The following is a 47,105-nucleotide window of genomic DNA, read 5'->3' on the forward strand; positions in this document are numbered from 1 at the left end:
AATATCTTCTTCATGCTCTAATCTTGTTGTTCATTTTCTCTGCACTTGTAAAAAGGGTAGTTGTACCGTTTAAAAGATAAAAGCTTAACTATCAGCAACATCCACATGTTGCATCGGAAAGTAACCAAATTATAGCTAAGCACTAAATCTTACTTTCTATAGTTAAAGCGCTCATACAGAGCGCTTTTCTTTTTTAAACATTAAAATCAACACCAATACTTTTAACCGACGAAGCAGCAAGAACCATCAAGTTCGCTTGAATGGCCGAGTTACGAAGGAGAAAGGTGAAAACAAGATTAGAGCATGAAGAAGATATTATTCCTACACGGATTCTTCGCCACGGGCAGCTGTCCGATGGCGAAAGCCTTGAAAGAGGCGTTTGAGGGGACGGCGGTGGTGCTGACTCCCGACCTGCCTTTGCACCCAAAGGAGGCACTGAAGGAGATACGCTCCATCATCGACCGGGAGCAGCCCGATTTACTTTTGGGCAACAGCTGCGGCTCTTTCCTCGCCCAGATGCTGGCTCCGGTGGTGGGCATTCCTGCCCTGCTGGGCAATCCGTATTTCATGATGACGGAATTTCTGAAGGAGCGCATCGGCGAGCATGAATACAAGGCGCCGAGAAGGGACGGCAATCAGCGGCTGGTGATTGACGAGGCGCTGATTGAGGAGTTTGCGGAACTGGAAGCCGTGCAGTTTGACCATTGCAACCCCTATTATAAGAATCGTGTGTGGGGACTTTTTGGTGAGCAGGACACCCTGGCTCACTTCTCCCCTCTCTTCCTGCAGCATTACAACCAAGCCTTCCATTTCCCAGGCGGTCATACGCCTACTGAACAGGAGGTAAAGACCTGGTACGCTCCCCTTGCCCAGAAAATGCTGATGGAGTTTTCAGCAAAGGAAGAAAGATATTTCCAGCACTTCAAGGGCGGCAAATACAAGTTCATCCATTCTGCCTTCGACTCCGAGACTCAGGAGCGCATGGTGGTTTATCAGGCTCTCTATGGAGACCAAGCCTATTGGGTAAGACCGGAAGATATGTTCTTCGGGAAAGTTACGAGGGACGGCAGAACTTTTAATCGTTTCACGGAAATAGATAAATAATTATGGAGACATTTAATAACGTAATAAACAGTGGCCAGCTTGTTCTGGCCGATTTCTTTGCTACCTGGTGCCAACCTTGCAAGGCGATGCACCCCATTTTAGAGCAGGTGAAGAGTGTATTGGGCGACCGCATCCGAATCATCAAGGTGGATGTGGACAAGTACGGCGTAACAGCAAGCCAATACCGCATTCAATCTGTGCCTACGCTGATGCTTTTCCGAAACGGAGAAGTATTGTGGCGCACAAGCGGTGTGATAGATAAAGCCGAACTGCTGGCTACGCTTGATCCATTCTTGATATAAAAGATTAAAAGAATAATCTTATGCGCATAATAGGAAACTTACTTTGGTGGCTCTTCGGAGGTCTCGAAGCTGCCATCGGTTATTTCACCGGAAGTCTGGCTCTTGCATGTACTATCATCGGCATTCCGTTTGCAATACAGACATTCAAGATTGGTCTGCTCTGCCTATGGCCTTTTGGTTCAACGGTAAGAGAATCGAATAGTCCAACAGGTTGCATTCGCATCCTGTTGAATTTACTCTGGCTGATTTTCGGAGGTTTGTGGGCTTGCCTCATGCATCTGTTCTTCGGCTTTCTCTTATGTATCACCATCATCGGCATTCCTTGGGGTAAACAGCATTTCAAGATGGCCGGGCTTTCGCTCGCACCATTCGGAAAGGATGTGGAGTTGGGATTTTAAAGAGATAAGAAAACGCAGTTGAAGAGTATGAACACATTACATAGTTACCTCGCCTACTATCTCTGGCCCTCAATGTTGTTACATTCATCGTGTACGGCATTGACAAATACAAGGCCAAGAAAGCCAAGTGGCGTATTCCTGAAGCCACGCTTTTGTTACTGGCTGTACTTGGAGGAAGCATCGGGGCATGGATGGGAATGAAAGTCTGGCACCATAAGACGATGCACAAGAAATTCAAATACGGCATTCCAGCCATTCTGCTGATACAGATTGCGCTGATGACGTATTTACACGTGAATCTTTGGAAACAAATAGTTTGAAGAAAATTATGGCAATGACTATTGATACAACAAACCTCTGTTCGCATCTTCAAAAGAAGTTGTTTGAACCTGAGGGAATATATTATCCTATCTGGCAAGCCATGCAGAATGATGAGGAGCTGACAGCCGTAGTTCGCTCACGACAGCTTCATATTTATCGTAATGGAAAAAAGATTCTCATTCTCGCTGGCAAGGCTCAGCCGAAGATTATCAGAGAGGATAAACTGAATGAATTGATAATAAAATAAAGAACGAAGCTTATGAACTTTCCAGAAATATATTCAGCAACAGGCATGATGGAGCTGATTCAGAAAATCGGCTTCCTCCCTCTTCTTGATAGTGGCATTGAAGGATTCTCTGCCGAAGACATCGTGGCAGAAGACTGCGGTTACGTAAGACTTCCTGAAGGCGGTTGGGACTGGCCGCTATGGAAATGGAAGGGCGAGATTGTGCAGGAAATGCCGTGTATGTACGGAAAGTTCTTCAACAAGAAAGCAGGATTCATCAGCCAGGAATGGTGGCCGGACTTTTGCAACTACAGAAGAAGCAAGTACCCTCGCCCAGATGATGACTCGATAGAAGGAGCCATTCTCAGCACGCTTCAATCTACTGGCAGTCTCATTACAAGGGAGCTTCGGGCAGCCTGCGGTTTTACGGGCAACCGACGCACGAAGCAAGAGCAGAGTGAAGCTTGCTTCAACTCTGCCTTGCAAGAAGGAGGAAGACCGAAGGTCAAGGGAATGAGAAGCAAGTTTGACAGTTATCTCACCCGACTGGAAATGGCGACTTACATCGTGACCGAGGATTTCATCTATCCTCGCGACAAGCACAATCACGAATATGGCTGGGGATGGTCGCTGCTCAACACTCCCGAAGATCTCTATGGCAGGGAGGCTTGCCAATGCAACCGCACTCCCCAGGAATCTTATCAAAGAATTTTCGAGCATCTGAAAGAAATCCTGCCTGATGCTTCGGATAAACAGATTATTAAATTAATTGGATAAAATGGCTTCACTTCAAGAAAGACTGTTCGCCATGCAGGATAAGCAGTATGCTGCTTTCCAAGCCAAACTGACACCGGGAGTGCCCATGGAGAGTTTCATAGGCATTCGTGTGCCTGTGCTCCGCAAGTTCGCAAAAGAGTTTACAAAGGAGGCAGAATGCAAGGAATTTTTTCAGCAGATTCCTCATGAATACTACGATGAGAATATGCTTCATGGTCTCCTCATTTCCGAGGTAAAGGACTACGAGGAATGCATTCGTCTTACAGAGAAATTCCTGCCATTCGTGGACAACTGGGCTGTTTGCGACATCATGTCTCCGAAGGTGTTTGCCAAACACAAGGAGGAGCTATTGGCGAAGATCAAGACTTGGAGTAAATCGTCACACGTTTATACTTGTCGCTTTGGCATAGAGACACTTATGTCTCATTACCTGGATAAAGACTTCAAGGAAGAATATCTTGAAATTCCAGCATCAGTAAGGAGCGAAAAGTATTACGTAAAAATGATGGTAGCCTGGTTCTTCGCCACGGCTCTTGCCAAGTAATGGGACGCAACGATTCCCTACATCGAGCAACGCCGCCTTGCTCCCTGGACGCACAATAAGACCATCCAGAAGGCCATCGAGAGCTACAGAATCACGCCCGAGCAGAAGGAATATCTGCGGACATTGAATATAAAATAATTATGACACAAGATACTTCTACATATTACGTTTGGATAGGTGGCTCATGTGATTATGGCCATAAAGAGCGAGTTGGTGGTGCTGCCGTTGTGATTGAGCATAACGACAACACCATCAGCCATGATGTAATCAGCGACATACACACCACAGAGTTCCGAATGATGCTAACCCTCATGATCAAGGTAATGCAGGAAATACCGGAAGGTTCCGACATTCTCTTCCTGACTAACGCTGCCTATATTCAGAACTTTGACAAGACTCCAACGGCTAAATCAGCCAATCCAGACTTGATTGTCCAATGCATCAAGGAAAAGAAAAGGCACAACTCTGTCGGGGTCAAGATTGTGCAATACCACAAAAGCCCATTGCTGATAGAAACCCACGATAGGGCTACGGAAGCAATGGCTAAGACAAGGAAGGAGTTTCATCAGAAAAACAAATGAATGTTTAGAGGCTTTTCCGGTCATTGAGGTCACGGTCATTAAGGTCATTAAGGATTTCCGGTTATTCAAGAAGTTCCTCAACCTGAGAAATAAGGTTAAAGGGGCATCGCCATAATCAAAAAAAACGTTGCTGATGCAAGATTTCTTGAATTTTGCGTTTATAAGATAGATTATCAAACATAAAATAAAAATGAAAAAGAATTTATTGTTACTCTTTTTTATTGCTGTCCGGTAAAACTCAAAAGAGCATAAAAATCCTCCCCGAAGCCCCGTAAAATAGGACTTCGGGGTTTATTTTTTCAAAAGTAAGCCCCTTAATCGAAAAGACTTGGTTCTGGTGGTGCTTTTTGCATCTCCTTTGCAAGGAAATCATTCCAGGTTTTCTTGGGATTTTCCATGAATGCGATAAAATCGACGTAGTACATGAGCATAAGTCATACCATGGTAACAACCTGCGAGAATGCACAGTGCCTCTTGATGCTTCTTGACAGAACTGTTATCAGCAGATTTGCAATCAAGACTACCCATGTCTGTATTTGTATGGCGTTGACGCTGTCCCCATAGAAGAAATGAAGCGAAAAATTTTGTTTTAGCTGTTTGTATAGCGACTCGATGGCCCATCTGAGGCGATAAATTTCAGAAATGTCCTCAAACGTGAACTCAAAGTTGTTGGTCAACAGCACAACCGGCTTCTTTGTCTCGTAAAATATCTCCACCATACGTGCCTCATGGGTGAGTTCCCCTCTTGTAAAAAGCACTTTCTTGTCTATGTGCGTCACCAGTCCCTGCGGGTTGACGTAAGTAATGGATTCAAGTTCCTCGTACTTAAGGTTTTTCTTCATTTTGGTCACGTAGCACACGCCTTCTTCGGTAAGACGTTGGAATTGTGCGATGTCGACGTAACCACGATCCATCGCCAAAGTGGAGTCTTTTGGCAAATGCACCTCCTTCAGCAGGTAATGATCGTGTTTTGCGGCGGATGTGAGCTGCACCACCATCGGCACGCCGACATGATACTTCATTACTGTATGTACTTTCATGCCGCCTTTTTTCTTGCCTGATTTCGGGTGCCGCCCGACACCTTTGAGTATGTTGTCAAAGAGCGTTATTGTGGTGGAATCCATCATGTAAAGCAACTTCTCCCAGTCTTTAGGCTCGTGAGTCTGCCCCTTATAGCACTTGGAGGGGCGGCTGTCCGCTAAAAATTTGGCATACTTCTCCAAAAGATACGCATAAACACTTGCAAAGAACTCCTGAGGACGGCGTATATTGGCCTCCGCAAGCGTGCTGCGACGAACCAGATAGTTCATTCCGAGGTGTCCGAGCTTGTGAGCCTCCGCCTTCATGCCTATCTCAAGTTCGCGAAGAGAATCAAAGTGTTTGAGTATGCCGAACAGCATTACCACAAGATGTTGGTAGCCGTCAAAACGCTTCACGTAAGCCTCGCTTCCTTTCGTTTCGCGACTTATTTGAAGAATCTTCTCTTTGTCGAGTAACTTTAACACTTGACTATAGACCGGCTGTCCGGTAAAATGACTATCTTTGCTCATGGTTATATATTTTTTCGCAAAACAAAGATAACCAAAAGGGCTGATACCTCGTGAGAAGTGTCAGCCCTAATTTATTTTGTTTGAAAAAGTTTTACCGGACAGCAATAATTTGCTGGTGTCTGTCTGGTGCACCTTGCTTGGCAAGATGTCACACTTGGCACCATGCACCACTCTTACTACACAGTTGCCGTTGCTGTTCACACTCTGCACGGTTCGCTCCGTCTTCTTAATCGGGTCGAAGATGTGGAACACATAATCTACAGGATCTTCGTTCGTCTCCACGCAACGGTTCTTGTAGAACGTCTCGTAGCTCTTCACATTTCCTGCAATGTAGTCCATCCATTCACTGTCACAGCCCACATAGTGTTTGAGTCCCATGATTGAGTTCATGGAGTTGCCCACATACGATGTGTCCGCCATGCCGATGTCGTCACGACTGTTGAGTGTGCTGTCATGTGCACCATTGCCCACAACAGACTGCTCATCGGTCGTTCCATGGGTCGCCCACCACAGGTTACTGATTTCCTTGTGCTGCTCATAGTCTTGGAGTTGGTAGCCCTCTCCGCGCATGTGCGCACTATTCTGGAAATCCTTGGCTGTGTAGTGTATTGTCCCGGTCGGCATTTCGGTCGGGTTACCGTCTGTGTCGTATGCCCATTCTGCAGAGGTCTGTGAAGTGCCGTCACCTTTCTTCGAACGTACAGCACCTGATATGCTGCGAGGTCGTTTCAGTCCGTCAATAGTGATGGGGTATGTTCCCACAAGGCTGTCGTACTCACCAATGGTGTGCTCAGTCCATTCTGGTTCTATTGCTTCTATATGCTCGCTGTCAACAGCAAGACACTTTATGTCGCCAATGTCACGATACGAAGTGAAGTATATCCACTTGGCACCGTTTGGCACATCGCAGAACACATAGTTACCGATTGAGAAGTCGAAGTAAGCGTGACTCACCATCATAATGAACTTGCCCACGATCTTGCCGTTTGCATCCGTAAAGACGGCACCAAGACGAGCGTGGTTAAGTCCCGGCCATCTTACCTGCTTCATGCCCTCAACGTCCATACGGTAGACATTCGCATTGGCTGCTGTGGCAATAATATTATCGCCAACTGTCTCGCCAACTGTTGCCTCGTCAGCATACACGCCTGTATTTTCTGCATAGAGCAGCTCAGAAAGCAATGCCTCCTTGCGGTTGTTTACAGTCGATAACGGCTCTTTATCTGTAATTGAGTTAAAGTGATACTTTACTTGGTTCTTGTAGTCGTTCACGCCCTTGTACCAATAATGAGGCAAGTGGTGGAAGATGTCAAAGCCTTCACCTGCGCTGTCGCTCACATCGAAGCTCTCACCATTAGCAAGTTTATTGAAGTCTGCATCGCTCAATTGCACACCCTCCATCTGTTTCAGCTTGGAGTTGTACGTACACTTGTAAGCATGGGTGTCCTGCAATATCTTCAATGTGTGGCCGCTTGCCACAAAGCTCTTATCGTAATCGGCTCCTGTCTGGTTCTCGGGGTTGCTGTACTTCTCGCAGAAGTCACCGCTCACCACATCGTCTATCTTTATGACAGAGAATTGCGAGTTTATAACTTCAAGGTTCGGGAAGTAACGCTTCAGCTCCGCAATCTCACTCTCCTCTGAAAGTAGAGTTAGGATCCATCTGCCTATCAGTCCGCTACACTGGCCGCTCTCGTCATAGTCTGCTCCGTTTGCATCTATGCCTACGGCTCCATTGTTCTTGATGGCTCGCAGCAGCTCAACGCTTTCCGTAGCAGCAAGGCCGGCTATGCGTACACTCTTTAGCGCACTGGCCGTGGTTACCTCTCGCAGCAGCTTCATGGCATCTATCTTCGGGCTTCCGTCCAAAAACAGCTTCGTCACCTTAGCCATTCCGTCAATGGTCAAACCACCGGGGTAGGTCAGATTAGGAAGGTTCTTGAAGTACAGAGTCGTCATAGTACCGGGAAGGTGCAGCGTATCAATAGGTGAACTCTCTGCAAGTGTGATGGACTTCAACAGACTGCCTTCTGCCAACACCTTTCTTAGACGAGGACACAGCGAGGCGTTCACGTCGGTGATCATCGTGTTCCTGATGTCTATCTCTTCCAAGAAAGGCATCTGTCCTAAGTTCAGCGTGCTCAGAATGTCCGTGGTATAAGCTGGAGTATATCCTTCACCTCCAATGACAAGCTTGCGCAGTAAGGTGCACTCGCTAAGCATCCAGTTTGAATTCTTAGGAGAACAGCCGCTGATGTCAAGCTCGCTTATCTTGTCTGCGCCGAAGATGTATATGAGCTTGCCGCCTTCTCCTGCTGCAACCTCTGTAAAGGTGTGACTCTCACCTTCCTTTAGATAGCAACTGTACTTGGCTGACGAGGTGGAGTCCACGCCCATGGCGAAGTAACCATCCTGTGCTGCCGTTATCTTCACCGTGATGGGTCCCATAACACGGTCTTGGAAGAAATGGCGGAACAGATCACCAGTCTGGAAGTAGCCGTCTCTGTATGCGAAACGCTTGCGCTGGAAGGCTGGCAGACTCTCCAGTCGCAGACCATGCAAGGCAGGATAGTGGTTGTCGGCAGCGGTAGCTGTTTCTATATACTTGCGCTCTCCGTCAAACGAACTTACCACCTTTGGCCATTTCAAGATGCGGTCTATCATCCAGTAACGGTAGCAGCCGTCAGTAGAGAAAATTTCAAGGCCGGCCTTGGTCTTCGTAGCACGCATCTTTGCCGCCGTGTCATGAAGAGTCAGCGTCTCCGTGCCTGCATCATCAAGCCATACACCTTCGCCTCTGTCAAACAAGGCATAGCTCTGTTGGAACATTACGCCGTCCCATCCTTGATACAGATGGCTCGCTGCTCCGTCCATATCCCAAGGTATGGTCAGGTAGCAGTCGTTGTCAGCCTCGTCACATGAGTCACCGTCATACCAATGGTTGAAGTAGTAACGCATTCTTCCGTCGGTCTCCAAGTAAACAGCAATCATCATGTTCTTGGCTCGCTGGTCCACGGTGGCTTTGTAGTCGCTCGCCACAACATAGCAGTGAGTTGAATGGGGAGAGAAATACTTGTGCATTTCCTGCTGCCATTTCTTCCTGCGGTTCTCCTTGGTACCGGCTACGGTTTTGCCACCAATGGTAATGGTTGTGCTTGCACCGGCTCCGTTGAATACCTTTTCGCTGCCATCAGGGTCCTTGGCGGCGTTCTCTTCGGCATTGTCGGTCAAGTTCTGGTTACACTGCTGACAGAAGGCCAACTCTCTATACAGCTGGTACGGAACTTTCTTGCCCGACGCATACAGGGCGTTCAAATCGTCGTCGTCAGGGTAGCGCATTTCGTAATAAGTGCTCCACACTGGAACGTCACCATCGTCGGTGTGCAGCGTCTTTAGCATATCGTCCACACTGTTCACGCCCTGCTGCCAACAGAACTCTTGATATTGTCGGTACTCGTAGCACTCCACAGGGTTCAGAACGCGGCCTTGCACACTCCATTTCTTAGTGGCATTGTCATAAGTCATGGTGCCTGTGGTGTCCTTCCATGCTCCTCCTTTATACTGCACATACTTTCCGTCAGATGTCTTGTAGGCTGTTCCCCAGTCGTAGTTCTTAACATCGTCTGCCTGTACCTCGGAGAGTGTTTTGTCAAGCACATGACTGTCTTCCACGGCCACCTCACCTATCTCTGTCATGGTTCCGGTACCATCGTTCTCAATGAAGCGTGTTTCCGGACCACAGAACTCACTCAGCATATACAGCGTGCCCGGTATCAATGAGCTTGTGTCTGAAAGAACACTGGCCTTGTAGGTCTCAATGCTGGTATCTCTCGGAGCTACCATTTCCTTGAAGTCGCCATAGTTCACGCAACCGTAATTATATCCCTTAACGTCCTCAAAACCGAAGAAGTGGGGATTACCCTTGTCGGCATTGAAGTTTGCCTTCGAGTGGAAGTAGGCGTTCTCAGGAAGTGTAGCGGCCTGTGTCCCCTTGTCTTGACCTATGCGGTAGTCGGTACGGAAGAGGGCACACGTCACACCGTCAATGCTCGTATGCAGTTCTTCGCTCTTGTCGGTGTTGTGTCGCTGTGCAGGGGTCATATAGTCACTGCCAAGGGCTATCTGCGTGTCGTTCATAAGCTCCATCATGGCACAGTTGTTGGCACCGGCAGAGTCCGAGTAGTCAACCTTGATGGTAATGTTCTGTATAGGCGTACTGCCTTCCTTCACGCGGATCTTCTTTTTCTTCGCAAGAGCTGCTGCGTCGTCATACTTGGCAAGAATAGTCTCATCACCATTGTACATCTCACTAATCTGCTCTCTTGTGTAGAGCATTCTAATCCTCTTCGCCTTCTTACCCTTGCCCTTCTTATTCTTGACACCGTAGGCAAGTGTCGAAGTTCCTTGGTTTGTCGTCGGGATGGCTTCAATAACGCAGTTTGCCCACGGACGGTCGGGGAAATAAATATACCAGTCCATCAAAACGGACGTTTTTTTGTCCCTCAAACCTTCGATGTAGTCAGGATAATATATCTCGCTGTCCGTTACCGCGCCACCGTCTTTGCTAAGGTTCTTGTCCGAAGTGCGCGTCATTGCCACAACCATGATACCGCGGTCTAACAACTTTTGCATATCGGGGCGTGGTTTCGTCGTGCCCTCAGCTGTAACATCGCTCATAACTTGGTTCTGCTCATACTCGGTCAGCATGGCAGTCGTGTCTGTGAGGTTCACGATATAGTTGTTGAATGCTTGGATGAAGTCATAGTAGGTGTTCCAGCGTACCACCTCGTATAGGTAGAGGTCGGCATCTGTACCGTCGAAGTGTATCATGTCCGCAATGTTAGGGAAGCCGTTGACGGTGCTGATGGGAACACACGCTGCAGCATCACCGTTTTGGAACACCTTGCACAGCATCACACCGCTATAGGGTGCTCTGGCTTGTGGCTCTATCACAATGTCTATGCGATATACGGTGTCGTCAAGGTAGGAGGTGGCAGCGGTGGTCTGCACATCTTTCAATGCTTCGTCGCTGTCTCCGGCGGTGGTCACGATGAACTTCTCTCCGGTAAGCACAAAGCCCAATCGCTCACCCATACACCACATAATCTTTGCATTACGTTTGGCAATGTTCTTAACCTTGAATGTAAAGCTTAGTGCCATACCGTTGGTTGGTATGTCCTTGCTTGCCAATGGTGTGTCGCTGCATGTTGCTTTCACGTTCTCGGCTACACGTAGTGCCATTCTGCCGTCTGCTTTTTCTGTACCGAAGTTGTCTGCGACAAAACCGTTGCTCGACCAGTTGCTGCCATTTACCTTCATCTCTACCACACTGCCGTCAGCGCAAGTGGCCTTGATGCTCTTGTCTATGTCGTCGTTACTTCTGCCGGCAAAGCTCAATTTGTAGTATGCGCCCTCGGTCTCGCTGATGGCAAGCATACTGCCGTCAATGACGAGTTTCAGCTGCTCCGCCAGACGTACCTCACCACACGTTGCGTCGAAGATCAATGTGTCACCGTCGTTATAACCCACAATGCGTTTCTCTATCGTGTAGTAACTGCTGCGGTTCATAACCTTGTTGGCAATCGTTTCTGTCTCGTCAGTGGTCTCGTTCTTCACCTTCACCTCTACATTCGGGTTGGCGTTGTCTCGCTGATAACAGGCTATGTCAAAGCTGACGGTCTTGAAGAGTTTTGTCTTGCCGTCGCTGTCGTCATACCATCGTGCCACAATGATGGGCTTCGTGTAGTCACTCACGCTCTCACGCTGCTCTATCACCATGACTGCGGTATGCAGCGTGTTACCTTGCAGTCCTGATGCTACGTCTTGTCCTTGTATGCGAAGAGGATATGCGCCGTGTCCCATGCCTTGTGGGTCGATGGTCACATTATGGGTATAGGTGTCCTTAACCAATACACTCTCCAGCGTCTCCCAAACACCGTTGCGGTATATCTCTATCTTCGTCTGGATACCCTTGTCTGAGGCATTGTTTGGGAAACGATACATGGGGATGCTTACCTTCTGACCGCCAACCTGCAATGTGGTGCTCTTCGTATAGCTCAGTGTCTGGCTGCTCTCTACGGTCACATCAACGGCTATCATTTCCACGTTTCTCGTGGCTGTCTTGCCGGTGGCATCGGTGGCTACGGCTTGCAGCTCTACGCTGCCAGCACTGGCCGCAATGGTGCTTAGGTCAAACTCGAAGGTGTACGACTTTAACGACGAACTGCTTGCTTGATTGGGCTTGAATGAGGCTACAGTGGTCTTGGTCGTGCGATTGATAAACACCACACTCTGTATCTTGTTGTCCTGCGATGATCCATCGGATAGCTGGGTCACACTGCGGATGGCGGCTTTCAGTATGGCTGTGCCTCCTGCACGGACATAGAAGGGGTCGTTTTCAAAGTTGATGGCAAGTGTAGTTCCACCGCCACCTCCAGTACCGGTGCCCACACTGAACTGGGCTTCAGACAGGGTGTCGCCAGCCTTGTTTTTTAGCTTCAGTGATACGCTGCCTTCTTCCTCTGTAGCCTCTATCTCCGTAGGTACGACCTTATACGCTCCTCCTGTAGAGAAAGCGTCTTTGCCATTGTCTTCCATCGTGTCGTTCGCCACAAGTTTGCTGCCGCCGCCGAAGTCCTGCCAAAGCCCGGCCTCGTAGAAGTCCGCAATGGAGTCGCCCTGATACTGTTTGGTCTCTACCTTATTGGCTTCCGTCGTGTAGCTTATCACCAAACCGCGCTTCTGATAGTTCACACTTGTTGTCTCTTGATAGGTTTTCAGAGCTGCAAGTGCGGTGCCAAGGGTGTAGAAGCCTGTAGGTAGAGGGGCTATGATGTCAATGTCTATCATCGACTCTGAACCCTGCACCATCGAACCGAAGTCTTTCCAGTTCTCTGTGTCGTACCAGTTATTATCATCCGTATTGGCTCCGATATACTGGTAAGTCTTCCAAGTGCCTTTCTTCAATGCGAAGGTTATCATCAGGCCTACTGCAGCCTTGCCATTTTCCTTCGCTGCGTGAACAGCTGAATTGGCCGTATCGTCGGTATCACACAACACATAGTAGTGTCCTCCCTGCTCCACCGTCGGGTTGTAAATGCTGGCAGAGCTACCGCTACCACCAATCTTCTGCATCTGCTTATCGACGATATGGAACAACTGGTCTTCACAACAATAAATATGGTCTGTACGTCCTACGCTGTCTGAATTGTACTCTTCCTCGGAATAGCCATAACTCTCTGTACTAACACCTCCGAACCCGCGGAAACACCACTCTCCATCGTAGTCTAAACTTGGAGCATACCACAAGCCACGGCTCGGTGCCTTGCCAGTACCGTCCCACACACCATCAAATGGCAAAATGTTTACACCTACTAAGCGTTTGTTTGCCGTCTGCAAATCTTTATCCAGCTGTGCACCCTCGTCGCCGGGATATGCAGTGCCGCTGGTATGTCCCAATGCCAAGTCCGAACCTATTGCAACAAGCGTGCTGCCTCTCCAATGATAAGTCTTGTTGGCTGTAACGTCTATGTAAATCTTGCCGCTATGTGGCACACGGCCTTTCAAAGTACTCTTGCCGTAATGGTCACCGTCTATCCAGTTGTTGTAGTAAGTGATGGTCGGGCGCAAGTCACCTTCCGTTTTCGATGGCTGCGTGTATTTCAGCACAAAAGCACCAGCGTTTCTGCTGAAAACAACGCTACAGTTTTCGTCCGTTGAATACTTGTTTAACGACATCATCTGCGAAGTGATGTCATTGAAAATGCCGTTGAACTCAAGCACGTCGTCCACATAGTCTGGCAGATACTGCGAAGGTATCTGGTTCAGTTCATCCAACGGTGCAAGTCCGTTTGGCCGTCCTTTGGTGTTCTTGAACGATGTGAGGTCTTTTTGCACACCGCTGATGCTGTCCGCAAGTTCGGTCTTGTTGTCGCTTACAGTCTTCTTCAGTGTGTTGATGTCGCTCTGAGCTGTGCCCATCTTTGTGTTGAGGGTGTTGATGCTCTCGCCTTGCGTGGTCTGTGTAGAACGTAGGCTGCGCACGTCTTCCTTGTTCTGGTTAACGTCCACCTTCACGGCTTCGAGGTCGGCTGTCATTCCCTCCACGGCTTCCATATACTCGGTGCTATCAACCGTAGGGTTGCCCTTCAGCAGCGGATTGCCATTGCTGTCAACTTGCGCTACCCACGTGCCACCGTCAGCTACATAGAGCTGACCAAGATGATCTGACGCTGCACTGCCTTCTACGGTCACCAACGCCCACCATCCTTCATGGGGATTAGGGTAAGCCTCGCGTAGCTGTGCCGCCGTTTTGAACAGGCCTTTGTTCGGGCCTTTTATGTTCTTGGCTTCAAGCCAGCCGTCAACGATCAGATTGTGGCCGACCTTTGCCGAACCGCGTATGGTGGCCTTGCCGCCGATGTTAACGTCACGTCCAACCGCAACGTCACCATCTATCTGTTTTGTTGGTATTGAACTCATTATTCAAAAATGCTTTTTGCCAAGGTGTTCATTGCGGCTGCTTGCTCGCTCGCACCATAGGCGGTTAATACTAATGCAGCCGTAGTATAGACCACGGCTGTGTAACAACGCTCGCTGACGTCTATGCCGTCCTCCTCGTCTATGCTCGGATAAGGAATGTATGAGGCACGTTTCACGTAGGCTTCCTCACTGTTGCAACTGTAGAACTCCAACACCTTGCCCTCGGCACGGTTCACTACGGCACACACCGGCTTCTGAACATTGCCGCGAATACCCTTGTATCTTGACGATTGCAGGTCATACAATGGGTCGTCTGCTGATATGGCCATATAGCAGGTGCGTTCCCAGTCGCTCATTCGAAAGGCTACAAGACGCATGAAATCATCGGGCAGCAGAGTCCAACCGCTTCCGTTACTCTCCCAGTAGATGGTATCACCAAACACGTGACCTTCTTCCAAGTAGTGAACGGGAGCGGACGACTCTACACGCCGAACGGCTTCCACTATCTTTGAGCGTATGATGTCATTCAACGATAAGGTGTCAATGTCCTCATCGCTGATGAGCTGCTCGCTTGTCTTGTTCTCGTCAATGGCAATGCGCACGTCACGCTCCACGACTTCGATTTTGTACACCATACCGTTGCTGTGATTACTCGGTTACAAAAGTGATTTTAACGCCATAGGTTTCACCTACAGCTATAATTTCTGCACGAGTTCTCATCGTACCACTCTTCACGCCAAACTTCTTTGTAAGATAATCCTTGGCTTCTTGGTTGGTACTGAACTCAACTTCTGTAAGACCACGTTCGTCCTCGATAGGCTCGATGCCTGTCTCTTGTGTAGGCGTTTCTACATCACCTGTCGGCTTCACTGTTTCTGTCTTAGTTTCTTCTGACAAATGCTCATTCACCTGTTCGTCACTGTCTGGAATAGACTTGTGGGTAGCAATTCGCATGTGAGTACCGGGCAGTACTTGACGCATTACGAGACGGATAAAACCACTCTTGTATTCCTTTGAGTTCTCAATTACAAACTGTGTAATTGGGTCTTTGGTCACCATGTATGCAGGTTGCGAACCAGTTGGAGAAGACGTGCCACCAACGAACGATAAGTTCGCCTCAATGGTGCCGGCCTTAACTTTACCATGCCATTCCGTGAGACCATATACTCCGTATGTTTTAATTTCCATGTTATATTTTTTTATTAAAAATGGGGACGGATTGACTTAAAGCGCATCCACCCCCATAATTAGCGTTGACTAAAAAGTTACTCAGCTGAAATAGGGCCGTAGAAACGAACCCACTTCTTCTCGTTCTCGCCTGTCGCATTGTACTTGAATGCGTCTCCTGCACTCACAGTAATAGTTGCTGTGCCAGACTTGATGTTCATGCCATAAGCGAACACGTAAATTACGCCATCTTCGAGATCAGCTTCGGTTGGAGCTGTGTCACTACTCCACAAGCGGAACTCGTCTGCTGCAGGAGCGGTGTCGTCATCATCATCGTCACCATCAACCCAGATGTGACAGTTGCCCTTCAAGCCAAGAGCGTCACTGACGAGAACACCATTGCGTGTTGCCTCTTCACCTTCAACGTCCTCAGTGTAGCTGCTCTCACCACGACGTACATAGTGAACCAAACGGTCTTCACCAACAATTAGACCGCTGTTCTCGTAGCCGCAATCATTGAACGTCGGCTCAATCTTAATCTGAAGCTCACCGAAGATGCAGTACAGACGTGTCACCTTCCAACCAAGTCTCTCATTGGTGTAAGGCTCCATCGTGACCTCTGGATGCTTGCTCCAGTCAATGAGCTGCAAGCTCTGACCAAGATTGTTACCAACGAGGAAGAGACCGGACTTAGGCTTGTCTGCACCACCGTAGTATAGCTTGATGAGAGACATTACATCCTCAAATGTCCACTTGCCACGATGCTTCACCTCACGCTTCACCTGCCAACGAACACCATTGGTTGTATAGTCCCACTGGTCGTCACCCATGCTTGAACGTACAAGCATCTTGTTCTGCTGAGAAATGAGAAGCGTACGGTTGCCGGCAGCCTTGAACTCACGCAACTGAGCCTCTTCCTTGACAGCCTCATCGTAAGGTATCTCCATGTTCTGGTCGGCAAGATACTTTGATACGATGCTTGTCATACCTCGCTTCTGCAAGTACAAGTCGTCTGGAGAAGGAATGACAGTATTGGGGTCAACCCACTTCTGAGTCTCATACATGGCATTAGCCATACGTACTAACTTCGTACCTGCTGTTATGATATTGGTATTGCTTGCTGTTGGAGAGGTTGCTGTTGGAAGACTGCCATACTGGTCTGTCGCAGCCTGCTTAACACCGTTGGTTGCAATACAGGTGATGGTGTCGTCGTTGTTCACGCTCTTTACAAAGAGCTGGAGGGGACGACGGCTCTTGACATTGGTACCACCGATAAAGTCGTAGCCTTTGACTCCCTTGACCATAAGAGTGTCGTATGCTCGAACTTTCTTCTGGTCGGCATTTACCAACGTGATAGTATTGCCATTAACAGATGCAACCGTAACGATTGGTGTGCCTTGGTCAATTGCATAGTGTTTCACTTCCATGCTATGAACGTTCACGGACTTTGCCATCAGCATAAGCTGCATCAAAGAGTTCTGATCACGTTCAAACATGAAAATTCGTTTGTCAACTTCGGGCATTACAAGTTCGCCCATACCTCCTGATGCGTTCTCTACTCCACTGACGGTAGTAGGCGCACCACCTAACTGTGTCTGAAGACCAGCGGAACCAGCACTTGGAGTAAGTTCAGGACTATCTGGCGTGTTTGCACTGCCAGAGTTCTGTTGCTGGGTTGTTGTTATTTCTACGCTCATTTTAATTTGTTTTTATTTGTTATTGTTATGTTTCGTTTTTGCCGGTACCTTGACAATGCTTTTCTTCACAAAGCCTTCGTTATGTATAGCTTTGCTTGCTTCCATTAACGCACTTACAGTGGTACAGGCACCACCGATATGTGTTCGCAATCCTGCACTTCCTTGTGAGGGTTCACGTGGCTTTGTATTTGGAAATTCTACACTAATGCTCATGACGTATTATTTTGCAGCATTTGCAAAGTCAAAGATGTCCATGTTTCTTTTGTTCTTGGGCGCACCGCCATTCTTGCCGTTCAGTGGCGCAGTGCCGTCGCCTTTGTCTCGCTTGCGCAAGCCTTCCACAATTTTGTCATTGCGTCCGGCAACACGTCCCTCTTCACTTGCTGAGGCTACATCGCTGTCATGGTTGATGGCATTCACGAACATTGCAAGAGTCTCTTTCGAGAACTTGCCCATAACACCGTCACGGACCACGGTCAAAACGGCATCAACTACAGCGTCAATCTGTTCGTCGCTCATGCCACGCTCTTCTTGGAACTGACGAAGGGTTTCAAGACTTGCGTCCATGTTCTTCTCATATTCCTCGTCAAGCTGTCTTGACTTGGCTACACGCTCCACATAGTCCTTGTTGGCCTCGGCTATCTTCTCCTGCATTTCAGGATCGTCAAGTACGTCCTGTATTTCTATGCCGAAGTTTTTGACAAGCCCGACGTAGGGGTCGTTACCATTGTGCATATCAGCAAGGAACTGCGCACTTCTCGGGTCAGCGGCAAACATGTCGGACATGGCCTTTTCCCTGTCCTTGTAGCCGCTAAGATCCTGCTCGTATTGGTCGTAATCGTCGTAAATCTGACCGTAAATCTCCTCATCATCCTCGAACTTCTTGTCGGGATATTTCTTTCGCAGCCGTTCCAACTGTTGGTCGCGTCTGCTCTTAACTCCGTTGTTATCAGCCATTATCTTCAAAATCTTTAGAATGTGTCATATTCATTTGCAAAAATACCTATATAAGATGTGGACTGACTTTTAACTTTTGTGACCTCGTTTCTGTAACTTTGAGGAAACAATCGGGCACTTTTATGAAATACTTTGGCAGCATTCTTGAATTTACACGCGAACGTAATAACGACCTCATGAGGGCATATCGGGAGAAACTCGCAGAGGCATCCATCATCGTGATGCCGGTCATCTTCGAACTTGTCGCTCAGTCTCCGGCTTCTCGCTTTTGGGTGAGCGAGGAGAGGGCTGCTATTGTCATTTCAGCAATGGCAGCTGGAAAACCGATGCCAAGGATGAGGAGCAACAAGCGTGAAATGTTTGAGGAGATTTACCGAAGGTTCGTTATACTACGTGAGAAACAGCCCGACAAATCGGTGTACGAACTTGTGACGAAAATAGTAAATCAACCTGCACCGAAATTCTATCTCACGCCTCGTACAGTGGGCGAATTTATTTACCGAATAAAGAATGGATGGTATGACAACCAATATGATAGATACAGAGATTGCACGCTTACTCGCTGAAAACGACCGGCGAAATGAGGTGATGTTCGCTCACTTCGACCCGGTCACGGGTGAAGGGTCCATAGGGGAACGTGTGCGAGTTTGTATCTCTGACTTTGCCATACCCGTCCAATGGCTCCCTGTAGAGATGATGAAAATACAAATGGTGAAGAAACTTGTCAAGGCTGGGTCTATCGACAAGTTTCTTTCGTCTGTTCTCCATGTTGAGCCAAACGATGATGATTACATCAAGGTCTCGCGTAAGCTCATAAGGCTACGCTTCAAACACGACTTCCCTTTCTGGGCGGCTACGCTCGTCTATATCCACAACAAGAAGGCTGGTAAGGACGTGTTGTTCCGGCTTTACTATCCGCAGCGTATTTTGGTGTCTCGTTTTGAGGCAAAGAGAAAAGCTCGTCTCCCTATACGACTAATATTGTTGAAGGCTCGACAGTGGGGTGGTTCTACTACAACACAGCTCTACATGGCATGGCTTCAGTTCAACCATCGAAAGGGACTAAATTCACTTATCATTGCACATCAAGGGGCGGCTTCTGACGAAATCAAGGATATGTTCGACCTCATGATTGACAGATACCCGGTAGAGTTCCTGCACAAACTGGGTGAGGCATATTCCGAGAACGAGCCGAAGTTGGTTGGTGTAGGTAAGTCTGGCTCCACTCATCGCGTACCACAACGCAATTGCAAGATTAAGGTTGGCACTGCTGAGCGTCCTAATGGATGCCGTGGCGGTGCCTATTCTCTTGTGCATTTGTCAGAGGTCGGCTTGTGGCAAAAGACAGAAGGTAAGTCACCGCAGGACATCGTGCGTTCGGCATGTTCCGGTATTCTTTTGGAACCATTCACGATGATCGTAATGGAGAGTACACCGAATGGAACAGGAAACTTCTTCCACACAGAATATACAGCTGCTGCAGATCCTACAATCAAATCACAATATGAAGCTCTTTTTATATCGTGGTTTCAGATTGAGCAGTATTCCAAACAGTTTGCTTCAGCTGACGAAATGCGTGAATTTGCACAATGGCTGTACGAAAATAGAGAGAATGCCTATGTGCCGTCAAATCGTGAGGAGTCCGGACGCTACCTTTGGTCGTTATGGGAGAAAGGGGCTACACTGGAGGCCATCAACTGGTATATAGAAGAGCGTGCAGGTAAGGACGACTTTGCTGTAATGGCTTCCGAGTTCCCTTCTGATGATGTGGAGGCTTTCGTTCATTCTGGTTCTATGGTGTTCGACAAATACCGTGTCAAGAAGTTCGAGCGGTTCTGCAAGCAACCTCAGTATATCGGTGAGGTATATGCTGATGGAGACGAAGGAGAGGATGCACTTTCCAATCTCCGTTTCCGTGCAGACAGGCAAGGATTGCTTTCTATATGGGCTATGCCGGAAACATTCGAAGGCTACGAAGTTGTCAACCGTTATCTTACCGTTGTCGATGTGGGTGGACGTTCCAATAAAGCTGACTGGTCTGTTATCGTGGTATTCGACAGGCTTAGTATGATTGATGGTAGCGAGCCGCCGTCTGTGGTGGCTCAGTGGTACGGACATTGCGACATAGACCAACTCGCTTGGCGTGCAGCACAGATAGCGGCGTTCTACGACAATTCTCTTCTGGTCATTGAGTCTAACACGTTGGAGACTCACGACAAGGAGCGGCAGGTGGAAGGTGGCGACCAGTCGCAATATATACTCAATCAGAGTTCAGACATCTACCCGAACTTGTATGCACGCAAGCAGTCGGAGGATGAAATAAGGGAGGGCGCACCGCGTAAATATGGCTTCCATACCAATGTGTCAACAAAGCCGATGATTATCTCTACCCTCATCAAGGTGGTACGCGACCGACTCTATATCGAGCGCGACAAACGCTGTCTGGATGAATACAACACCTATGAGCGAAAACAGAACGGTGCGTATGGTGCTATTACAGGCAAACATGACGACTTGCTTATGACACGTGCAATAGGTCTGCATATCTGCTTCCGGAAAATGGATATGCCTGAATGGGTTCCTATTGTTAACCGTACACTTAGAAAAGACAGAAGCCCCGTTTCCGAGGCTTCCATCTGATAGTTTTATTAAGACGCTTGTAGCATCTGCTGTGCCTGTTGCATGGCAGATGCGTTTGCGTTTTGCTGAACCTGCTGCGCAAGTTCCGGAGAAATGCCGTCCGGCACCTTGCCTTGTTCCAGCTGTTCCCTTTGTGACTTGATGCTCTGCAGCAACTCGTCGGCAAATGGAAAGTCGCCGTGTTCCAACAGCTGCTCCACGCTGATAGCGTTCTTTTCCCACAACTGCATAAGCATGTCGTTGGTTAGAGCGCGGTATGCTGGGGTTGCTGTGCTCTCCACAATCGAAAGGTCAAACTCTACGTCGCGTATCTTCTTCGGGTCGTACTCCACAATGGTAGAGTTCTTTCCTGCAATGTTGAATACACGTGGCGTGTCGTAAAACTGCTGAATGTTCTTCACGTCCTTATACGCACCTTCTTTTACGAAAGAAGAGAACGTGTCGAGCAAATCAAGCAGAGACGTTGAGGCGTTCTGTGCCTGTTGACTGTACAGACTGGCCGACATACCCGAATAACCGGGCTTGCCTTGCAATGCGCCGTTAACGCCGGATATGTCTTCGAAGAACTTCAACTGCATGCTCAGCAACTCTGAGATACCTATCTGTGTGCAGTTGTTGGCTATCTGCTGAGGCAATGGCGTTCCGGCCTTCGGTGTCCTGATCATGATGATGCCGTTGAAGCGTGCCCATTCGTCGGCAACGTCGTCCATTGACATTCCCTTCGGTAAGCAGTCTTCCGGGAACAACAACACACCTTTTGCCGAAGCTCGCATAATCCAGTCGTACATCGTAATCAAACGGTTTGTGTATCGCTGCTGGTCTATTACATTGCTGACAAAGCTATGTATTTCACCGTCGATGAACGGATATGCTTTGAACACATACGGATGGCTCTTGTGCTCGTATGGGGTTTCGCCTTCTTCCAGAATGTCACCAAACGGAGTGAGCATGTAATAATACCAGTAGCTATCCATAAACCACTCCCAACGGATAAGCGGCACATCGCTCTCGTCCATACCAAGCTCACGGGCCTCTTGTAAACGCTTGTTGTTTTCGTCTGTTACAATGGCTTGGAAATCCTCAATGTCTATCTTGAACACATCGCCATTGTTTACGTCATGGCAGCGGACACGTGGTTTGCTTTCTTTCCTCCACACTTCTATTACACGACACCTCGATGTGTCGTATGGCACAAGGAAGTCATAATAACCTTGTAGAGGATAGCCGAAGTTGTCAAAAGTAGCACTGAGATATGATTTGTCTTTGGCAAACTTGTATATCTCGGCCAGACGGTTGTAATCGTTCCCATCCTTAGCAAAGCGTCCGCACAGTTCCTCAAACGATATGTCATGCACCTCGCCCACACAACTGCAATCCCAACCTCGGAAATCCCTCATGTTGTTATCGATGAAGAAGTTGTTGGGCTGTACATAGTCTGTCCAACAGTCCAGTTTGTTTTCTCGCCAGCCATACCACTTACGCTGCACGACAAAGCCCGATATAAGGAACTCCTCCATACATCGTGCGTTTATTTCCGTCATGCGGTTCAGCTGCATGTTACATTGCAACACGGTACTCATCGTCTCGCCATAACGCTGCTCGTCGCGGTCTCGTGCCGTACAAGTGGGTTCCTTGGCTTGACTGCGGTATATGCCAAGTACAGCTTGTACCATACGGCGAATGAGGTTGTTCTTCAAGGGTACATTACCTTGCTTCTTGATGAGTTCCTCTTCGCGTATTTTCCGACCATTCACACAAACGTAGTCATCCCACTGCCGTCCGTAGGTGTAGTTCTTGTTACGTTCACGGTCTCTGCGGAACGTATCCATAGCAAGCCAATACTGCTGGGCTTGCCACAATACCTCAAATGCACGGTTACCGCCCAACGTGTGCTTGGCTGTAGCTACGCTGTCCATTCCTTCATGAGGCATGACAGCACTCGCCTTATGTAATTTTCTTCTTGCCATATTTTTATAATTTGGGACGGTGCAAAGGTAATTCCTTGCACCGTCCTTTGTCGTTTAACTATTGTTGCTTACCATTTCGAATATTGTTCACAGCGTCAACAAGTTCTTTCTTCTTCTCGTTGAGTTCGGCTTCAAGCCCCTTGCGCTCCTCATCCGAGGCTGCGGCTTTCAACTCCTCGTTAATATCGTCAATGTCTCCCGAATAATCTTCGTACGTTTCCAATATGCGATACTCGGGCGAGTTGTTCAACCACGCTATCTTTTCCGCATAATCAAACACTCCGTCTGCCGTGTCGTTCTCATAATGGTTCAACCTCGTACGCAATTTCTCGCTTTCTTCCTTTATTCTGAAATACTCATTATTAACGGCTCTGTATTCTGTACGTTCGTCACCGTTTTTCACAAGTCTGTTCAGCAAGAGGAAACTGCGAGGATCATACTCTCGATCGCCAATGACGGTTTCACCCATTTTCGTGAGCCTATCAATGGTTGACGATACACCACCAAAGATGCCGTTCAGCAAATATTCCACCTGCGCAGGGTTGATGTCAATCTTGCCACTTGTGTAGGCATCACCACCGGTGGCCTCATTCAGTGCCTTTGACAACCCAACCAAGTATTTGTTGGCGCTCTTGTACGCCTTAGTCCATTCGGGCATATCCTTGTTGAAAGGAGTGTCCTTGTAGATTGGCATACCTGTCCAACTCTCATTGCCTATCACTTCGGCAATAGGTTTTATCGCACTCGGAACGAATGCCTTGAAACCACCGCTACCTTCCATAATGTCGATTGGCAACATCTGGCTAACTTGGCTTGCCATTTGGTGTGCGAGTTCCCCTGCAGTGTAATGTTCCTTACCGTTCATCGCGCTCACCATCAACTCGCCCATGCCGTACATTGCGCGATACTCAACTGGCAACGGCATGCTTATCCACGACTTGTCCATGCCGGGTAAACGGAACACCACATTGCTCCTGCGTACATATTCGGGTAGGTTGAAGTAGTCGTTCTTGTCATCCTTGTCGTCGTCTCCGTCACCACCGCCAATGCTCGCCATCAATGCACCAAGCAGGAACATTGCGGCGGCTCCTGCAATGGCTTTCTTCGGATGCCGTTTGAACTGCCGACCGAAATTAGTAGAACCTTGGAGGGCTGCGTTCCAGAACACATAAAAACTGCGACCAAGCCCTGAAGTAAATGCAGCTACATTACCTATTCCTGTTTGTCCGTTTGTCTTCCAAAACTTTGCGCCACTGCCTTTCTTGTTGAAGTTCACACTTATCTCCTTGGCATCGTACACGCTGCGGTCTATCGTGCGTCCCAACTGACGTGAGGTCATAAAGGCGGCAAAGCGTGCGCAATTCTCCACGGCACGGTTGTACTCGTCAAGACGCTCGCCTAACAAGTCCCAAGCCTTTCTGATTGGCATCTGTCCGTTGCTCTTCTTCAACTCACGCTTGATGTCATTCTTACGCTGTTCGATGTCACGGATGTTGGCATAACCTGTCTCACCACCATTCATCATGAACAGATGGAACATCTTCTCCGTTTCATCGTTCAAGTCGAGTGTACCATTGCGCAACTTGGCAAGAAGTACCTTCATCTTCGCTGGATTGACCTTTGCAACATTTTTGTGGAAACGCCAAGCATAGTTCGGACTTTCCTTTACCCACACCATAGTGTTGGCATACATCATGTCGCGCATAAAGTTCGAAACAACGAAGTCTGGGTTACGCGTGGTGTAAAATGCCGACAACTGACGATTTATGGTCTCACCTAATCGCATGATTGCACCTATTGCACCTGACACGTCATTGTCTGGGTTGGTCTGTCCGTTCAACGCCTGTGCAGCTCTCGGATTGCCGTTGATGGTGAGTATGATGTCGCGGCCGTTTCTCTTCACCAAAACTTGGTGCTGTCGAAGGTCACGGCTCTCCACAACGCGGTACGGAATAGCAGGATTGTCCTTCTGCTTTCTGAAGTGTGCAGGGTCGTTCTTCGCGGCTTGTTGCATCGCATATTCAAAGTCTCGCATCTTGCGCTCCACCTCAGCAGGACTGTCATCTTCCTCAATGCGTTCCGTCCCTTGCAGGTCGCCAGAGTTGATAGGTTGCCACTCGTCTGCAACGTCATTGTGCCATAGCCACAGGTCGCTCACGCTCACAAGGTCACTCGGATGGTTCAGCGCGAAATTCAAGAACTTCTGCTTCACCAAAGTATTACGGTTACCCTGCATTATCGCGCTTTCAGCCATAGCCTCCATATTGGCAAACGGGTCGTCAGCCTTACTCTTGCGTCCCTTGGCGGTCTTGATTGGAGCATTAAATGCGCTGTGCTTGTCCGTCAAGTATGCATACGCCTCATCGCTCGTCTTGTCGTCAAAGCCACGCAGAGGAATATAATTCCCATACATTCCGCTGATGTCGTCGTAGGTCGCCTTGTTAATAAGTCCGCTTTCGTAGGTTTTCTGCAATGTGGCTTTCGTTACGGCATTCACCTTGTCCCACAAGCCATCAACCCAATGGTCTCTTTCGTAGTCGGATACCATTTGTTGCGCCTCTGTTTCCGCATCAAGCACATTGTCCATTCCAGTCAAAGCGGTCAGTCCTGCATAGTCTCGTTCGCGATTTATCAAGTAAAGTTCTTCTTCACGATCTTGCATTCGCTGCTTTACGTCTTCAAAAGCATCAATCGCATCTTGGTCTAACGGATCATTGTCAACAGCCTGCTGAGCAGCAAGAACTTCTGCAAAGAACTCCGAGCGAGCGTCCTTCTCCGCAGCCCTCCGCGCCATTACCTCGTTACGCTCCAATCCGTGCTTGGCCATCATATAGTCTGTCAACTCAGCACGCTCGTCCGCTGTCTTGGCAAGTTTCGCCACCTCCTCAAGCATTGGCTTGAACAATGTCTGCGCAAATGCGGTACACTCTGCTTGGTTCACAGAAGAAAGGCGATTTTCACCAAGATAGGCATTCTCATACCCTGCCACATCCTCGATATATGTCTTGCCATTACCCTCTGCTTTGAGTATCGCGTCCATAGCCTCTTTCAGTCCGAGCATACTGTCTTGCAGTGCCTCTTGCATCTGGTACATTCCACGACTTACACGCTGCTCATATATGTCACGTGCCATCGCCTTGTTGTACTCCACACTGTCACCGTCGCGGAACATAATGCCCTCATCTGCAACATTTTCGTCAGAAACTTTGGGATTTACAAAATCTTTGACTACCTTTGTCGCAGTATCAAGGACTTGCTTGTCTATTTCCTGCTGAACCGGTTGTGACGCTGAGGAGAGATAAGCGAGTCCTTTTTCTTTATCTACCCACTTCAATGTCTTGTTATTTGCAATCGGCTCTACAATATTTTTGAACTCCCTGCCGTGGAACGAACGCACATCATTCACTTCGAGATATTCCGCACCCTGCTGTATCTGTCTCTTCAATTCAATAGCCACACACACATTTTTGCCATTGCGGTCTCTCATGTCTGTAAGCACACCAATTGTGTCCTCGCTACGTTGGAACACGAATATAGGCGAAGACAAGTGTTGCGGCATATTCATTATGGCAGATACATCTACTTCATGCTTCTTCTCTGAACCTTTCTTTATTACACGCTGACGCATAACAATAGGCAAGTTTGGGAGGAATGTACGCATTACTCCTTGTGGTCTGCCAAGATGCAGCATCTCATTCTTATCCATTTCGCCATTCTGATAGCGTGTAAGTTCATTGTTGAAACGCTCGTTAGCAGTCTGTTGTTCACGCTTACCATCACTGAACTTAGTATCACCGAAACCTGTCTTCCTGCGCATAACCTCAGTATCAGCGGCATCGAACACGGTAGGCTTACCACCATTCTTCTTACGCTTGTATGCCTCATGCAGAACAAACGCCCAGTCCTTATCACCCCACTTCCTCTTGCCGGGGATTTTCAATCCGTCCAACAATTTTTGTAGAGCCTTTTGGAGCATGGCTTTCAGTTTGCCCCAGAACGTAAGTTCTTCGGCACTCATCTTCTCGAAGCCTTTCTCACCGATACGTCCGGCAAGGTCGGCACCATATTCCTCTGTTGCATCACGCTTGAACTGCTCACGTTTCTTTCCGGCCTCGGCATGTGCTGCTGCCATATCTGCATAGTATGAAGCGTTGGCATCCTCACCATTGGCTACATGCTCCTTGCGTTTCTTCTCACGTATGCGGTCCACCTCGGCATCGTACATCTTCTGCGCCATGCGGTCAATGGTACCGCGTATCTCGTCCTTAGACACACGATAGAGTTCATCAAGGGCATTGTTCAGCTTAGCTTCATCAGGGAACAGCACGCGCAAACCATCGTGACCCACAACCTCATGCACAAACGTATTCTCAACGTCTGCCATGTTAGCATTGTTGGGAACAACAATAGTCACCTCGCCGGTCATAGGATTGAAGCTACCCTTCATTCTGCGCTGGCGCACGGAAGGTAATGCAGCCACTTCTTCCTCTGTACGGATGATGCGTACTGGAGTATGCAGACGTTCGGACAGTTCGGTCACTCTCTCGCTCATCGCACTTTCCATTGCTTCCTTCGGTTCGCCTACCCACTTGCCGGCCATCTTCGCATTGATGCGTGCTATGTCTTCGTTGCTGACGAATGGCGTGTGTCCTTCGCGTCCGGGAATAACATCGCGGCTCTCCCAGTTCTGTTTGTCGAGTGCAAGACTCTCCTCCGGTGTCAACTCCTTGCCGTCAAGTTCAAAGCGGTAACCCATCTTCTCCAACTCTCTGCGCACTTGTGGCACAAAGCGGTTGTAGTCACGGTGGGTCTTCAGCTCCTCACGCTTTCCCGGATGCTTCTTCCAGTACTCGTCAATGAGCTTAGCTTCCTCCTCACGGGTGAGCACCTTGTCTATCTTGCTCCAGCGTGAAAGATACAGCGTGCGGCCATTGTTCCACTGATGGGCACCGGTAGGCAACAGAGCATAGTCTGCGTGGAACGGCTCGTCTATCTCCGATTTCGGGATGAGGCTGCGTACCACAACAAGGTTAGGTCTCTTGTATGCCTCGCCAAACTGCGTGTTCAAAGGTGTTTCGATGGCATGGTCGTATGGGTCGTATGCTGCCCACAAGCCCTTGTCTTCGGGGTTCTTCTTCAGGAAGTACTGCAACTGTGCCTCCTTGGTCTTAGGCTTCACGAATTTCAAACCGTCATTGATCTGCAACTCTGTACTCTTTTTGCCGTCAACCATGATGTAGCCATTCTTGTTGAGCTCGTCCAGCTTGCGCTGCTGCTCCTCGGTGAGTTCTACCTTTGGAGGTGCAGAATAGTTCCAACGTCTGCCTTCCAATGTTCTGCGCTCGCCTGTCTCTGCATCGGTAAATGCCATAGGTGAACCCAGTGCATCATCCTCAAAGGCTTGCACATTACGGTAAACAGGAACCAACTCACTCTCTGGCAAAGACTCCAGCTCCATTGCCTTAGGGTCGTCAGCATCAAGCAGACGGAACTTGGTCTTGTCTTCTGCGCTCTCATCCTCATCGTCTACAACGACATCAGTAGCTGCGTCAACACTTGCGTCCATTTCGGCATACTTCTTCTCCTTTTCTGCCATTTCTACCTTCATGGCCTCGGAATATTCCTCAAACTGACGCTTGGCTTCTTCGAGTTCCTTTCCAAACTCAAACGGCTTACCTTCACGCTGCTTTAGTTGTTCTAACTCTGATTTGCCGTGCTGTACCATACGTGTAGCAATGTCGAACCGCTCGGCAAAGTCCCTACCTGTGATTACATTCTCGGTGATGTCTTCAACGGCATTGCGCAATAGCGACTGCTTTACAGGAACATTATTCAGACCAAGTTCAGGACATGAGTAGCTCATTCTACGATGTATCTCGGCAAACAGCAGTCCGCCATTGTTCACAGTCTCTCGCAACATCTCTGTCTTGACAACAAAGTCGTAACCTCCCAATGACAAAGTAAGAGCATTTGTCTGGACGTTATTGCCGGGGTTCTCTTTCATCGCCTTTACTGCATCGAGGATTTTCTTGTTGTGTTCCTTGATGAAGTCAGCCATGGCATCAACCGAAGCAAATTTCAGTTTGCCAACAGTTATCTCTGTGAACTTACCATCGGGGAATGCCTTTTGCACTGCAAGCAGCTGGGCGTTAGCTTCCTCTGCTCGTTGCTCTGCAGCCTTTATCTGTCCCTCCAACTTTGGCTTGGCATTGTGAATATAGGTTTGGTCGGCTTCCCACTGCTTTTTGCGGCTTTCGTACTTGCGCACATTCTTCTCCGCATTGTTTTTCAGCAGGGCGTATTCACTACCAGAGAGTTGAGCAACAGTGTCGCCGAACACATCTTCTTCCTCTTCAAGCACACGGTTATTCATGCTGTCCTGCATCAGTCGGTCACCCTCCATAACACTATCAGCAATCGCACCTTTGGTCTTCAATCGCTGATATGCAGTTACGTCAAGACTATCTTCCACACCAAAACGAAGCACACGGACTGGTTTATTCCATTGCTTGTGAAGATTGCCCTGTCGCAGGATGCGGCCGTTGCGTTGCGTGTAGTCCATCGGACGGTTTGGCGCATCAAGGTGTATAAGGGTATGCAGACGTTCCTGTATGTTTACACCAGTACCAAGGGTTGCAGTACTACCGAGAATAACACGCACCGCGCCTCGGTTAACCTTGTCGAAGATTTCCAACTTCTTCTTGATGGTCATGCCGGGCTTCATTACGATAACCTCGCTTTCGGGAACACCCTGCTGGATGAGTTTCTTCTTGATGTCCTCATACAGGTTGAAACCGCTGCGCTTATTCTGGTAGTGGTCGGCAAAGATGGCTACAGTACCCTTGTAGTCGTCAGTCTCTTTCAACGAACGCAAGGTTTGGCGTACGGCCTCGTTAGTCTTACTCCTCGGATCATCCTCTGCGTGCATTTCCACAAGTCGGGCATCAACAGCTGCTCCTTGAGCAATACCATACATAGTGAGAGGTATGCTGCTGTTTTCCTTCTTCTCCTTGCCGCTCATTTTGTCAAAGCGTTCAAGTTCTTCACGCACATATTTCATCACACTGCGAAGAGCGCGTGTCTGTGGTAGATAGATGTCCTGCGCCTTGCCGCCCTCCATTTCTGGTATCTTCTTCACAAGTTCCGTCTGGTCTTTGGTCAGCACGGTGTCTGCTACCCCTGACCATATACGAACCAATTCGGGCAGGTTCACATATCCGGCAAAGCGGTTCACTTCCTTGAACTTGCCGCTTGTGTTGAACTCTGGCATCTGCTGTATATTGCCGAAGTTGCGCACAAAGTCGTCAAAGTAGTAGATACCATATTCCTTCATGGTGTCCTTTGGCATGAGATAACGCATGAAAGTCCAAATCTCTGCTGCTGTATTACTGATAGGCGTACCAGTGGCGAAGATAACATTGCGACCATTATTCTTCTCCAATATGGCTTGAGTCTTCAAGTACACTCCTTGCGACTTCTTACTGTATGATGGGTCAACGCCTTTCACACCGCGCTGCATGGCTGTTGCAAAACCGAGGTGTTTGTATTCGTGCGCCTCGTCAATGAGCAGGGCATCAATTCCCATATCATCAAAGTTCTCCACATCATCCGTGCGGCGATCGAGCATTTCCTGCGCCTTGACAGCTGCGTTCTGCTTGGCAACGGCTTTCTTCTTTTCATTGTTGGCTGTGCGCTTCTTTGAGATACCTTCTGACAATGCTGCCATTTCTGCTTGGAGGTCGGCCAATTCCTTTTCAGCACGCCTTGTTATAGGGTCTCTGCCGCTGGAGTCTGCCTCACGCATCTGTTCAAGCACAAGCATCTTTTCGTCTATCTTGTCCTGCACAAACTGCATCTGACGCTCGTCACTGTCGGGGATAAACTCAAAGGTACTCTGAGGTACAACTATCATATCCCAATCGTTGTACTTGATTTTTGCATAGAAATTCTTTCTACCTTCCGCATTGCGGTCATTATCTTCAAGCGTAAGTATCTTGGCATTTGGATAGAGTTCCTTAGCTGAAGCTGCAAATTGTCCTACGGTGGCATTCTGTACCACGATCATAGGCTTGCGTGCCGTACCGAGTCTGCGCATCTCCATTGCGGTGGAGATAAGGGTGAATGTCTTGCCGGTACCAACCTCATGGGCAAGCAACAACGGCTGCATTGTACCTCGTACAATGGCCTTACCTTGGTGTGAGCGCATCTTGAACTTGTGTGTTGCGCCACCGAAATATTCAGGTACAAAGTCGTCAGGTATGCTCATAGGAACATAATTGTTGAAGCGGTCGTTATACTCTTGCTCCATGCGTGCTGACAAGTCCGCGTCACTCTGCATCTTTCCTCGCGCCCAGTCCTTGAAGTCCTGACGTATCTCGTCTATCTTGGCTGCACATGCTGCCGTAGCCTCACGGTCTGTGATGGCTTCCGTTGTGCCGTCATAATGCTTTTCCGTACGTGACACGATAATGCTTTTGTTCTGGATTGCGGCTGAAATGAGTTCATGGCCCATTATTGTTTTCTTAAGCATTTCACTCACAATACCCATTGCGCGGTTCTTCTCAACGTTCACACCATAGGTCGGGGCTTTCATAAACCATGTTCCACCAGCTGCTGTGAAATGCACGTCTATGTCGGTACGCTCTTTCACATACTCGTCATATAGTTTTGGGTCAAGCCATGACGAACCGAGCGTGAAGTCTATCAAGTGTGCAGGAATATTCATAGGAACCACATCATGCAATGCCTTGATATTCTTGCTGTATTCGCCATTCTCATTGTTGGCCTCAGCTTGTTTCAGCTTCTCTCTCACGTTACCGCTCAGATACTGGTATGACACTTCCATCTGTCGTGTCGTAGGGTCTTCAAAGCCGAGTCCGCTGTCAATGATTTCACGCTTCACTTCCGCCTCACTCTTTCCAAGCTGGCTTGCAATGTAAGGAACATCAATGCGTCCGTTCTTGAACATGCTCACCACAACACCGTCCTTGACATTCTCAGGGTGCGGCTCGCTTTCCTTTTCCACGACACGGCCTTTCATCACATCGGCCTTATCGTAGGTCTTGACAACGCCTCCCTTGCCGTCTCCTTGCTCCTTATATGTCTCCAATGAGAACACATTAGGATAGTCCACATCATTGCGCAACCATGCTAATTGGTTGTTTTTGTTGAAATGGCCGTAGGTATTGACAAATGCATCGTATGCCTTGTTGAGTTTGGCAATCAATGGTTTCAGTCCTGCATCACTCTCGTTCTCTGTCTGGTACTGCATAACATCGGCCAATGCACTTTTGATGGCAGCATAAGCAGTGAAACACTCCTGCTTGGTGTGTCCCTTTATCTTCTTATCGTTCACTTCAAGAGGATAGTAACCGCCAAAGCTGGCCAAAACAATCTGGTCGTCTTTCATATACATTTCACCAAGTTTCTTGCCGTCCGCTGACGCATCAAGCACAAGTGAAACATCGTGGTGATCTGTAGTGGTCGCTTTGCTGCTATCTTCTTCAGTGAACGATTTAACGAAATCAACCAGCATCTTGCCTTGGTCTTTGCCGCTTACCGGGTAGAGTCCCTTGCTCGTAGGTCTGAATGTATCACCTTCCTCAAAGGCAAAGCGCATTTCACCGGCCATGTGGTCTGGGTGCTCGATGAAATACTTGTTGTAGTCCATGGAGAGTTGTTTGGCCTTGCGTGCGCCCGGTTCTTCATATTCGGCCGTGCGCTCACCGCTGATGCTGCTCACGTCAATGGCTTGTGCCGACTTCTGACCATTCACTCGCTTGCGGATAACGATGATGTCCGACGTGACGGTTGTACCGCCAAAGGTCTTGTTATTCATGCGGAATGCTCCGATGAAGTCCGAACCTCCCTCGTTCACAACCCAGTCGCGCAAAGCCTTGCTGTTATCGAGCGTGCCGTTTGAAGAAATGAAGATACCCAATCCACCCTCACTCAACTTACGCACATTCTTGGCTATACAGAAGTCGTGGATATTGTGGAACTTCTTAGAAAGGTCACTGTCGCCTGTGGTGTCATTCACACGCAACCCGGTAACGAAAGGAACATTGGTAATAGCCAGATCCACACTGCCATTAGGTATGCGTGTCTGCTCAAAACCTTGTATCTCCACCTTGGCATCGGGATAGAGCAATGAGAGAATGCCGCCAGATGTGCCGTCTATCTCAATGGCGTGAATGTTACTGCGCTCGCTTACCGTTGTAGGCATCTGTCCCAAAATGTTGCCAATACCTGCAGAACCCTCCAAGATGTTGCCACCCTTGAAACCAAGCTGATTTGCAATGTCCCAAAGTGTATCAACAACGTATGCAGGGGTGTAGTAGGCACTGTTAGCACTCATAACGGCTTGCTCGTAGGCTTCTTCTCCAAGCAACTCACGTATTTTCTTGTTACGCTCACGCTGTTTCCAGTCATAACCTCCGTCGCTGAAAGCGGCTCCAAGACCACCCCAACCACTGAACTGTCTAAGCACACCCATCTGCTCGGGAGTGGCTGTCTCACCGCTCTCAAGTAATTCATGCGCCAACTCAATAGCCTTGATATTGGCCTCTATTCTGCCATTCACCGAAGTAGGGGCATGGTCTGCGCCACGCTCTGAATGGTTGTTGCGTGTGTTCTTCGGCTCGGTCAGTCCATGAAGTCCAGCGGACACAGCCCTATCTTTGCCAGTGCTTTGTCCTCCTCGTCCTCCGTCAGGTCTTCCACCTTCTTGTGCAGCTGTTTTGCGAGGGCTTCCTTGGCTTTCTCGTAGTCCTTGCTGTTGTCCACTATTGTCGGCTGGCACTGTTTCGGTGCGTACCGCTTCATCATTTCCTTGTAATCCATTGTCTGATGTATTATCAAACAGCCCGGCAAACAAATCACCTACAGGCTGCTCTGGTTTAACTTTCTTAGTTGCATTTTTCTTGGATGCAGGCTTTGGCTTGTCTGCTGGTTTCTCTGATGATGTTGGCTGAACGCCGCCATCCTTGGCACGTCTCGCCACCTCTGCCTTGATATGGGTGCCCATATCCTTGTCATCGCCATACTCCTTGTCGAGTTCAGACAATTTCTTGTCTGAAATTTTAGGGAGCAACGTGTTGAGGCTCTCGATCTTCGATTTCATCGAATGGTCAGTCATGCCCGGATTGAGAATGTCAACAACATGGAGCTGTATGGCAGTGTCTTCTGGCAATGCCGCAACGGCATCCTCGTTAATACCATCCTCGTAGAAGTCGCCAACGGCTTCATGCTTCGGCTCGGCTGACTCGCTTGGCTTATGGCGCAACTGGTCCGGATGAGCATTAACCCACATGACAGGAGCAAGGCCGGTGTCAATGCGGATGCCGCCCTCATCGTTCGGCTGCACTACAACTGCATCAGTCCATGTTCGGCCACCATCGGTTGAATACTGCACCTTGTCACCTGCTGCATACTCTCCTTCATTGGTCACGCCACTACCTATAAGATATTTGTAGGCTTCACGCTGCACCTGCTTCAGAAGGTCAGAATACGTAACATTGCTGTCAACGAAGACATTTCTACCGTAGCGGTCATTGCCGGTGCCTTCAGGATGGTCAACACGGAACATGATGTGAGTAACTTCAAGGTCGCTGCCTCCAAAGCCATCTACACCCTTGGCTGCTCTTGGCTCAACGCCTATTGTCAGATACAGCTCGCGTCCTTCTTCTAATGGCAGGTGTATAGACACATCACCTCCAATAGGTGAAATGTTGGAAACTGCAAGTGGCTTTTTCTTACGATTGCCTTTCTTATCCGTCTGCTTTGAGTGAGAAGCCTCATAGTGGCTAAGGTTCAAATCAGAAATCAACTGGCTTGCAAGGTTGGCTGCATCCTTGACGGCCTTCTTCTCGGCATTACGCATGTAGCCGTATGCCTCGTTGTAGTCCTTCTCCACCTCGTCAGCCTCATAGTAGCCAAGCAGGGCAAGCTGCTCATTTACCTTGTCGAGGGTTTCATCTACTCGCTCTGCTGCTCCGGTGAGGGCTTGCTCGTCGCTTGAAGTTTCTGCGAGAGCCGTTGCTTCGCTTGCAACAGACTTTGCTTCTGCTGCAACAGCATCTGTATTTGCTGCTGTCTGCTTTTCGGTTTCTTTTCGTTGCTCATTTCTTGTTGCCTTTAATTCATTGTTTGCTTTTTCTGCGGCCACTTGTGCCTTGCCTTCCTCAACTATCATGTTGGCTTGTGCCATTACGTCCTTGGTAGGCTTGTCGAAATTCTCCACGTCAAAGGCTTTCACCTCTTCGTATGGAGTGAGGGCATATTTGTCATAGCCGGGAACATACTCCAGTCCTCCATAGAAAGCCTTTAACCAAGGGCGTACCTTGTCGCCCAATGCCTTAACCATCATGGAGGCATAGTTGCCAAACGACTCATTGCCACGCTCAACCATGGCCATGGCCAGACGTTGACCGACTGACATGAGCTTCTGACGCTGCTCTACAGTCAGTTCGTCCGGATCACGGAACTTAAACCCGGCATCGCCCTCGTCGTCACCAATACCGAGAATATCACGAATGTCATTCATCAATCCGTTCATTTCCTCGTCACTGACCTCATACTTAGGCTTCTCCGGCTCTATTGGTTCTTCTGTTGGCACGCTCTCTACGCGGTTTGCAGGTTTCTTGCTTGCGGTCTTCTTACTTGTCGTTAGCTTCTTCGGCTCCACGGCATCGCGAAGTTCCTGCGCTGTCATTGGCTGGTTGTCTGCAACAGCTTCCTCATTACCAACCATTTCAGCGGCCTTGCGTGCGTCCTCTTCACTACGGAACATCCAGCCACCGCTCTCACGATCCTTCCAACCGCGTGCAGGGGCAAAGCGTCCCTCACCTGTCCGTTCTTTGGCAAACTCCTTGACGGCACGCTCTTGGTCGGCTGTCAAGTCATGGTCAAAGGTAAGGAGAGAAACATCGCTCGTCTTGCCCTTCTTATTGGTGTAGGTTGAAGGAGTGATGGAATAGCCGGTTTCTTCTGGTGTATTGATTTCCACAACGTCCTTCTTCACCGACGAGTACTCGCCAAAAGGCTTAGTCTTACGCTTGCTCGACTCTATCCACTTCTCGAAGTCTTCGAGGTTCACGCCGGTAATGTCAATTCTGCGGCCATTCTCCCAGCCCTGCTCGTAATTGGCAAGGTAGTCGCCCTTAGCCTCGTCTTGATCATTGAAGCCAAGCATAACCTTGTGCTCGTCAAAGCTGCCGTCGGGGTTGTACTGGTCAACAACGAACACCTTGCGTCCGTTCCAACCGTCAATATCATTGGAGAGGAACACGTCAATGTGGTCTCCGTCAACACCAACTGCGCCACGAATGTAGCCGTAAGTGTTGTTCATCTTGCTTTCCCATTGCTTGCCGTCAGCATCAGTGCCCTTACGCACGCTGCCCTGCGGCTGCTCAATGGTGATGTCGAACGTACCAACTTGCACATGCCCCTTCTTATAGTTGCCGGCTTCCTTCTGTGCTTCGGTGGGGTCGGTGTTCACTTCGGCTGAGGCTGCTTCAATCTTGGCAGACAACGGCTGCTCATTGCCGTCAATATAGTTGGCTACTTCGTAGAGGTCGCCAAACTGCTTGCCGTCAATCTCATAATAGGTTCCGGGATAATTCTTGCTCTTGTCAGGAGCATCAACCTTGATAACTTCCTTGCCATCAACGAACATACGGTGCTTGTAGATTTCTCCATATTCGCTTGGTTCCGTCCACTCGTCTTCTGTGTCGGTGATGCGCTCGCTCAGTTTTTCTTCGGCTTCCTTCGCCAATGCGTCGGCATCGGGTTCGTTACCCTTAACTGGTTCTTCACTGGCTACGACTGGCTGTTGAGGCTCTGCATCGCTCTCAGCAACAACCGTAGCTTGTTCGCTTGCCTCGTCTCCTCCAGCTGGCTCTGCAGCTTCTGCTCTCCGTTTGCGTTCTGCAACGGCTGCGTCGATGAGGGCTTGTTGTTCTTTTGGTGTAGCATTTCTGAAATATTCGATTACGTTTTTGAGAATTTCTTCCTTAGAGGTCACGTCACCGCTAAACATGTCTATCTGACCTGCAGCAGGTGATGCAGCCTCATTATTGTATGTAGAGAGAACCTTGCGCAAGTCGCTCGGTTTTCCGCTGTTCAGCAGGTCGGCAAGGAGCAACGTAACGCCATCGGTTACACGACTGTCTCCGTATTCGTCGTCAAACAGGCCCTGCTGTCTGCCGTAAGGAGATACCGGCATACCTTCCTTATAGATCTCGGGCGAGTCAGACTTGGCACGACTCACAAGATCAACGGCTGCTGCCAATTCCTTGCTAAGGTCATAGCCGCTCTTGGCAAGTGTGCGGTTGTTGGCAATCTCGTTCAAGCCCATAACAACAGACTGACGAAGTGTCGGTGTGCTGATAATCTGGCGCACGGCATCGGGCGAAGTCTGGAAGACCTTGCCTATAAGTGTGTTCTCGATAAGTTCCTTACCTGCTGCCGACAAAGCATTGCCAGTGCGAAGCTCTGGTAACTGCATTTCGTTAATAACTCCTGCATCCAACAACTGACTGATGGCAGAAGCCACTGATCTGTCGTCGGCATAGTAGTCAGACATGCGGTCAAAGCGGCTGATGTCATTGGTGATGCTTGTGAACACATTGTCAGGAACAATCTTGCCAAGTTTCACAGCGTGCTCAGGCTTGCTCTGCTTCTTCTGCTGTTCTGCGTTGAAGCGTGCAAACGTACTTGCATCGTATGGCAGTTCCTCATCTGGAACAAAGACAACGCGCGGATGTTGCATGCCGTCTATCTGCTCGGGAGTAAAACCGAACATGGCTCCAAACTCGCGCAAGTGGTCCACATACGCTTTGTCTGTGCCGTTCTTTGCTGCAATCTCGCCCGACATAGTGCGGTTGTTGCCCGAAAGCACAACGCCGTCCTTGCTGACAATGACTGGTGTCTGCAAAGCTCTGCTGTCGTAGCTGTCTGCCATATCCCTTACAATGCGCTGCGCGTCTTTGTCACGCTTGTAGTCGCGGTCATTCACGCTCTCACCATTCTCATCAACCGGGAAACCTTCAGTAGGCTCGTAGGCATTGTTCACGTCATGGCTGGCTGTGGCTGCTCCTGCCTCAGTGAGGACGTAGTGACCACGGATTGTAGAACCATCTGCAAGGGTGATAGCATTAGGATTGCCCTCAACCTTGGTGGCTCCGTCCCACTTTGCTTTTATCTTCGGGTTCACGGCATGAGTGCCGACGGCCTCTTGCTCGGCTGCTTTCTCAGCGGCAATGCGCTTGTCTTCCTCCAGACGTGCAACGGCTTCTGCGTGTAGCTTTTCCTCGCGAGCCTTGCGCTCAGCCTCCTGCTGCTCACGGATAGCACGCTTTCTGTCATTCATAAGGGAGTTGATGCGCGACCATGCGTTCAAGTTCTCTTCGGCTGCGGCTACTTGGGCGTTATAGTCTTCCATGGCGGTGTTGTAGTTGGCCTCTGCTTCCTGCTGCGCCTTTACCATTGCCATTGGTGAGCCTTTCAGAGAAGGAGTTTTCTTTGTAGGTTCCTTCTTCTTCAACGCTTCAAGTGCCTTAGTCGCCTGTTCTACTTGCGCTCTCACGATGGCAGTAGTATTTTCATCGTTGCCTCCGGTAACCTCGTTGAGAGCATCAAGGGCTGTCTCGCGGTCTGCCTTCTCAAACATAGGTTCACCGGTTTCCTCGTTGATGGGTACACGGGAGAGAGAGGTCTGCTGCATTTTGGCAGGTTCTTCCCACTCCACACCCTGCGCTTCAAGTTGATGCTGGGCAAGTTCATTGCCGCCACGCGCCATCTGTACAAGTTCTTCCGTTGTCGGAGTTGCAGGAGCAACTAAATCATGGTCAAGCGGTTCGGTACTATCTGATACCTCCTCAGTAGCAGCCGCATCTTCGGCATACTCTCTCGCCCATACTTGATTGCCGTCAGCATCATTGATGCTCTCGACATTGTTCTCAAACTCCTCGACAGGGATAACCTGCACACGCTTTCCGTTCAACGGCTCGTCCGTGCGTATCTCCACACCGTCATCGCTTATACCCTGCACCTCGCCATGAATGGTTGCGCCTTCACCATCTATAAACGTAAAGGTGTCGTTCACGCCATATTCTACGCCATCAGGCGTTTCCTGTACGTTTTCACCATCATTCTGTACACTTTCATCCGAATTTGGTACGTTTTCACCATTGGCTTGACGCTCCTGCTCGGCTTGCACGGTACGAGCCATATTGGTGGCATCCACACCACCTTGTATATCCTCCATGCTCATGGGCACGACATTCTGGCCGTCAACAGTCACGTTGACAGTTCCGTCCCCATTGTCAACAAGTCCCTGCTCGTTGGCAACAAGCGTCACTTGCGTCTGTTCTCCATTCTCGTCAGTCAACGTATAGGTGTCACCTTCATTGAAAGACACCACACCGTCCACGTTGTTTGCTGCGGTCTGTGACATTTCCTCAATGATAGCTTCCCTTGCTCTCGCTTTCTCCTCCTCGGGGTCTACGGCTGCGTCCAAGCCACGGATAAGGTCTGGCGGAATTACTTTCATCTCGCCAGTCTCAACATCACGGATAACAATCGTGTTGTCCGATTTTTCCCTATCAACGCCCTTTCCGTCATCGAACATCACCACATTGCCACTGACGATATAGACTTTCTTGTCCGTGCCGTCCTCGTTCTGCAACTTCAATGATGCAGGGTGTATCATTCCGTCATGGCGGTTCACACGGCTGTCTACTGTCGCATTGGTTTCCTCAATACGGCTGTCAATGTCGTCCTGCACACGCTGTACCATACCATCGTATGCCGACTTCGCGTTAGCATAATCAATGACAGACTGGAGCTTGTCCGTATTGCCCAACTGCTTCTGCTCCTCAATGTAGCGCAAAGGATCATCGCCAATAAGAGCGTCCACCTCGTCCACATTCTCAATGCCATGCTCCTTCGCCACCTGCTCACGTTTCATGTCAAGCAGGTTCTTCGCATCATTCATGGCCTGTGGTTCCGTGGTGTCGTAACCCTTTGAGTAGTTGTCATTCACGCTCTGCACCTCGGGACGCTGCTCCTCATCGTCACTGGCATTGTTCACCTGCGCAATGTTGTAGCCTCTCATCATCGTCAGATTGCGCACATAGTTCAATGCCGCTTTCTTTTCTTCGGGATGGAGGTCGGGATTGTTGATGATGCCTGTCACTACATCCGCCATCTTGCTGTTGTCCGTGTTGTCAATCTTGTCGTGCAGAGGTGCCCAGCGTTCTGCGGTCATTCGGAACGAGGCGAGGTTGTCGGCTTTGTCCGTGTTGTGCTTGTAGCGGTAGTACAGTGCCGTGTGATGACCATGCATCATCATCGGTACAGAGCCAAGCAGTGCGCCCATGGTAGCACACCCCAGCCAGATGTCCACATGGTTCTGCAAGTTCGTCATGTCGTCCCATGCGTCCCCGGCATGGCCAGTAAGCGCATCAAAAAGCGACCCCTCGTATTCCTCCAAAGCCTCACCGGGCAAACCATTATAACCGCCAGACTCAAGCAATCTACTATACTGCTTGTACCATTCCTTGTTGCCGATGTTTGTCATCGCACCCGACAACTTGCTCAGCCCTATCTTCTCCAAGCCTTTCTTCACCATGCCACCGACACCGGGAATGAACTCACCGAACATCTCCGAGCCGTTCTCGCGTGCTTGCTGACGCTCTGCTTCAGCAAAGGCAGGGAGTAGTCCCATAGCGTTCTCTACCATATAATTGCCATTGTCGTCCACACCGACCTTTCCCGAAGCCAGTGTACCCATCGTGGCGGCTGTTCTGCCTATGCCAGTTGTATTGCTGACGTATGCACCGGCCGTATGGGCACCTATCAGCACACCTGTCGCTTTCAGCGTCCTGCGCACCACGTTGTTCTTCCACAACTGGGCAGCTTCCTTGCCTGTCACTTTGGCTAAACCTTTGGCCATTCCCTTTGCAGTTCCTCGCATGATGCCCTTAGCCATGCTGCCAGCACCGGGATTGAGCATAAGGTCTTTCATGAAGTCAAGTGAATTTGCAGTCATACCACCAGCCCTTGCCCATGCACCATAATCTCCGCCATACATACCCTGCACGGCATTGTCCGTGGCAAAATTCTTCAGAACGGCCTCGGCTGTCTGCTCTTCTCTTGTCAGAGGCTTACCTGCCGCACGTTTTCTGTTGATGCTGTCAATATGCTTAGAGGCACGCGTCAGGGCGGTTGCGTCACGCATCTCACTCATACCATCAGTAAAGGTATAGCCGTTCAGTGCCGTTGTGCCGAGCGAATGCCAGAAACTGTTCATCTGGTTGTTCTTCTTGTCCTCCAACAACTGGATGGTCTGATGGTTCTTTCGGGCTGCGGCCATGAGTTGCAGGTACTCGTCATCGTTGTCATATTTCGACATACGAGCCTCCAGCTCACCAGCTGGACCTGCACCGGGTGTCATGGCTGCTGCCGACTCACGCATGAAGTCGTTGAAACGCTGGTTAGGGCGTTCATCAATCTCCTTCATGCGCTTTTTCATGGCCTCGTCCAATCTGTCACGCTCAGCATAAGCATCACGCAACTGACCACTTACGCTCATGCTATCCTTGTACGCGTCGATGGTATTCTGCTCCAAATCAGCCGCACCACGATCTGTGAATTCGTTGCCACTTTCCGTGATATAGGTCTGCTCCATCTTGCCCGACTTGGGGTTGTACTGTGGTTTCTTGGCTACGACCTTGGTATTTTGTCCCAAGCGCACACCACTGTTCTTATCTCCAATGGTGACGCGCGGCACTCTCAGCCCAGCGTTGGCTCTTGCATAGTCCATGCGGTTCTGCGTACGCTGGATCGAGGCATTTGTCTCGGCCATCATGTTGCCTACATTTGCCAGCACCTTCTGGCGGTAAGCCTCAGTGATGGGCGTTCCCTTGGGTTTGGCTGGAGTTGACTTTGCAGGAGCAGGTGCCACCTGCATCTTCTTCATGAACTCCTCATACGAGGAGCCAATCCGCGCACCATTTGCAGAAAGCAAGTCATACACCTTCTTGCGGTTCTCGTAATGGTCATTCCCCGTGAACCCCTTCAGGAAAGTTTTATAGTCCTGCTTATACCCACCCTGTTGCAGGGTAGCATACACTTTTTTGAGTTTACTATTGTCTAATGGCATAATGATTTCTGTTTTGCGTTATATTGTCAGTCCTGAAGCCCAATTGCCTCCTCGCTTGCCACCACTCGGCTTTGCAGCTGGTTTCGCCGGTGGCTTCGTTGCCGCAGGCTTCTTCCTAATTCCGGGGTAGAACACCTTCTTTGATGTGGTCTTCTTGGTCTTCTTCTTGCCCGTAACTTTGCCACGACGCAACACATCGCTGTCTGTGCTGTCCGTAGTGTTCACAGTTACACTGTCAAGTGTTCCATGCTGGCGAGCCTTGGTAATAGCTTCGTTTTCGGTCTTGGCATAATGCATGTTTCCGTTCTCGTCCCACCACTGGAAACGTCCCCGGGTATTGGTTTTGTGCTCATTTGCTGAAGCGTAATGGTCTGCAGCTGAAGCATGGCTTGCTTCGGCCGATGCCGCCGCTGCCTTGCCTCGGTTTCTCTCCGTGTTTACCTTTTCCTTATAGAGGTCTGGAGCATTTTCCGCTTCTGCCTCAGCGGTAATAGCCTCCTGCTCGGCTTTAGTGGCCTTACCAGCTTGCTCACGCTGCTTGTCGGGCTGCAATGCCGCAAGCCATCCGTGCTCCTCTTGCTCACGCTGTGCCTTCTCCCTTGCCAATCTCAGTGCCTCCTGCTGTGCTTCCATTTCTCGCAAGGTCTTGGCACGCTCATTCTGTGCGTCACCGATTTTGAGTGAATACTGGAGGTATTTGTCCGCGTTGGCTTGTCGTTCAGCTTTCAGCTTCTCCAGTTTCTCCTGCAATGGCGTGAGCTGGCTTGCCTCCTTGTGGTCATACATGTTAGGAGCACCGCGAGTAGTGAAGAAAAGGTTGCTCAACGCTTGCAGACCGTCGCTGACAGCTGAAACAATCTTCGCTGACTTCTCCCTACGTTCTCTCTTCTTGCGTTCCTCCTCAGTTTCCGGCTTCACGCGGTTAGCGGCTTCCTGCAAGGCTGCTATCTGCTGATCGTAGCCCATCGTGTCGTTGTGTGGCGACACACCGGCTGGCTTGTCGGCAGGTGGTGCCACATCTGTCTTTGGTGGTTCTTTCGACTCCGACGGCTCCGGTGCATTGCCTCCGCTGTTCTGCTCAGTCCATGCCTCCGTCCCTTTCGGTGCTGGCTCTGGCTGTGCAGGCTGCTCGGCCCAGTCAAGCGAACCTTTAGGTGGGGTATATCCACCATCATTGCCCTGCTCGTACTGTTCCTGCTGTTCTTCTGTCCAATTGCTCATGTCAAATGTTTTTAGAAGGCTCCAGCAATCCCTGCACCTGCTTTGGCAACGCCCTGCACGGCTTGACTGATGGCTTGTGCCTTGTTAATCTCCAAATTGTTCAACGCTTCGTTGATCTGCGAGTCGCGCTGCTGATAGGTCTGCTCAATCTGGTCTTTGCGATTCTCCGCATTGACAGCTATCTGCGACGTTGCATCGGCCAATGCTTGTGCGTTCGCGGCCTTGGCTGCTGCTGTGCTCTCGTCAGTACCACCCATCACGGCTTGGGCACCTGCCGCCTGTCGGTTGCGGTTCCTGATGCTCTCCTCCGTCTGGGTGAGTATGCGCTGAGCGTCCGCCCTCTGCGTCGCATCCTCGTTATAACGACGGTCATACCAGTTCTGGTTGGCCTCCTTCTGTGCTTGGAGGTTCTTCTTCACTCGTCTCATCGCCTTGCTTGCGCTGATGCCGCCAAAGATGCTGCCGGCTGCTCCGAGTGCGCCTCCTGCTATGCTACCAATTAGTCCCATATCGTTTTATGTTTCAAAAGTTATAATTCGTGCGCTAAATTAGTAATGTATCTTTGCTCAGTACTTTTAACTTTTGCGCCAACGGCGCAACACAAAACATATTCAATATGAAGGGAATGAAGACCGGTGGCAGGAAAAAGGGCACACCAAACAAGGAGAACCCGATTAAAGGGTTCATCAAAACACATTCCTTGGCATACTTCGAACCCAAGGAAATAGTTGGCGACGACGGTAAGAAGCGCACAATGTCAGACTTCGATTGCGACATGATGATGCTTGCGCCTGACGATCGCGTAAACGCAGAGCTGCGCTTGCTGGAGTTCCATACGCCAAAGATGAAGGCTATCGACGTTGACATGAACGCACACGTCAGCGTACGCACAATCGAAGACAAGCTGCGCGTCCTTTGTGGCGAGGAAGAAGATGATGACGACGACGAGGACGATTAAGCCAGTCTCTATTTCATCTACTTTTAGACCGACTCATTTTGTTTACTCATAGTTTTTTAGGCTTCGACCTGTCCGTGAGGATGGGTCGTTTTTTATTCCCAAACTCTTCAACAAAAACCCCTATGGGGTTATTTCAGAAACCCCTAAGGGGTTATTAAAAACGCAAAACAAAAACCCCTATGGGGTTATTTATAAAACCCCTTACCCGTTTTTGAAACTGCATGAAAATCAACCGTAAATAAACCCCTCGACAACTACATAATTTTTCAAGTAATCATCGACTTAAAACAGAAAACTCCACTGAAACGAATTGTAAAGAACATGCTTAAACCCTAATGAACTATGACAAAAAGCGAAAAACATAAAATGCCGTTATTCGTTGATATTTAAGACGTTACAGCGAATAAAAACCCCTATGGGGTTATTTTAGAAACCCCTAAGGGGTTTTTCAAAAGAAGAAAACTCGAAACAAATAATATCCCCTATGGGGTTTTCCTCGCGCGCGCGTATAGATATAACGAATGTTATATAAACATAAAGGATAAAGGAATATAGATATATATTATACTCCTTACGTCGTATAATACGACAACAACGACGACAAAAAGACTTCGAGTTTGAAGTTCTTTTTTTACTTTCTGAGATACTACAAAATGAAAATGTCCGACCTTGCAATTGCAAAGCCGGACAAAAATTAAAAGCCCTTACCTTTGGTGCGTTCATACACCGCCTCACGTTCCGTGTCAACGTTTTTAATTCTGAATTGAACTGCACATCTTTCCGGGATGCTGTCCGGCAGCTTCGCCGCCAGCCGTGATATTATCTCGTCAATGTTGCTGAAGCCAATGTCGCTCACCTCGGCCAGAACCTCACCACGGAAGTAGGCCCGGGCATAAATCATGTACTTCGGTGCTATGCGGAACAAAGCGTCCTTCCGTTCGTCAACGTCTCGCGCCATTCCCTGCTTGCTCCTGCGTGTGCTGAAGAAGATGAAGTCAATCACTTTAGCGTTGAGATCCCACGCCGGTGTGAAGTCCAACTTGATATAACCTCGTGTGATGGTGCGCCCATGAGAGTGGTTCATGGCAAATGCAACCTCGTCAATGGATGCTTTGCAGTCGTTCTGCGCCACTGTTCCCCATGTGTGCCGGAACGTGTATGCCTTGTACTGCTTCGCTTTCGGGATGCCCATACTCTCACAAACCATCTTGATGCCTTTGTTCACACAAGCACAGAAAGAGTCACTGTCACAAAACCTTTCATGGAAGTTGAAGAAGTACTTGTCGTTTGGATCGTGCGATTTGTACTTCTCCACCAATGGCTGGATAACCGGCTCCACGCGCATCTCGATATACGCATCATCCGTGCGTACCTTCTTCGTCTTCGCCCTGTTGTAGCATAATATTCCGTTGTGATAGCCGTCCCTTGGCATTTCGAACAGGTCAACCGTGTTGATACCTGCAAGGCAAAGTATCATCTTGGCCACGTCACGCCCAATCTCTGGCACCGGGTCAATGAACTTCGTTTCCGGCAATGGTGCAGCAAAGAACAGTCGGCATTCCTCCGGGCTGATGGCAATCTTTGTCGAGCGGTCCGCCTGTGGTATCTTCACCTTGCCCCAAGGGTTCGTCCTGATACGGATGATGCCGTTGTCATAGTCGTTGTATTCCTTGATGGCAGCTCTGAACACTTGCCTTATGCACACAGGGTACATTTCCTTTGCCCTGTGCGTCTGCTCCAACGTAGCTATCCATCGGTTCACGAATGTCGATGTCAGCTGTCCGAACATAAGCCTGTTGGTACCTGCAAACCTCTCCATGTGCTGCAACGCCAGTTTGTAGTTCTTGGCGTTCCGCACCTGTCCGTTGTCAATCATACGGTCTATGTGAAGTGCAGCATAGTCAGAGAAGCACAAGTCCTCGTCCTCCTTGGTCACATACTCGATTATCTGCCTGACCGTCCACCTTGTGCAGTCCACCCTGTTAAGCAGCTCACTAAACCTCAATATGCGCATTGCGCAATATTCCGTCACAAATGGGTCGGTAATATTCCCTTCTCGATCAAGCTGTTTCTTGGTAACAACCTTGTCTGTCTTGATGTAGCCGGGTTTGCGGTTCTGCATCACCCGGATGTACACTTGGTAGAAGCCGTCCTTTCGTGGCGTTCTTACCGTTGCTTTGAATAGAGCCATAATTTCAATTCTATTTTGTTGTTCATCAAAAATCGTTTGTAAGCACTTGTAAGCACGACCACCAAAGTTTGTGTCAGTTTTTGTAAGCAAAGCCTACAAATTCTGCATGATTAGTGTGCAGAACGTGCAGACCCACCAAAAACAATTTAGGCGGCAAGCCTCTTTATTATCAGAGACTTACCGCCTAACTCGTTAGTTACGAGGGCTTATCTTATTATTCCTCTACAGCAGCCTGCGCAGCAGCAAAAAATCCTTTGTAAATGGGAGATGCGTGAAGTTATTGGAAACATATGTAAAACATTTCCATATATATTTATAGTATATTACTTTTTCTTATTACCTTTAGTGAAATCATGATAGATGATTTTACACTCATGTTTTACTCGTTCGCTGCTTGACGCAAAGTATTAGACGAACCGTTTGTTGAAAGGCTGTCGAGAAGGAAACGGTAGGCTTCCTTCATTGCTGTCAACTGACCTTGCAAATACTGAACCTTTTGGCTAAGGTCTTCGGTTGCCATTTGGTCATCTTCGGTTGACTCCTGTTTGGTAACAGGAGCATACTTTGTCTCGCCATAGAAGAAATCCATCTTTACGCCAAGTACATCACAGATACTCTCCAATGTGCCAGTTTTTATATCCTGTGCCTTTATTATTTGGCTGAAATTAGGTTGTGTCATTCCTAATTTGGCGGCAATGTCTTTCAACATATAGCCCTTACCGATTAAGATTTTCTTTAATTCAAGTCCATCCATACCCTTATTTATGTTAATGTTTCTTATATATTTAAGTGTTTTATTATGTGCAATTAATAATTTTATTATCTTTGCACACGAAAGTTTAAGGATATTCTTTCGAA

The 47,105-nt window shown here is 49.0% G+C and carries 24 protein-coding genes; 11 read left to right on the forward strand and 13 right to left on the reverse strand.

Annotated elements, in window-relative coordinates; all coding sequences use genetic code 11:
• Window positions 1-303 precede the first annotated feature (303 nt).
• From KTQ90_RS04665 to KTQ90_RS04700, 8 genes are all read left to right on the forward strand, one after another.
• The gene (locus KTQ90_RS04665; RefSeq protein WP_217317374.1) at window positions 304-1,104 is read left to right on the forward strand and encodes a YqiA/YcfP family alpha/beta fold hydrolase; all 801 of its coding nucleotides are present in this window, start codon (window positions 304-306) and stop codon (window positions 1,102-1,104) included.
• 2 nt (window positions 1,105-1,106) lie between these two features.
• Window positions 1,107-1,406 carry a thioredoxin gene (gene trxA / locus KTQ90_RS04670; RefSeq protein ID WP_217317375.1) on the forward strand — a complete coding sequence of 100 codons (300 nt, stop codon included), beginning with the start codon at window positions 1,107-1,109 and terminating at the stop codon, window positions 1,404-1,406.
• Window positions 1,407-1,426: 20 nt separating this feature from the next.
• Window positions 1,427-1,804: a YccF domain-containing protein gene (locus KTQ90_RS04675; protein WP_217317376.1), complete on the forward strand. Its 378-nt coding sequence runs from the start codon at window positions 1,427-1,429 to the stop codon at window positions 1,802-1,804.
• Window positions 1,805-1,893: 89 nt separating this feature from the next.
• Entirely contained in the window at window positions 1,894-2,124 is a 231-nt protein-coding gene (locus KTQ90_RS04680; protein ID WP_369680853.1) for a DUF1294 domain-containing protein, read from the forward strand.
• 14 nt (window positions 2,125-2,138) lie between these two features.
• Window positions 2,139-2,372, forward strand: a complete 234-nt coding sequence (locus tag KTQ90_RS04685) for a hypothetical protein (RefSeq protein WP_044080833.1) — start codon at window positions 2,139-2,141, stop codon at window positions 2,370-2,372.
• A 12-nt stretch (window positions 2,373-2,384) separates the two neighbouring features.
• Complete coding sequence (locus KTQ90_RS04690) at window positions 2,385-3,128, forward strand: AlkZ-related protein (protein WP_217317377.1); 744 nt, start codon at window positions 2,385-2,387, stop codon at window positions 3,126-3,128.
• A 1-nt stretch (window position 3,129) separates the two neighbouring features.
• The gene (locus KTQ90_RS04695; RefSeq protein WP_217317378.1) at window positions 3,130-3,672 is read left to right on the forward strand and encodes a DNA alkylation repair protein; all 543 of its coding nucleotides are present in this window, start codon (window positions 3,130-3,132) and stop codon (window positions 3,670-3,672) included.
• A gap of 140 nt (window positions 3,673-3,812) precedes the next feature.
• Window positions 3,813-4,253 (forward strand): ribonuclease H, encoded by a 441-nt coding sequence (locus KTQ90_RS04700; protein WP_217317379.1) that lies wholly within the window; start codon window positions 3,813-3,815, stop codon window positions 4,251-4,253.
• 434 nt (window positions 4,254-4,687) lie between these two features.
• On the opposite strand, the gene KTQ90_RS04705 is transcribed toward KTQ90_RS04700, so the two are convergent.
• The 7 genes from KTQ90_RS04705 to KTQ90_RS04735 form a co-directional block, all read right to left on the reverse strand.
• Window positions 4,688-5,803 carry an IS4 family transposase gene (locus tag KTQ90_RS04705; protein WP_254359348.1) on the reverse strand — a complete coding sequence of 372 codons (1,116 nt, stop codon included), beginning with the start codon at window positions 5,801-5,803 and terminating at the stop codon, window positions 4,688-4,690.
• A 66-nt stretch (window positions 5,804-5,869) separates the two neighbouring features.
• Window positions 5,870-14,284, reverse strand: coding sequence for a hypothetical protein (locus KTQ90_RS04710; protein WP_217317380.1), 8,415 nt, complete (start codon window positions 14,282-14,284; stop codon window positions 5,870-5,872).
• Entirely contained in the window at window positions 14,284-14,919 is a 636-nt protein-coding gene (locus KTQ90_RS04715; protein ID WP_217317381.1) for a hypothetical protein, read from the reverse strand. The genes KTQ90_RS04710 and KTQ90_RS04715 overlap by 1 nt, the downstream gene beginning before the upstream one ends.
• A 13-nt stretch (window positions 14,920-14,932) precedes the next feature.
• Entirely contained in the window at window positions 14,933-15,472 is a 540-nt protein-coding gene (locus tag KTQ90_RS04720) for a hypothetical protein (RefSeq protein ID WP_217317382.1), read from the reverse strand.
• 77 nt (window positions 15,473-15,549) lie between these two features.
• Window positions 15,550-17,148, reverse strand: coding sequence for a hypothetical protein (locus tag KTQ90_RS04725; RefSeq protein ID WP_217317383.1), 1,599 nt, complete (start codon window positions 17,146-17,148; stop codon window positions 15,550-15,552).
• Between the two features lie 12 nt (window positions 17,149-17,160).
• A complete protein-coding gene (locus KTQ90_RS04730) occupies window positions 17,161-17,361 on the reverse strand; it encodes a hypothetical protein (protein WP_217317384.1) in 201 nt (66 codons plus the stop codon).
• A gap of 6 nt (window positions 17,362-17,367) precedes the next feature.
• Complete coding sequence (locus KTQ90_RS04735; RefSeq protein WP_217317385.1) at window positions 17,368-18,105, reverse strand: hypothetical protein; 738 nt, start codon at window positions 18,103-18,105, stop codon at window positions 17,368-17,370.
• Between the two features lie 176 nt (window positions 18,106-18,281).
• On the opposite strand from KTQ90_RS04735, the gene KTQ90_RS04740 reads away from it, so the two are divergent.
• Both KTQ90_RS04740 and KTQ90_RS04745 read left to right on the forward strand, forming a co-directional pair.
• The gene (locus KTQ90_RS04740) at window positions 18,282-18,671 is read left to right on the forward strand and encodes a hypothetical protein (RefSeq protein ID WP_217317386.1); all 390 of its coding nucleotides are present in this window, start codon (window positions 18,282-18,284) and stop codon (window positions 18,669-18,671) included.
• On the forward strand, window positions 18,637-20,745 hold the full coding sequence (locus KTQ90_RS04745) for a terminase large subunit (protein ID WP_217317387.1): 2,109 nt from the start codon (window positions 18,637-18,639) through the stop codon (window positions 20,743-20,745). Before KTQ90_RS04740 ends, KTQ90_RS04745 begins: the two co-directional genes overlap by 35 nt.
• Window positions 20,746-20,753: 8 nt before the next feature.
• On the opposite strand, the gene KTQ90_RS04750 is transcribed toward KTQ90_RS04745, so the two are convergent.
• From KTQ90_RS04750 to KTQ90_RS04780, 4 genes are read right to left on the reverse strand one after another with little or no spacing between them, the layout of a single operon-like run.
• The gene (locus KTQ90_RS04750) at window positions 20,754-22,712 is read right to left on the reverse strand and encodes a portal protein (RefSeq protein WP_254359356.1); all 1,959 of its coding nucleotides are present in this window, start codon (window positions 22,710-22,712) and stop codon (window positions 20,754-20,756) included.
• Between the two features lie 58 nt (window positions 22,713-22,770).
• Window positions 22,771-41,877 (reverse strand): LPD38 domain-containing protein, encoded by a 19,107-nt coding sequence (locus tag KTQ90_RS13675; protein ID WP_254359358.1) that lies wholly within the window; start codon window positions 41,875-41,877, stop codon window positions 22,771-22,773.
• 18 nt (window positions 41,878-41,895) lie between these two features.
• Window positions 41,896-43,098: a hypothetical protein gene (locus KTQ90_RS04775; protein ID WP_217317388.1), complete on the reverse strand. Its 1,203-nt coding sequence runs from the start codon at window positions 43,096-43,098 to the stop codon at window positions 41,896-41,898.
• 11 nt (window positions 43,099-43,109) lie between these two features.
• A complete protein-coding gene (locus KTQ90_RS04780) occupies window positions 43,110-43,607 on the reverse strand; it encodes a hypothetical protein (RefSeq protein ID WP_217317389.1) in 498 nt (165 codons plus the stop codon).
• A gap of 107 nt (window positions 43,608-43,714) precedes the next feature.
• Between KTQ90_RS04780 and KTQ90_RS04785 the strand changes: the two genes are divergently transcribed.
• Window positions 43,715-44,056 (forward strand): hypothetical protein, encoded by a 342-nt coding sequence (locus tag KTQ90_RS04785; protein WP_217317390.1) that lies wholly within the window; start codon window positions 43,715-43,717, stop codon window positions 44,054-44,056.
• Between the two features lie 694 nt (window positions 44,057-44,750).
• On the opposite strand, the gene KTQ90_RS04790 is transcribed toward KTQ90_RS04785, so the two are convergent.
• Window positions 44,751-46,247: a site-specific integrase gene (locus KTQ90_RS04790; RefSeq protein ID WP_217317391.1), complete on the reverse strand. Its 1,497-nt coding sequence runs from the start codon at window positions 46,245-46,247 to the stop codon at window positions 44,751-44,753.
• 379 nt (window positions 46,248-46,626) lie between these two features.
• Window positions 46,627-47,105: helix-turn-helix domain-containing protein (locus KTQ90_RS04795; protein ID WP_217317392.1), on the reverse strand; the 479-nt coding region annotated here is incomplete at its 5' end.

It is taken from the genome of Leyella stercorea (assembly GCF_019052365.1).
In the GTDB taxonomy this organism is placed as follows: Bacteria; Bacteroidota; Bacteroidia; order Bacteroidales; family Bacteroidaceae; genus Prevotella.

What these genes read in the sequence shown, in the direction of transcription:
- KTQ90_RS04695 (WP_217317378.1), top strand. Translation starts at nt 3,130, where the DNA reads ATGGCTTCACTTCAAGAAAGACTGTTCGCCATGCAGGATAAGCAGTAT.
- KTQ90_RS04725 (WP_217317383.1), bottom strand. Translation starts at nt 17,148, where the DNA reads ATGAGCGTAGAAATAACAACAACCCAGCAACAGAACTCTGGCAGTGCA.
- KTQ90_RS04685 (WP_044080833.1), top strand. Translation starts at nt 2,139, where the DNA reads ATGACTATTGATACAACAAACCTCTGTTCGCATCTTCAAAAGAAGTTG.
- KTQ90_RS04790 (WP_217317391.1), bottom strand. Translation starts at nt 46,247, where the DNA reads ATGGCTCTATTCAAAGCAACGGTAAGAACGCCACGAAAGGACGGCTTC.
- trxA (WP_217317375.1), top strand. Translation starts at nt 1,107, where the DNA reads ATGGAGACATTTAATAACGTAATAAACAGTGGCCAGCTTGTTCTGGCC.
- KTQ90_RS04675 (WP_217317376.1), top strand. Translation starts at nt 1,427, where the DNA reads ATGCGCATAATAGGAAACTTACTTTGGTGGCTCTTCGGAGGTCTCGAA.
- KTQ90_RS13675 (WP_254359358.1), bottom strand. Translation starts at nt 41,877, where the DNA reads ATGCCATTAGACAATAGTAAACTCAAAAAAGTGTATGCTACCCTGCAA.
- KTQ90_RS04665 (WP_217317374.1), top strand. Translation starts at nt 304, where the DNA reads ATGAAGAAGATATTATTCCTACACGGATTCTTCGCCACGGGCAGCTGT.
- KTQ90_RS04730 (WP_217317384.1), bottom strand. Translation starts at nt 17,361, where the DNA reads ATGAGCATTAGTGTAGAATTTCCAAATACAAAGCCACGTGAACCCTCA.
- KTQ90_RS04735 (WP_217317385.1), bottom strand. Translation starts at nt 18,105, where the DNA reads ATGGCTGATAACAACGGAGTTAAGAGCAGACGCGACCAACAGTTGGAA.
- KTQ90_RS04750 (WP_254359356.1), bottom strand. Translation starts at nt 22,712, where the DNA reads ATGGCAAGAAGAAAATTACATAAGGCGAGTGCTGTCATGCCTCATGAA.
- KTQ90_RS04780 (WP_217317389.1), bottom strand. Translation starts at nt 43,607, where the DNA reads ATGGGACTAATTGGTAGCATAGCAGGAGGCGCACTCGGAGCAGCCGGC.
- KTQ90_RS04720 (WP_217317382.1), bottom strand. Translation starts at nt 15,472, where the DNA reads ATGGAAATTAAAACATACGGAGTATATGGTCTCACGGAATGGCATGGT.
- KTQ90_RS04710 (WP_217317380.1), bottom strand. Translation starts at nt 14,284, where the DNA reads ATGAGTTCAATACCAACAAAACAGATAGATGGTGACGTTGCGGTTGGA.
- KTQ90_RS04775 (WP_217317388.1), bottom strand. Translation starts at nt 43,098, where the DNA reads ATGAGCAATTGGACAGAAGAACAGCAGGAACAGTACGAGCAGGGCAAT.
- KTQ90_RS04740 (WP_217317386.1), top strand. Translation starts at nt 18,282, where the DNA reads ATGAGGGCATATCGGGAGAAACTCGCAGAGGCATCCATCATCGTGATG.
- KTQ90_RS04705 (WP_254359348.1), bottom strand. Translation starts at nt 5,803, where the DNA reads ATGAGCAAAGATAGTCATTTTACCGGACAGCCGGTCTATAGTCAAGTG.
- KTQ90_RS04745 (WP_217317387.1), top strand. Translation starts at nt 18,637, where the DNA reads ATGATAGATACAGAGATTGCACGCTTACTCGCTGAAAACGACCGGCGA.
- KTQ90_RS04690 (WP_217317377.1), top strand. Translation starts at nt 2,385, where the DNA reads ATGAACTTTCCAGAAATATATTCAGCAACAGGCATGATGGAGCTGATT.
- KTQ90_RS04715 (WP_217317381.1), bottom strand. Translation starts at nt 14,919, where the DNA reads ATGGTGTACAAAATCGAAGTCGTGGAGCGTGACGTGCGCATTGCCATT.
- KTQ90_RS04700 (WP_217317379.1), top strand. Translation starts at nt 3,813, where the DNA reads ATGACACAAGATACTTCTACATATTACGTTTGGATAGGTGGCTCATGT.
- KTQ90_RS04785 (WP_217317390.1), top strand. Translation starts at nt 43,715, where the DNA reads ATGAAGGGAATGAAGACCGGTGGCAGGAAAAAGGGCACACCAAACAAG.